This is a genomic window from Loktanella sp. IMCC34160 (assembly GCF_004145845.1).
Classification (GTDB): domain Bacteria; phylum Pseudomonadota; class Alphaproteobacteria; order Rhodobacterales; family Rhodobacteraceae; genus SELP01.
Window position 1 is genome coordinate 115,344 of sequence record NZ_SELP01000002.1, and the last position, 56,700, is coordinate 172,043.

The 56,700-nt window shown below is 64.6% G+C and carries 52 protein-coding genes (1 of these 52 cut by a window edge); 37 read left to right on the forward strand and 15 right to left on the reverse strand.

Annotated elements, in window-relative coordinates:
- Nucleotides 1-357, reverse strand: partial view of a DUF3131 domain-containing protein gene (locus EU803_RS04875; RefSeq protein ID WP_165352782.1) — the 5' portion only. It extends 1,854 nt beyond the left edge of the window; the window shows 357 of its 2,211 coding nt (coding positions 1-357); the start codon lies at nt 355-357; the stop codon falls past the left edge of the window.
- 552 nt (nt 358-909) lie between these two features.
- Here EU803_RS04875 and EU803_RS04880 point away from each other — a divergent pair.
- Nucleotides 910-4,140, forward strand: coding sequence for a glycosyltransferase (locus tag EU803_RS04880; RefSeq protein WP_165352783.1), 3,231 nt, complete (start codon nt 910-912; stop codon nt 4,138-4,140).
- Nucleotides 4,137-6,071, forward strand: coding sequence for an acyltransferase family protein (locus EU803_RS04885; RefSeq protein ID WP_129680384.1), 1,935 nt, complete (start codon nt 4,137-4,139; stop codon nt 6,069-6,071). Before EU803_RS04880 ends, EU803_RS04885 begins: the two co-directional genes overlap by 4 nt.
- Nucleotides 6,072-6,415: 344 nt before the next feature.
- On the opposite strand, the gene EU803_RS04890 is transcribed toward EU803_RS04885, so the two are convergent.
- Nucleotides 6,416-6,631: a DUF1127 domain-containing protein gene (locus tag EU803_RS04890; protein ID WP_129680386.1), complete on the reverse strand. Its 216-nt coding sequence runs from the start codon at nt 6,629-6,631 to the stop codon at nt 6,416-6,418.
- 314 nt (nt 6,632-6,945) lie between these two features.
- Between EU803_RS04890 and EU803_RS04895 the strand changes: the two genes are divergently transcribed.
- The 12 genes from EU803_RS04895 (at nt 6,946) to EU803_RS04950 (ending at nt 20,439) form a co-directional block, all read left to right on the forward strand.
- Entirely contained in the window at nt 6,946-8,034 is a 1,089-nt protein-coding gene (locus EU803_RS04895) for an Mrp/NBP35 family ATP-binding protein (protein WP_129680388.1), read from the forward strand.
- Nucleotides 8,031-8,519, forward strand: a complete 489-nt coding sequence (locus EU803_RS04900) for an N-acetyltransferase (protein WP_129680390.1) — start codon at nt 8,031-8,033, stop codon at nt 8,517-8,519. The genes EU803_RS04895 and EU803_RS04900 overlap by 4 nt, the downstream gene beginning before the upstream one ends.
- A gap of 681 nt (nt 8,520-9,200) precedes the next feature.
- On the forward strand, nt 9,201-9,641 hold the full coding sequence (locus EU803_RS18785; RefSeq protein WP_242494283.1) for a cell division/cell wall cluster transcriptional repressor MraZ: 441 nt from the start codon (nt 9,201-9,203) through the stop codon (nt 9,639-9,641).
- A 3-nt stretch (nt 9,642-9,644) separates the two neighbouring features.
- Nucleotides 9,645-10,625, forward strand: a complete 981-nt coding sequence (gene rsmH / locus EU803_RS04910) for a 16S rRNA (cytosine(1402)-N(4))-methyltransferase RsmH (protein WP_129680394.1) — start codon at nt 9,645-9,647, stop codon at nt 10,623-10,625.
- The gene (locus EU803_RS04915) at nt 10,625-10,981 is read left to right on the forward strand and encodes a cell division protein FtsL (RefSeq protein ID WP_129680396.1); all 357 of its coding nucleotides are present in this window, start codon (nt 10,625-10,627) and stop codon (nt 10,979-10,981) included. The genes rsmH and EU803_RS04915 overlap by 1 nt, the downstream gene beginning before the upstream one ends.
- On the forward strand, nt 10,978-12,762 hold the full coding sequence (locus tag EU803_RS04920) for a penicillin-binding protein 2 (protein ID WP_129680398.1): 1,785 nt from the start codon (nt 10,978-10,980) through the stop codon (nt 12,760-12,762). Before EU803_RS04915 ends, EU803_RS04920 begins: the two co-directional genes overlap by 4 nt.
- A gap of 21 nt (nt 12,763-12,783) precedes the next feature.
- Nucleotides 12,784-14,295 carry a UDP-N-acetylmuramoyl-L-alanyl-D-glutamate--2,6-diaminopimelate ligase gene (locus EU803_RS04925; RefSeq protein WP_129680400.1) on the forward strand — a complete coding sequence of 504 codons (1,512 nt, stop codon included), beginning with the start codon at nt 12,784-12,786 and terminating at the stop codon, nt 14,293-14,295.
- On the forward strand, nt 14,292-15,743 hold the full coding sequence (gene murF, locus EU803_RS04930; protein ID WP_129680402.1) for a UDP-N-acetylmuramoyl-tripeptide--D-alanyl-D-alanine ligase: 1,452 nt from the start codon (nt 14,292-14,294) through the stop codon (nt 15,741-15,743). Before EU803_RS04925 ends, murF begins: the two co-directional genes overlap by 4 nt.
- Nucleotides 15,744-15,747: 4 nt before the next feature.
- A complete protein-coding gene (gene mraY, locus EU803_RS04935; RefSeq protein ID WP_129680404.1) occupies nt 15,748-16,830 on the forward strand; it encodes a phospho-N-acetylmuramoyl-pentapeptide-transferase in 1,083 nt (360 codons plus the stop codon).
- Nucleotides 16,831-16,900: 70 nt separating this feature from the next.
- A complete protein-coding gene (locus EU803_RS04940; RefSeq protein ID WP_129680405.1) occupies nt 16,901-17,494 on the forward strand; it encodes a thioredoxin fold domain-containing protein in 594 nt (197 codons plus the stop codon).
- A 298-nt stretch (nt 17,495-17,792) separates the two neighbouring features.
- Nucleotides 17,793-18,971 carry a type III PLP-dependent enzyme gene (locus tag EU803_RS04945; protein ID WP_129680407.1) on the forward strand — a complete coding sequence of 393 codons (1,179 nt, stop codon included), beginning with the start codon at nt 17,793-17,795 and terminating at the stop codon, nt 18,969-18,971.
- 187 nt (nt 18,972-19,158) lie between these two features.
- The gene (locus EU803_RS04950) at nt 19,159-20,439 is read left to right on the forward strand and encodes a DUF3422 domain-containing protein (RefSeq protein ID WP_129680409.1); all 1,281 of its coding nucleotides are present in this window, start codon (nt 19,159-19,161) and stop codon (nt 20,437-20,439) included.
- Here the strand turns inward: EU803_RS04950 and EU803_RS04955 are convergent.
- Nucleotides 20,375-21,427 (reverse strand): YeeE/YedE thiosulfate transporter family protein, encoded by a 1,053-nt coding sequence (locus EU803_RS04955; RefSeq protein ID WP_129680411.1) that lies wholly within the window; start codon nt 21,425-21,427, stop codon nt 20,375-20,377. The genes EU803_RS04950 and EU803_RS04955 overlap by 65 nt on opposite strands.
- A 270-nt stretch (nt 21,428-21,697) precedes the next feature.
- On the opposite strand from EU803_RS04955, the gene EU803_RS04960 reads away from it, so the two are divergent.
- From EU803_RS04960 to EU803_RS04970, 3 genes are all read left to right on the forward strand, one after another.
- A complete protein-coding gene (locus EU803_RS04960) occupies nt 21,698-23,044 on the forward strand; it encodes an FAD-binding oxidoreductase (protein WP_129680413.1) in 1,347 nt (448 codons plus the stop codon).
- Nucleotides 23,045-23,294: 250 nt separating this feature from the next.
- Nucleotides 23,295-24,458, forward strand: a complete 1,164-nt coding sequence (locus EU803_RS04965; RefSeq protein ID WP_129680415.1) for a M20 aminoacylase family protein — start codon at nt 23,295-23,297, stop codon at nt 24,456-24,458.
- A gap of 19 nt (nt 24,459-24,477) precedes the next feature.
- The gene (locus EU803_RS04970) at nt 24,478-24,675 is read left to right on the forward strand and encodes a hypothetical protein (protein ID WP_129680417.1); all 198 of its coding nucleotides are present in this window, start codon (nt 24,478-24,480) and stop codon (nt 24,673-24,675) included.
- Here the strand turns inward: EU803_RS04970 and EU803_RS04975 are convergent.
- The gene (locus EU803_RS04975) at nt 24,672-24,911 is read right to left on the reverse strand and encodes a DUF2934 domain-containing protein (RefSeq protein WP_129680419.1); all 240 of its coding nucleotides are present in this window, start codon (nt 24,909-24,911) and stop codon (nt 24,672-24,674) included. The two genes, EU803_RS04970 and EU803_RS04975, sit on opposite strands and share 4 nt — an antisense overlap.
- Before the next feature lie 99 nt (nt 24,912-25,010).
- Nucleotides 25,011-26,015: a GTP 3',8-cyclase MoaA gene (gene moaA, locus EU803_RS04980; protein WP_129680421.1), complete on the reverse strand. Its 1,005-nt coding sequence runs from the start codon at nt 26,013-26,015 to the stop codon at nt 25,011-25,013.
- Between the two features lie 85 nt (nt 26,016-26,100).
- On the opposite strand from moaA, the gene EU803_RS04985 reads away from it, so the two are divergent.
- Both EU803_RS04985 and EU803_RS04990 read left to right on the forward strand, forming a co-directional pair.
- Nucleotides 26,101-26,595, forward strand: a complete 495-nt coding sequence (locus tag EU803_RS04985; RefSeq protein WP_129680423.1) for a D-galactarate dehydratase — start codon at nt 26,101-26,103, stop codon at nt 26,593-26,595.
- Between the two features lie 82 nt (nt 26,596-26,677).
- Nucleotides 26,678-27,610, forward strand: coding sequence for a hypothetical protein (locus EU803_RS04990; RefSeq protein WP_129680425.1), 933 nt, complete (start codon nt 26,678-26,680; stop codon nt 27,608-27,610).
- A 98-nt stretch (nt 27,611-27,708) separates the two neighbouring features.
- Here EU803_RS04990 and EU803_RS04995 read toward each other — a convergent pair whose 3' ends face one another.
- From EU803_RS04995 to glmU, 3 genes are read right to left on the reverse strand one after another with little or no spacing between them, the layout of a single operon-like run.
- A complete protein-coding gene (locus EU803_RS04995) occupies nt 27,709-28,386 on the reverse strand; it encodes a DNA alkylation repair protein (protein ID WP_129680427.1) in 678 nt (225 codons plus the stop codon).
- Nucleotides 28,386-30,203 (reverse strand): glutamine--fructose-6-phosphate transaminase (isomerizing), encoded by a 1,818-nt coding sequence (glmS, locus tag EU803_RS05000; RefSeq protein WP_129680429.1) that lies wholly within the window; start codon nt 30,201-30,203, stop codon nt 28,386-28,388. Before glmS ends, EU803_RS04995 begins: the two co-directional genes overlap by 1 nt.
- 3 nt (nt 30,204-30,206) lie before the next feature.
- The gene (gene glmU, locus EU803_RS05005) at nt 30,207-31,562 is read right to left on the reverse strand and encodes a bifunctional UDP-N-acetylglucosamine diphosphorylase/glucosamine-1-phosphate N-acetyltransferase GlmU (protein ID WP_129680431.1); all 1,356 of its coding nucleotides are present in this window, start codon (nt 31,560-31,562) and stop codon (nt 30,207-30,209) included.
- A 139-nt stretch (nt 31,563-31,701) separates the two neighbouring features.
- Here glmU and EU803_RS05010 point away from each other — a divergent pair, with 139 nt between their 5' ends.
- The 7 genes from EU803_RS05010 to EU803_RS05040 all read left to right on the forward strand — a co-directional run bounded on the left by EU803_RS05010 (nt 31,702) and on the right by EU803_RS05040 (nt 38,330).
- On the forward strand, nt 31,702-32,364 hold the full coding sequence (locus EU803_RS05010) for an HAD-IA family hydrolase (protein WP_129680433.1): 663 nt from the start codon (nt 31,702-31,704) through the stop codon (nt 32,362-32,364).
- A gap of 186 nt (nt 32,365-32,550) precedes the next feature.
- Nucleotides 32,551-33,756, forward strand: a complete 1,206-nt coding sequence (locus EU803_RS05015; RefSeq protein WP_129680435.1) for a DegT/DnrJ/EryC1/StrS family aminotransferase — start codon at nt 32,551-32,553, stop codon at nt 33,754-33,756.
- Nucleotides 33,753-34,244 (forward strand): hypothetical protein, encoded by a 492-nt coding sequence (locus tag EU803_RS05020; protein WP_165352784.1) that lies wholly within the window; start codon nt 33,753-33,755, stop codon nt 34,242-34,244. The genes EU803_RS05015 and EU803_RS05020 overlap by 4 nt, the downstream gene beginning before the upstream one ends.
- A 63-nt stretch (nt 34,245-34,307) precedes the next feature.
- A complete protein-coding gene (locus tag EU803_RS05025; protein ID WP_242494284.1) occupies nt 34,308-35,297 on the forward strand; it encodes a hypothetical protein in 990 nt (329 codons plus the stop codon).
- On the forward strand, nt 35,298-36,170 hold the full coding sequence (locus EU803_RS05030) for a ThiF family adenylyltransferase (protein ID WP_129680439.1): 873 nt from the start codon (nt 35,298-35,300) through the stop codon (nt 36,168-36,170). It begins immediately after the preceding gene.
- Nucleotides 36,167-37,366: a hypothetical protein gene (locus EU803_RS05035; protein ID WP_129680441.1), complete on the forward strand. Its 1,200-nt coding sequence runs from the start codon at nt 36,167-36,169 to the stop codon at nt 37,364-37,366. Before EU803_RS05030 ends, EU803_RS05035 begins: the two co-directional genes overlap by 4 nt.
- Complete coding sequence (locus tag EU803_RS05040) at nt 37,356-38,330, forward strand: hypothetical protein (protein ID WP_129680443.1); 975 nt, start codon at nt 37,356-37,358, stop codon at nt 38,328-38,330. Before EU803_RS05035 ends, EU803_RS05040 begins: the two co-directional genes overlap by 11 nt.
- Here the strand turns inward: EU803_RS05040 and EU803_RS05045 are convergent.
- Entirely contained in the window at nt 38,316-38,810 is a 495-nt protein-coding gene (locus EU803_RS05045; RefSeq protein WP_129680445.1) for a flavin reductase family protein, read from the reverse strand. The genes EU803_RS05040 and EU803_RS05045 overlap by 15 nt on opposite strands.
- 158 nt (nt 38,811-38,968) lie before the next feature.
- Here EU803_RS05045 and EU803_RS05050 point away from each other — a divergent pair, with 158 nt between their 5' ends.
- Nucleotides 38,969-39,724, forward strand: coding sequence for a class II aldolase and adducin N-terminal domain-containing protein (locus EU803_RS05050; protein ID WP_207209168.1), 756 nt, complete (start codon nt 38,969-38,971; stop codon nt 39,722-39,724).
- A gap of 68 nt (nt 39,725-39,792) precedes the next feature.
- Here the strand turns inward: EU803_RS05050 and EU803_RS05055 are convergent, their stop codons facing one another.
- A complete protein-coding gene (locus EU803_RS05055; RefSeq protein ID WP_129680450.1) occupies nt 39,793-40,722 on the reverse strand; it encodes a LysR substrate-binding domain-containing protein in 930 nt (309 codons plus the stop codon).
- A gap of 109 nt (nt 40,723-40,831) precedes the next feature.
- Here EU803_RS05055 and EU803_RS05060 point away from each other — a divergent pair, with 109 nt between their 5' ends.
- From EU803_RS05060 to EU803_RS05090, 7 genes are all read left to right on the forward strand, one after another.
- A complete protein-coding gene (locus EU803_RS05060) occupies nt 40,832-41,302 on the forward strand; it encodes a TRAP transporter small permease subunit (protein ID WP_129680452.1) in 471 nt (156 codons plus the stop codon).
- Nucleotides 41,299-42,609, forward strand: coding sequence for a TRAP transporter large permease (locus EU803_RS05065; RefSeq protein ID WP_129680454.1), 1,311 nt, complete (start codon nt 41,299-41,301; stop codon nt 42,607-42,609). Before EU803_RS05060 ends, EU803_RS05065 begins: the two co-directional genes overlap by 4 nt.
- Before the next feature lie 53 nt (nt 42,610-42,662).
- Nucleotides 42,663-43,661, forward strand: coding sequence for a TRAP transporter substrate-binding protein DctP (gene dctP, locus EU803_RS05070; RefSeq protein WP_129680456.1), 999 nt, complete (start codon nt 42,663-42,665; stop codon nt 43,659-43,661).
- 61 nt (nt 43,662-43,722) lie between these two features.
- Entirely contained in the window at nt 43,723-44,817 is a 1,095-nt protein-coding gene (locus EU803_RS05075; RefSeq protein ID WP_129680457.1) for an FAD-dependent oxidoreductase, read from the forward strand.
- The gene (locus EU803_RS05080) at nt 44,798-45,094 is read left to right on the forward strand and encodes a (2Fe-2S)-binding protein (RefSeq protein ID WP_129680459.1); all 297 of its coding nucleotides are present in this window, start codon (nt 44,798-44,800) and stop codon (nt 45,092-45,094) included. Before EU803_RS05075 ends, EU803_RS05080 begins: the two co-directional genes overlap by 20 nt.
- On the forward strand, nt 45,087-46,478 hold the full coding sequence (locus EU803_RS05085; RefSeq protein WP_129680461.1) for an NAD(P)/FAD-dependent oxidoreductase: 1,392 nt from the start codon (nt 45,087-45,089) through the stop codon (nt 46,476-46,478). The genes EU803_RS05080 and EU803_RS05085 overlap by 8 nt, the downstream gene beginning before the upstream one ends.
- A 10-nt stretch (nt 46,479-46,488) precedes the next feature.
- The gene (locus EU803_RS05090; protein ID WP_129680463.1) at nt 46,489-46,833 is read left to right on the forward strand and encodes a RidA family protein; all 345 of its coding nucleotides are present in this window, start codon (nt 46,489-46,491) and stop codon (nt 46,831-46,833) included.
- A gap of 39 nt (nt 46,834-46,872) precedes the next feature.
- Here the strand turns inward: EU803_RS05090 and EU803_RS05095 are convergent, their stop codons facing one another.
- Genes EU803_RS05095 through EU803_RS05105 form a run of 3 tightly spaced genes read right to left on the reverse strand, consistent with a single transcriptional unit; the run spans nt 46,873 to nt 50,740 of the window.
- Entirely contained in the window at nt 46,873-48,018 is a 1,146-nt protein-coding gene (locus tag EU803_RS05095) for an iron-containing alcohol dehydrogenase (RefSeq protein ID WP_129680465.1), read from the reverse strand.
- Nucleotides 48,015-49,394, reverse strand: coding sequence for an aldehyde dehydrogenase family protein (locus EU803_RS05100; protein WP_129680467.1), 1,380 nt, complete (start codon nt 49,392-49,394; stop codon nt 48,015-48,017). Before EU803_RS05100 ends, EU803_RS05095 begins: the two co-directional genes overlap by 4 nt.
- Nucleotides 49,391-50,740, reverse strand: a complete 1,350-nt coding sequence (locus tag EU803_RS05105) for a glutamine synthetase family protein (RefSeq protein WP_129680469.1) — start codon at nt 50,738-50,740, stop codon at nt 49,391-49,393. The genes EU803_RS05100 and EU803_RS05105 overlap by 4 nt, the downstream gene beginning before the upstream one ends.
- 326 nt (nt 50,741-51,066) lie before the next feature.
- On the opposite strand from EU803_RS05105, the gene dusA reads away from it, so the two are divergent.
- Nucleotides 51,067-52,056, forward strand: coding sequence for a tRNA dihydrouridine(20/20a) synthase DusA (gene dusA / locus EU803_RS05110; protein WP_129681556.1), 990 nt, complete (start codon nt 51,067-51,069; stop codon nt 52,054-52,056).
- A gap of 380 nt (nt 52,057-52,436) precedes the next feature.
- Here the strand turns inward: dusA and EU803_RS05115 are convergent, their stop codons facing one another.
- Complete coding sequence (locus EU803_RS05115; RefSeq protein ID WP_129680471.1) at nt 52,437-53,066, reverse strand: 50S ribosomal protein L25/general stress protein Ctc; 630 nt, start codon at nt 53,064-53,066, stop codon at nt 52,437-52,439.
- 158 nt (nt 53,067-53,224) lie between these two features.
- Between EU803_RS05115 and EU803_RS05120 the strand changes: the two genes are divergently transcribed.
- Nucleotides 53,225-54,376: an MFS transporter gene (locus tag EU803_RS05120; protein WP_129680473.1), complete on the forward strand. Its 1,152-nt coding sequence runs from the start codon at nt 53,225-53,227 to the stop codon at nt 54,374-54,376.
- 195 nt (nt 54,377-54,571) lie between these two features.
- Here the strand turns inward: EU803_RS05120 and EU803_RS05125 are convergent, their stop codons facing one another.
- Nucleotides 54,572-55,738, reverse strand: a complete 1,167-nt coding sequence (locus tag EU803_RS05125) for an alpha-hydroxy acid oxidase (protein ID WP_129680475.1) — start codon at nt 55,736-55,738, stop codon at nt 54,572-54,574.
- A gap of 178 nt (nt 55,739-55,916) precedes the next feature.
- Between EU803_RS05125 and EU803_RS05130 the strand changes: the two genes are divergently transcribed.
- On the forward strand, nt 55,917-56,642 hold the full coding sequence (locus tag EU803_RS05130; RefSeq protein WP_129681558.1) for a ZIP family metal transporter: 726 nt from the start codon (nt 55,917-55,919) through the stop codon (nt 56,640-56,642).
- Nucleotides 56,643-56,700 lie beyond the last annotated feature (58 nt).

Here is a 56,700-nt window from a genome sequence, read left to right on the forward strand (position 1 = left end):
TGCGCCGATGTCTTCCGGCTTCAGGCTCGTGATCGGGCGCATGCCGGTCATCTGGATCTGTTCGCGGCCGGCGGTATCCAGCAACGAGGTTTCCTCGTCCGGGGCCGATTGAAGGAAGACCCGAAATCCGGCGCCGCGAAAGGCGGCATGATCAAGGGACGGGCCAGCAGAGTCGTCGAGGATCGTGATGACCTGTTTCGCGGCCCGTGACGGCGGGTTGGTGCCATTGCCGGTCAGGATCGCCGCCCTCAGATCGGCGGCGGCGCGCATCTGGAAGTATCGTCTTTCGTCCGACAGGCGCGGCCGTTGTGCCGCGATTTCGATCAGACCGGTTTCGGTTTCAGCAAGCTCCTGCAAGACCCTTCCCACGGGGCTGTCAAATATCTGCCCGTCGCCGAAGGGAAGGGCACAGCAGACTGGCAGTCCCCTTGAAAGGAAGAGATCCACGGCGCTGACGAGGGCCTGTGCCGGCGTGTCTGCCGATATGTCGGTAAGAACCACAACCGCCAGTTGTGACCCCATTTGTGACATCGCTGGTGCCGGGCAAAATATCCCGGAATGAACTGCAAGACCCCCGGCGACGATAAAGCTCCGCCGTGTCAGCATTGGCCTGCTCCTTTAAAGATAATATCTTGTAATCTAGCTCTAATTTGAGTAACAATTCAATCGTTTCATATAGTTAGTTAATTCAGGCTTTGGGGTCGCGTCTACCAGCAGTTCGTGGGGCTGCGTCCTCTTCAAAGTGATGATTACGGGAAGGTTGCGGTGGAGAGGGGAAGCCCCACCAAAGGCCCAATGCTATTTGAGGACAGAAGCGGCATTCGTGTCATTCTGTTGTGGGTCTTTGTCTGCGCTTTTCTTGTGGGACTCCCCGTCTGGATAGGCGACTTCCTTTACCGAATATACACCATGCCGCCGCTGGAAACCTCGGTGCGGACCGAAGCAGGTCCGGTCCCGGGCGACGATCGCATCTATGATGTCCGTCTGGGTCCGGACGGGACCGCGCGGTGTGACGTCGACCTGACCCCGAACAGAACCGTTCTTGGCTATCTGCCCGCCGAAGACCCACGTGCCATGTCGGCCTATCGCGCCCATTGCGGTGATTTGGATGGCATCGTCATAGAAAGCTACGAGTTCACCGGCCCCGACCTGAGGCTGCGGGCGCTGTCGGACGACCCGTTCTTTGGCGATCCAATGCAACCCGGGACGGATCGGTATCTGGCCGTTGCGCCCGCTGCCGGCCTTTCGGCGGCGGAGATTTCGACCGCCCTTTCAGATCCGGGCCTCCGCAACAGCGTGACCGGGGCCCTGATGAACGCGGTCGTGGATCGACCGTCGACCGGGGTGTGCCTTGACCTGAGCCAGACGCCAGAGGTCGGGACCGAGGTGTTGGAGGCGCTTGCATCCGACTTGGAACGCTACTTTTCCAGCTTTGGCAAAACCTGCCTGATTGCTGGCCCCGAGGCCGGGTTCTGGGCCTCCCCGATCATCGCGGGCGCTTTCGATCTGACGATCGTGACCGGGTTTCAAAAGACTCAATCCGTTCTTGAACCGCTTGCCCCGACACAATGGTTCGAAGAACGGGTTATTCCAGTGTTCGGGGCGATGGAGCCGTCGCGGCGTGGGGTTGCGCTTGGGGTCTTCGGCTCGATCTGGACCAGCGGCAGCGCGACAAGCAGGACTGTCTCATTCTCCGAAGCGTCTTGGCTTTTGTCGCGGTACGACGGATCGTTGGGTTACAGCAGCCGGCTTGGGACGTCGCAAATCAGCTTTGTCGACGAGACGCGCAGGTCAAACCGGATCTGGCTGCTGGATGCCGTGTCCCTTCACAATCAACTCTCCGAGGCCGGAGACGGCGCGTCCGTGCTCGTCTGGCCGCTTGGTTTTGAAGACCCTTCGATCTGGCCGGTCCTTCGGGCGCCTTCGCAGAGCCTGGCCGCCCTGGATGCCTTGCGCGGACCAATCGAGATGCGGGACAGGGTGGTTGAGGTCGGGTCCGGCATTGCCGTGACCGGAATTGATGCGGGTGAGACCGGCCAACGGCAGATCGACGTAGATGATGCGGGGCGCGTCGTTGGTCAGCGGTTGGTTCAGGTGCCAAGGCCGGTCACCGTGATGCGCACCACTGCGGGCGCGAGTGGGACGGCGTTGCTGACCTTTGATGGCACCATTGCAGAACCCTACTGGTCAAGTTTGCTGGATATCCTTGACGATAGCCGGATCAGCGCGACGTTCTTTCTGACGGATCAGCAAATGCTGGGCCAGGGCCCGGCGCTGAATGACCTGATCGACCGGGGGCACACCATTGGGTTGATGATCCGGAGCCATGCCGAACCCGGAACCTTCGAGTCAACTGTCGAGGGCGTCTTTAACAACGGCGCACAGCAACTGCTTGGTCACCTATCCGGCGAGCGGACAACGGTCGTCCGGGCATGGCACCGCCCGCTTGGCAGCCCGGCGACGCCGACGCAACTGCACGCCACGATCCAACTGACCGAGCAGGGGTATATCCCGATCGGGTCGGGCGCGACCATTCGCGATATCGACGCTGACCGGGACGAGATGATGGCGCAATTGCGTGACGCCAATCTTTCTGGTCGACCGGCGGTCCTTACCTTCGACCTAACCAGTCCGCAGGCGGCTCTGAGTGTCGCCGCATTGCCGCGCGTCCTGCTTGACCTGCGGCGGGACGGGTTCTCGATCCGGTCTCTTTCTGAGGGAACCAACCTCGCACAGCCGACCCTTGCCCCGTCGCATGGCATTGCCCCCGTCTGGCGCGACAGTGTGACCTACGCCATTCTGGAATTCTGGTATTTCAAACTGACGTTTGTGTTCCTGTGTCTGCTTCTGTTCGCGATCATTCGGTCCCTGATCTACCTTGCGCTGGCCTTCGTGCGCAGACCGCAGCCGCCAATCGACAGGACGTTCTGCCCCGGCGTGACGGTGATCGTGCCCGCCTACAATGAAAGCAAGGTCATCGTTCAAAGCATCCGGTCGATACTGAAGTCGGATTACCCGAATTTCGAGGTGCTGGTCGTCGATGATGGATCGTCCGACGACACGTCCGAAGCCGTGATGAAGGCATTTGGATCGAATCCGAAGGTTCGGTTGATCGCCCAGCGGAATGGCGGCAAATGGCAGGCCGAAAACCGCGCGCTGCATCATGTGCGAACGCCGTTTTTCGTCGGCGTCGATGCCGACACGGTTCTGGATCCCAAGGCCCTGTGGTGGATCGTCCAGCCCTTCAAGGACGAGCGCGTCGGCGCGGTCGCCGGCTTCGTCGAGGTCAGCAATCCGCATAACTTCCTGACATGGTGTCAGGCGCTTGAATACCGGGTCAGTCAAAGCGTGACCCGGCGAAGCTTTGAGGTTTTCAACGGGATATTCGTTGTCCCCGGCGCGATTGGCGGCTGGCGGCTGACCGCAGTCGAGGCGGCGGGGCGGTATTCGGGCGATACGATCACCGAAGATGCGGACCTGACGGTGGCGGTGCACCGGGCAGGTTACAAGGTTCGATTCCAGGAAAATGCCCGCGCCTATACCGAGGCGCCATCCCATGTGAGCGCCTTCCTGAAACAACGGCTGCGCTGGACGCTTGGAATGCTTCAGACCTCGTGGAAGCATCGCCGGACCATTGCAGAGTTTCGGCCAATTGGCGTGATTTCGATCCTTGATGCGATCTGGTTCAGCCTGCTGACCAGCTTCCTGTCGCCACTCGTGGATCTGTTGTTGATCAGTATCCTGATCAAGCTGATCTATCTTGCCGCGACCGGCGGGTCAGACATTATCGGACCTTTGCCGGTGGCGGTGATTGGCAGCTATTTCGTCCTTTTGGCGCTGGATATGGTCAATACGCTCGCGGCCTTCTGGTTCGAAAAGCGCTTTGACTGGCGGCTTCTGCTTCTCACGCCTGTTCTTCGCTTCGGGTATCGCCAGCTGATCTATATTTCGTCGATCCATGCCGTTATTCGCGCCGTGTCGGGGCGTTTGCCGGGGTGGCAGAAACTACAGCGGCGCGCAGCAGAGCTGGGCGTGCCGACCGAACGGGTGTCGATGCCCGAAGCCCTGTTTGCGACACGACGCGGGGCCGGGTTTCTGGCCGGTGCGGCCAAGAAGGATCGAGGTGCGCCTGCCCCATGACCTATCGTTCTGAAATCGACGGTCTGCGCGCCATCGCGGTATTGGCTGTCATTGCCTACCATGCCGACGACCGGATATTGCCCACGGGCTATCTTGGGGTCGACATCTTCTTTGTCATTTCGGGGTTCCTGATCACCGGACTTCTGGTCAATGATCTTCGCAACGGCAACTTCAGCTTTGCCAAGTTCTATGAACGCCGGGCGCGCCGCATCTTGCCGGTTCTCTTCGTCGTGTTGGCCGCAACGGTTCCCTTTGCCTACTGGCTGATGCTGCCCTCGCAACTGGCCGAATTCGGGCAGGGGCTGCTGGCGACGCTGCTGTTTTCTTCCAATATTCTGTTCTGGTCCAACACCGGCTATTTCATGGCCGATGCCGAGTTGAATCCGCTGCTTCACATGTGGAGCCTTGCGGTCGAGGAACAATTTTATCTGATCTTTCCGGTTCTGGTGCTGATCGGGTGGAAACTGCCGCGCAAGATCGGCGTGGCCGGCCTGTTGGCCCTGCTTGTTGCCAGCTTGGCGACCTGCCTCTGGTTGGTGGACGCCAGCCCCTCTGCAAATTTCTACCTTCTCGGGTCGCGCGCCTGGGAATTGCTGGTCGGGGCGGCGGCGGCACTGTTGGTCGGACGTGCGGCAAGGGTGCCCGACCTGGCCGCGCATGGGATCGCGGTCGCCGGGCTGGCGGTGATGGTCTATTCCCTTGTCGGGCTGGATACTTTCGTCTCAACCCCCTCTCTGGCGACGATGCCCTTGGTGTTCGCAACGGCGGCTGTCGTTCTGTTTGCACGGGGGCCGGTCGCGGGGGTGTTGTCCCTTCGTCCGCTCGTTGGCGTCGGGCTCATCAGCTATGGCGCCTATCTGTGGCATGTGCCGGTGCTGGTCTTTGCCCGCCTTTGGGACGCGACACCGGCCAGCCCGGCGCGGCTTGCGGGTCTTGTCGGGCTATCCCTTGCCCTTGCCACGATCACCTACTTCCTTGTCGAACGGCCGTTCCGCAGGCGCGGGGGCGAGGCGGTGGTCTCGCTTGGCCGCTTGCTTGTCGTTCTGCCGGCCGGGGCGGTGGCCCTTGGTGCTGTGGCGGTGGTGATCATGACGGCCCCCTTGCGCGGCGACGACTCGGTGGCCGGGCCTGACCAGATGATCGAAGCCAAGATCGCCACCAATTATGGGCTGCACGAGGATTGCGAATGGGCTTTTACCCTGTCGCCGAACTGCCGCACCTCGGATCATCCCCGCGTTCTTTTGTGGGGGGACAGTTTCGCCATGCATCTTGCCCCGGCGCTGTCCGTCGGGACCGGCTGGGACGGCATGATCCAGCACACGAAATCCGTCTGCGCACCGGTGCCGGGACTGGCCGTCGTTACCGCCGAGTATCCCGAAACCTGGGCCGAGGGCTGCATCGCGTTCAACGAAGAAGTGCTGGCTTGGCTCGAAGATCAGCCTTCAATCCGTTATGTCGTTGCCTCCTCGCCGTTCGGGATGATCCACCACAATCTGTTGCAGAGGTCGGGGGAAATCCTCGACTCGGGCCAGGCCGACGCGGTGCGGCAATCCATGATCGACACCACCCGGCAACTTGAGGCGCAGGGCAAGACGCTTGTCTATGTCTCTCCACCGCCTGTGACGGGCGAGAACCTTGGCCAATGTCTGGCCACGGTTCTGCGCAATGACCAGCCGCATGACACCTGTGATTTCCTGCGCGAAGATGCGCACCCGGCCAATGACACGATATTCGAATTCCTGCGCAGCACGGAACCGGATGTTCGGGTGCTTTATCTGGACCGGCTGATTTGCCCGGATGGGCTGTGTGACACGATGATCGGGACCACATTCATGTTCCGCGATGCCGGACATCTGTCCATCGAAGGATCAACCTATCTGGGGACGGACAAGAACTTCTACGAAGAAGTGCGCCGCGTCGCGGACAGGTAGCAGCGGGCAAAACCCGGCACCCATCAGGCCCTGAAATGGAAAACGGCGGTATCCCGGGAGGAGGGGGATACCGCCGTCTCTTTTTGGAGCAGGCACCTCAGGGAGGAGGAGGAAGCGCCTGCCGGTGCGGATCCTGCCGCAGGGAGGAGGAGAGCGGCGTGGATCCTATCTGCCAGGGGCCGCAGGGAGGAGGAGAGCGGCGGCTGGCTGAATTTTCAGGCGATGGGACCAGGGAGGAGGAGAGGCCCCATCGCCGTTGTCACGGCCCGCAACTAGGGAGGAGGAGAAGCGCGGGTCGTTCTGTCAGGGCCGCAGGGAGGAGGAGGCAGCCCCGATTTCTTGGCTCAGGCGCGCTTGGCAGCTTCCAAAGCGACGCTCTTGATCATCGAGCGCGAGATGCCGATATCGGCGAGGTCACGGTCGGTCATCACGGCCAGTTCATTCAGTGTGTCGCGATAGGCGCGGTTCTTGCGGGCGCGTTCGGCCAGTTCAGCGCGCAGACCCGACAGGCGGGCCATCAGCGGGAAACGGGCAGCGCGGAAATCAGTTGCGTATGCCATGTTCATTCTCTCTTTCATCATCTTCTTCGGTTTGGCGCGGCGTGCTGGTTCGGAACCGTTTGCGCTATCGCCGCGTCGTTGAAATCAATTTGGGGCCAATGCTGCGGATGCACAATCCGGCTTTTCATCAATGCTGCCATGCAGCATTTGCATGTCACTCGCGCCCTACGATTGTCTGCGCACAACTATTGGTCAGTCCTGCTAAGTGACCCTGCGTAAAGGTAAATTTTTCGCGAGAATCCGGGGGGCTTGCACTTGACAGGAATCTTCGACAATCCTTTCGGGCACCGCCGCGGACAGAAGGGAACGCAGCCATGACCGTATCGAAAGAGCAGATCACAGCCGCGCTGAGCAAGGTCGGTTTGCCGGATGGGGGCGATCTGATCAGCCGCGACATGATCCGCGCCCTGACGGTAGATGGCGGCACCGTGCGCTTTGTGATCGAGGCGCCCACACCCGAAGCGGCGCGCGGCATGGCCGCTGTTCAGCAGGCCGCAGAGGCCGCTGCGCGTGCTGTGCCGGGCGTTGATACGGTATCGGCCGTGCTGACCGCCCACGGTCCGGCCGCGCCCAAAGCCCCGCCACCGGGAGAGCCGCCCAGCCTGAAGATCGGCGGTCACCCGACCCCGCAACAGGGCGGTCCGGCGCGGGTGGTGGGCGTGAAACACATCATCGCCATCGGATCGGGCAAGGGCGGCGTGGGGAAATCCACCGTCTCGTCCAACCTTGCAGTCGCGCTGGCCCGTCAGGGCCGCAAGGTGGGCCTGCTGGACGCGGATATATATGGCCCGTCCCAACCGCGCATGATGGGCGTGTCCAAGCGCCCGGCCTCGCCCGATGGCAAGACGATCATCCCGTTGCAGGCGCATGGTGTCACCATGATGTCCATCGGCCTGATGGTGGACCCGGACAAGGCCGTGGTCTGGCGTGGCCCGATGCTGATGGGGGCACTGCAACAGATGCTGGGGCAGGTCGCCTGGGGAGAGCTGGACGTTCTTCTGATCGACCTGCCGCCGGGCACCGGCGATGTGCAGCTGACGCTCTGTCAGCGCACCGCGCTGACTGGGGCAATCGTCGTGTCGACCCCGCAGGATGTGGCGCTTTTGGATGCGCGCAAGGCGATCGACATGTTCCAGACCCTGAAGACCCCGATCCTTGGGCTGATCGAGAATATGTCCACCTATGTCTGCCCCAATTGCGGGCATGAGGCGCATTTGTTTGGTCATGGCGGCGTCGGGGCCGAGGCCGACAAGATGGGCGTCCCGCTTTTGGGGGCCTTGCCGATTGATCTGGATACCCGGTTGGCCGGGGACGGTGGCACCCCCATCGCGGCCGGAGACAGCCCGATGGCCGAGGCCTACGCGCAATTGGCCCGTGGCCTTGTTGCCGGGGGCGTGGCGTGACCATTCGCCCGGCCCGGCCTGCGGATTGGCCGCAGATCTGGCCGATTCTGCGCGACACGTTTCGGGCAGGCGAAACCTATGCCATTGACCCGGAGATTACGGAACAGGCGGCGCGGACCTATTGGATGGACAGCCCCGCGGCCTGTCATGTCGTTGAAGAGGCCGGTCAGGTGCTGGGCACCTATTACATCCGCACCAATCAGGCGGGTGGCGGGGCGCATGTGTGCAACTGCGGCTATATGACGGCACCTGCGGCGCAGGGCAGGGGGCTGGCACGGGCCATGTGCGAGGCCTCGCAAGATCAGGCGCGGGCACTGGACTACAAGGCCATGCAATTCAACTTTGTCCTGTCGACCAACATCGTGGCCGTCGGTCTGTGGCAGCGTCTGGGGTTCGAGGTTGTGGGGCAACTACCGCGCGCCTTCGATCACCCCTCCAAGGGGCTGATCGACGCGCTTGTCATGTACAAGTGGCTGGCGGACTAGTCCAACTACCCAATCAATAACGTCGTGGCGCGAGCAGGTTCCGGGATTTTCTGGAATCTGCCGGGTCTTATGCGCGAATCAAGGGCGGAACAGGTGCTGGGAACCCATGGAATCATGGGGTATCGGGCCATATTTTGCGATGCCGCATGAGAATTTTACGATTTTCCGGGAAATCATGGGAATATCCCCGTGGCTCACGTCGTTACTATATATTGTGCCCCTCCCCGCCGTGACATCCATAGGTCGTATGCGTTTGCACTGATTTCACACAAGATGCTGTTTTTCACCCGTCTTCCGGACAAGGTATTGTGCCTGAGTGGCGCAAAAAACAGTTGATTACCATGAATTCCCATGGCATCCCTTGGTCATCGAAAGGCAGACGGGCACATCGAACAAGGGGCAAAAGAACCCCACCGGCAAAATCGCAGGTTTCATACAGGCACCCGCTTCCTTCGAACAAAGAGATCCGGCGCGCGAGCGAGCAGACATCCCCCCAGGTGGCGCGCGCAGTCGGACATCCCGAAAGGGACGAGGGCGGCGGATCGGACAGTGGCAGCAGTCCGATCCGCCGTTTCCTTTCCGGGGTCAGGTTTAACGGGGGCAGGGCAAGGAAAGGGCCGCGGGACAGTGGTTCTGAGTTTCACAGGCGAATACGTCCAGAAAGTGGACGGGAAAGGTCGGATGTCCATTCCGGCCGATTTTCGCCGTGTGCTTGAATCCGGCGATCCCGCCTGGACCGAGGGGCTGACGCCCGCGCTTTACCTGCTGTACGGCGATCACCTGAAAGAACAGCTGCACGTCTACACCGTCGAGGAATTCAACGCCCTGGCTGGCCGCATCAAGGCGATGCCGCTGGGCGACCCGAACCGCAAGCGCCTGTCGCGCCTGTTCCTTGGTCAGTCGATCAAGCTGGACGTGGACAAGGACGGCCGCGTGGTCATGCCGATCCGCCAGCGGCAGAAACTCGGCCTGACCGAGGGCGAGGTCTATTTCTCGGGCGTTGGCGACCATTTCGAGATCTGGAAGGCCGAGACCTTCGGCGCCACGGTCGGCGAGGAATTGTCTGACTGGCTGGCCGAACAGCCAGACGACTTCGATCCATTGTCCTTGTTGGGAGGATAGGGGATGGAACGCGCTGCCACGCCTGACCAATCCGCCCACATCCCCGTTCTGCTTCGGCCGCTGATCAAGGCGGTCGCGCCGGTGGCTGGCGTCTGGCTGGACGGGACGTTCGGGGCCGGGGGCTATACCCGCGCCCTGCTGGCCGCCGGGGCCGACAAGGTGATCGGCGTGGACCGCGACCCGCTGGCCTTTGAAATGGCCGCGCCCTGGGTCGGGGACTACGGCGACCGGCTGGAACTGGTCGAAGGCACGTTTTCCCGGCTCGATGACTACGGCACGGACCTTGACGGCGTTGTGCTGGACCTTGGCGTGTCGTCGATGCAGCTGGATCTTGCGGAACGTGGATTTTCCTTCATGAAGGATGGCCCGCTGGACATGCGAATGAGCCAGTCCGGCCCCAGCGCCGCTGATCTGTGCAACTCGGCGGACGAGACGGAACTGGCTGATATCATTTATCTTTACGGGGAGGAGCGGGCCAGCCGCCGGATCGCCAAGGCGATCGTCAAGGCGCGTCCGCTGACCACCACCCTGCAACTGGCCGAGGTCGTGCAATCCTGCCTGCCGCGCCAGAAGCCGGGCCAAAGCCACCCCGCAACCCGGACGTTTCAGGCGCTGCGGATCGCGGTAAATGACGAATACGGCGAACTTTACATGGGGCTGACCGCCGCCGAGCGGGCGTTGAAGCCCGGCGGCCTGCTGGCGGTCGTGACTTTTCATTCGGTCGAGGACCGGATGGTCAAACGCTTCATGCAGGCCCGGGCGGGCAGCACCGGCAACGCCAACCGCTATGCCCCGCAGCTTGAACAGGACAAACCCGCCTTCGAAATCCTGACCCGCAAGGCCGTTGGCCCGGACGATCAGGAACTGGCGGAAAACCCGCGGTCGCGGTCGGCAAAGCTGCGGGTGGCGCGGCGCACGGATGCGCCTGCGGGAACGGTGGACCGGGCGGCGCTGGGAATGCCGCTGTTGAAGGGGGAAAGGTGATGCGGGGGCTGCTGTACGTCTTCTCTGCACTGATCGTCATGGCCCTTGGCTATTGGGCCTATCACGAAAACTATACCACGCAGACCTCGATCCGCGAGGTGCGCAGCCTGCACCGCGAGATCGGCGAGGCGCATGAGAAACTGGGCGTTCTGCGCGCCGAATGGGCCTATCTGAACCGGCCCGACCGGCTGCGTGATCTGGCGGAACTGAATTTTGACCGGCTGGGATTGCTGCCGCTGATGCCTGACGGTTTTGGCCGCGTGGATCAGGTCACCTTCCCGCCTGAACCGCTGTTTCCGGTCGTCAACCCGATTGAGGTTTCCAGCGATGCCCGCGCCGGGGAGGAGCCGCTATGATCCGCACACCGCTTCGCCCGCTTGCCCGCATTCTGCGTGCCCGCGCCAATGGCGAAAACCCGTCCGAGATCGAGGCAGAGAACCGCCGCCAGCGGCATGAGCAAATGCGCGACCGCGCCCGCAACCGCGCCGAAAGCCGGCTTCTGGTGCTGGGCCTGTGCTTTTTCGCGGCCTTTGGGGCCATTGGCCTGCGCATGGGGGCGATTGCCGCCACTGAGCCGGAAGAGCCGCGCACCGCGGCCGTCGGCAACCCGATCATCGGTCAGCGGGCCGATATTCTGGACCGCAATGGCCGCATCCTTGCGACGAACTTCGACACGCACGCGCTTTATGCGCAACCGCCGCAGATGATCGACCCGCGCGGCGCCGCCGATGGGCTGGCGGCGATCTTCCCGGAATTGGACGCGGACGAACTTTACGAAGATTTCACCGGGACGCGGAAATTCCTGTGGATCCGGCGCCAGATCAGCCCCGAACAGATGCAGGCGGTCCATGATATCGGCGACCCCGGCCTTCTGTTCGGCCCGCGCGAGATGCGCCTTTACCCCAACGGGTCCATCGCCGCGCATATCCTTGGCGGCGCGGGCTATGGCCGCGAAGGCGTGGATTCGGCCGAGGTGATTGGCGTCGCCGGGGTGGAACGCCAATTCGACGACTACCTGCGCGACCCTGCGAATGAAGGCGAGCCGCTGGAACTGTCCATCGACCTGACCATTCAGGCGGCGCTGGAGCGGGTGCTTCAGGGCGGCATGATGCTGATGAACGCCAAGGGCGCCTCGGCGGTGCTGATGGATGTGCACACGGGCGAGATCATCGCCATGGCCAGCCTGCCGGATTTCGATCCGAACAACCGGCCCCGCCCCCTGACCGAAGGCGACCAATCCGACAGCCCGCTGTTCAATCGCAACGTTCAGGGGCTGTATGAACTTGGGTCGACCTTCAAGATCTTCACCGTTGCGCAGTCGATGGAACTGGGGCTGACCAACCCATCGACCATGATCGACACGACCATGCCCCTGAGGGTCGGCGGCTTTCCGATTAACGATTTCCACTACTATGGGCCGCAACTGTCGGTAACGGATGTGATCGTGAAATCCTCGAACGTCGGGACCGCCCGGATCGCGATGGAAATCGGGGCGGAGCGGCAGCAGGACTTCCTGCGCGACCTTGGCCTGATGGACCCGACCACGGTCGAGATGGTCGAGGCATCGACAGGCCGCCCGATCTACCCGCAGACCTGGCGCGAGGTGAATACGGTTACGATTTCCTATGGGCATGGGCTGTCCACCTCTCCGCTGCACCTTGCGTCGGCCTATGCGACCATCGCCAACGGCGGCACCCGCGTGGCGCCAACCCTTCTGGTGCAGGACGGTCCACAACGAGGCGAACGGGTCATATCGCCCGAGGTCGCCGACGCCGCCGTCGACATGCTGCGGCAGGTGGTGGTGCGCGGCACCGCGTCTTTCGGCGAGGTGGCGGGATACGAAGTGGCGGGCAAGACCGGCACGGCGGAAAAACCCAACCCGCGCGGCGGTGGCTATATGGATGACAAGGTCATCGCGACCTTTGCCAGCCTGTTCCCGGCCAGCAACCCGCAATATGTGCTGGTTGTGTCGCTGGATGAACCGACCGAAACCAGCGGTGATGAACCGCGCCGCACGGCGGGCTGGACCGCGGTTCCCGTCGCGGCAGAGATCATCCGTCGCGTCGCGCCACTTCTTGGGCTGCGGCCACAGATTGAACCTGCCACGGTGACGGGTGTAACACTCACCTCGAACTAGGACCGGCAAGGCGGGGCAGAGATGGCAGGCACGGGCGCGACAGGACAGAAACGATCAACCCTCGGCGCGCTTGGGCTGACGGCGCGCGGTGGGGCAGATGCGATCATCACCGGGATCACCGCCGACAGCCGCGAGGTGCGCGAAGGCACGCTGTTCGCCGCCCTGCCGGGGGTCAAATTCCACGGGGCCGAATTTATTCAATACGCCCTGCCCATGGGGGCGGCGGCGATCCTGACGGATCAAGAGGGCGAGCGTATCGCCGCCGACGTGCTGGAAGGCACGACGGCCGCCATCGTCGTGGCCGAAGACCCGCGTCAGACGCTGGCCCAGACCGCCGCGCTGTGGTTCGGGCGGCAACCGGACGTTGCCGTCGCGGTCACGGGCACGAACGGCAAGACCTCGGTCTCGACCTTTTGCCGGATGATCTGGGAAGAACTTGACCGCAAGGCCGTCAACCTTGGCACCACCGGGGTCGAAGGCTATTGGACCAATCCGCTGAAACACACCACGCCCGACCCGATCACCCTGCACCGGGTCATGGCCGAGGCCGCGCAAGCCGGGGTCACTCATCTGGCGATGGAGGCATCCAGCCACGGGCTGGATCAGCGGCGGCTGGATGGGGTAGTCCTAAAGGCGGCGGGGTTCACGAACTTCACCCAGGATCATCTGGATTATCACAAGACCTTTGACGCCTATTTCAATGCGAAGATGGGCCTGTTTACCCGTGTCCTGCCCGATGACGGGGTGGCGGTGATCAACATCGACGACCCAAAGGGGCCGGAGGTGGCCAATATCGCCGAAGACCGCGATCAGCGCACCATCCTGGTGGGCAGCGACGAGGCCGCCGACCTGCGTCTTCTGGGTCAGCGGTTCGATGCAACCGGGCAGGACCTGCGGTTTTCCTGGGGCAGCAAGGTGTATACCGCCCGACTGAACCTGATCGGCGGGTTTCAGGCGCAGAACGTGCTTTTGGCGGCGGGGCTGGTGATCGGGGCCGGCGAAGACCCGGCGCATGTCTTTGATACCTTGCCGCATCTGACCACCGTGCGGGGCCGGATGGAACTGGCGGCGACGCGGACCAATGGCGCGGCGGTCTATGTGGATTATGCCCATACGCCCGACGCGGTCGAAACCGCGCTCAAGGCGATCCGCCCGCATGTCATGGGCCGGATCGTCGCCATCGTCGGCGCGGGCGGCGACCGTGACGCGGGCAAGCGCCCGCTGATGGGCAAGGCCGCGGCTGAGTTTGCCGATGTGGTGATCGTGACCGACGACAACCCCCGCAGCGAAGACCCGGCCAGCATCCGGGCCGCCGTGATGGAAGGGGCGATTGCCGCCGGGGGCGACCCGACCGAGGTGGGTGACCGGGCCGAGGCGATCCTGCGCGGCGTGGACGCTCTGCAACCGGGTGACGCGCTGCTGATCGCGGGCAAGGGTCATGAAACCGGGCAGATCGTCGGCGATCTGGTTCTGCCCTTTGACGACGCCGAACAGGCCAGCATCGCCGTGGCCGCGCTGGAGGGCCGGATATGACCGCGCTTTGGACCGCAGCCGAGGCCGCAGCCGCAACAGGTGGCCGCACGACCGGGGATTGGGCGGCGACGGGCGTTTCCATCGACACCCGCACGATCCAGCCGGGCGACCTGTTCGTGGCCCTGACCGCGGCGCGGGACGGGCATGACTTCGTGGCCCAAGCGCTGGCCAGGGGCGCGGCGGCGGCCATGGTCACACACCGACCGGCGGATGTGGCCGCGGACGCGCCCCTGCTGATCGTGGACGACGTGCAATCGGCGCTGGAACGGCTGGGGCAGGCGGGCCGTGCCCGCAGCAAGGCCCGCGTCGTGGCGGTGACCGGATCGGTGGGCAAGACCTCGACCAAGGAAATGCTGCGCGAGGTACTGTCACGGCAGGGTCGCACCCATGCCTCTGTCGCCTCCTATAACAACCATTGGGGCGTGCCGCTGACGCTGGCGCGGATGCCGGTCGACACGGATTATGCGGTGATCGAGATCGGGATGAACCATCCCGGCGAAATCGCGCCCCTGTCGCGGATGACCCGGCCCCATGTGGCGATGATCACCACCGTTGCCGCCGCCCATCTGGAGGCCTTTGGCCGGATCGAAGGCATCGCCAGCGAAAAAGCGTCGATCATCGCCGGGCTGGACGAGGACGGCACCGTCGTGGTGCCCGCCGACCTGCCGGAAAATGTCTATGGGGTCATCGACATCGAAACTTATACCGATGGTCCGCGCCGTTGGTTCGGGACCGAGGACGACAACCCCTGGCACCTTCTCGATGTACGGGCCGGGGCGGATTGCACCGTGGTCCGGGCGCATCTGCCCGAGGTCGGGGAACTGGTGTTCAAACTTTCGGTCGCGGGGCGGCATTTTGCGGTCAATGCGCTGGGCGTGCTTGCCGTAGTCGATGCGCTCGGGGCGGACCCGATCCTTGCGGCCCATGATCTTGTCCACTGGCTGCCGCCTGAAGGGCGCGGGACGCGGGAAAAGGTGGTGTTGGACTCGGCGCGGTCCGACGACTGGTTCGACCTGATGGATGACGCCTTCAACGCCAATCCCACGTCGCTGTCCGCCGCGCTTGAGGTGTTGGCCGCCACCACGCCCCGTGACGGGGTCGGGCGGGTGCACAAGGGGCGGCGGATCGCCGTGCTGGGCGATATGCTGGAACTTGGACCGGACGAACTGGCCCTGCACGCGGGCATCGCGGACGACCCGTCGATTCAGGCCGTCGATATTGTCCATTGTTCCGGTCCCCGGATGAAATCCCTGTGGGAGGCGCTGCCCGAAGGCAAGCGCGGCCGCTGGACCGAAACCGCCGAGGACATGGCCGCCCAGTCCCACCGCCTGATCGACGCGGGCGATGTCGTGCTGGTCAAGGGGTCGAAGGGATCAAAGGTTTCCCTTGTCGTTGACGCGCTGCGCAAATTGGGGCAAGGCCGCAGAACTTCCGAAGAAGGGGCTTGAGTATATGCTGTATTGGTTGACCGCGCTGTCCGACGGGGGGGATGTGTTCAACCTCTTCCGCTACATCACCTTCCGGGCCGGGGGGGCGTTCTTTACCGCGCTTCTGTTCGGCTTCGTGTTCGGGCTGCCGCTGATCAACGTGCTGCGGCGCAAGCAGGGCAAGGGTCAGCCGATCCGTGACGATGGCCCCGAAAGCCATTTTTCCAAGGCCGGGACCCCGACCATGGGCGGGCTGCTGATCATCGCGGCCCTGACCACATCAACCCTTCTGTGGGCACGTCTGGACAACGGGTTTGTCTGGCTGGTCATGTTCGTGACCCTCGGTTATGCGCTAATCGGCTTTGCCGACGATTATGCCAAGGTGCGCAAGCAGACGACCGCCGGTGTATCCGGTAAGGTGCGGCTTTTGCTGGGGTTCTTGATTGCGGCTATAGCAGGCTACTGGGCCGCCTGGCTGCATCCGGCGGACCTGACCGGCCAAGTGGCCTTCCCCGTGTTCAAGGAATTCCTGCTGCCGCTGGGGGTCCTGTTCGTCCCCTTTGCGATGATCGTCATCGTGGGCGCGGCGAACGCGGTGAACCTGACCGACGGGCTGGACGGGCTGGCGATCATGCCGGTGATGATCGCGGCGGCGGCCTTCGGGGTTATTGCCTATGCGGTGGGCCGGGTCGACTTTACCGAATATCTGGACGTGCACTACGTCCCCGATACCGGCGAACTGCTGATTTTCTGCGCCGGGCTGATCGGCGGCGGGCTGGGCTTCCTGTGGTATAACGCGCCGCCGGCCGCTGTTTTCATGGGCGACACCGGGTCGCTGGCCCTTGGCGGCGCGCTGGGGGCGATTGCGGTCGCGACCAAGCACGAGATTGTTCTGGCCATCGTCGGCGGGCTGTTCGTGGTCGAGGCGCTGTCGGTCATCATTCAGGTGCTCTACTTCAAGCGGACCGGCAAGCGGGTGTTCCTGATGGCCCCGATCCACCACCACTATGAGAAAAAGGGCTGGGCCGAACCGCAGATCGTGATCCGGTTCTGGATCATCTCGCTGATCCTCGCGATGATCGGGCTGGCCACGCTCAAGGTGCGCTGACCCCCGCGAATACGTGATTTTGGACAGGGCGTCGGCCCATGCTATCTTTCCTGAAAACAGGGAGGAGACCATGGACCGACGCGCCTTTCTTGCCGCAACCGCCTTCGGATTGGCCGCCGCGCAGGCAGGCCGTGCGGAACCGGTCCTTCGGGACGACGGGTTGCATGATCAGCCGTTTTTTCTGGACAGCTTCCTTGAAATGGGACCGGACCTTGAGGACGCCGCCGCGCAGGGCCGTGGCCTGATCGTTCTGTTCGAACAACGTGGCTGCCCCTATTGCCGGGAACTTCACGCGGTGAATTTCGAACGGGCCGAGATCACCGATTATCTGACCGCGCATTTCGATGTTGTGCAGCTTGACCTTTGGGGGTCGCGCGCGGTCGTCGACTTTGACGGGGAAGAGCTGGAAGAGCGCGAGCTTGCCCGCAAGTGGTTCGTCAATTTCACACCGACGCAGGTGATCTTCCCCGCCGCCAACGCCGGGGCCGCCGATCTGCGCGACGCCGAGGCGTTCCGGATGCCCGGATATTTCAAGCCCTTCCATCACTTGTCCGGCCTCGAATACGTGGCGACGGGCGAATACCTTAATCAGCCGTTCCAGCGATATTTGCAGGACAAGTTCGCGGCGCTGGCCGAACAGGGCATCGACCCGGACGTTTGGTGAAATCTGATCAAATCCGTTGAAAAACAACGAGTTTTCGGGGTGATTTGATCAAAACCGACGCAAATTCTGTTGCATGGGAACAACGGCGGGGGTCAGCGACCCCCGCAAAGCGAAATATTCGCGTCTTGCGAAAAATCTTCTCTTGCAACGACTCATGTGATGCCCCAAATGCGCCTCCACAGACGCCAACGCACGCGCCTCTGGCCGGTCATGCAGTCACGCTGACACGTGTTTACGTAGCGACGGTAACGTCTCCTTTTGGAAGTGAGCGGTCATAGATGGCCGGGTCTAGTTGGAGATGAATATGACTGCAATGTTCACCGGGGCCGAAACGGCTCTGCCGGTCGAGTATACCTCTCGCCTTGATGCCTACATCGCGACCGCCGACTTTGATCGCCCGACGCTGGTGATCGATGTGGATCGCGTGGAAACCCAGTATCGCGCCCTGAAGGCTGGCCTTGGCCGTGCCGACATCCACTATGCCGTCAAGGCGAACCCGGCCGGGGCCATCCTGCGCCGTCTGGCCGGGCTTGGCTCGAACTTCGATGCCGCCTCCCGCGCCGAGGTCGAAGCCTGCCTTGAGGCCGGGGCGACCCCGGACCGCATTTCCTTTGGCAACACCATCAAGCGCCCGGCCGATATCGCCTGGGCCGCTGCACAGGGCATCACCCTGTTCGCCGCCGATGCCGAGGAAGAGCTGGAAAAGATCGCGGAAAACGCCCCCGGCGCGCAGGTCTACATCCGCCTGATCGTCGAAGTGTCCGAGGCCGACTGGCCGCTGACCCGCAAATTCGGCTGCGACGCGGACGAGGCGTTGCGCCTGCTGGACGTGGCGAAGTCGCTGGGCCTCTCGCCCATCGGTTTCTCCTTCCACGTCGGCTCGCAGACCCGCAAGGCGACCATGTGGGCCCCGGCGCTGGACGCGCTGGCCCGCACCTGGCACGCCGCCCGCGCCGCTGGCCACGACCTGACCCTTCTTAACATCGGTGGCGGCTTCCCGGCCTTCTACGATGAAGAAGTGGACGCGCCCGAAGCCTATGCCGCCGACGTGATGCGCCTTGTGACCGATCGTTTCGGCGATGTCGCCCGTATCATGGCCGAACCGGGCCGGGGCATGGTGGCCGAGGCCGGGACCATCGTGGCCGAGGTGCTGATGGTGTCGCGCAAATCGACCCGCGACCTGCACCGCTGGGTCTTCCTGTCGATTGGCCGTTTCTCGGGTCTGGCCGAAACCGAGGGCGAGGCGATCCGCTACCGGTTCGAAACTGCCCGTGATGCCGATCCGATGGGCGCCTGCATCATGGCTGGCCCGTCCTGCGACAGCGCCGACGTCCTGTACGAAAAGCGCCCGATGCCGCTGCCCCTGTCGCTGAAGGCCGGCGACCGGGTCCTGATCCGCAACACCGGGGCCTATACCTCGACCTATTCTTCGGTCAATTTCAACGGCTTCCCGCCGCTGGCCGTGGTCTGCATCTGATCTGACCCCTGACTTTGAACCATCTGGCGCCGTCCGCAATCGCGGGCGGCGCTGGTCGTTTCAGGGGGCTCCGCCCTGGCTTTGTATGCAATCGTGTGCCGCTAAGTGTCTTAAAGGAAACGATTTTTCCTGTGGACATATGCGTGTGGGGCGCTAGGGTGCCGCAACGTTACCCCAAGGTCCGACCATGGCTGTGATCACCGAACACCCGCTGCGCTATCAGCTTGCCAATGAACTGCACGCCCGTCCCTTCCCGTCGATGAAGGCACCGGGGCGCGCGGCCTATCTGGCGCTGAAACCCGCCGAACGGGCGGCGGCACGGGACAGGGACGCGGACCGCGCCCATCTGATCGCCCTGCTGGATCGGTTCGGGGCGCAGCACCCGCAGCCCGGCGCGACCCATTACTTCGGCCAGATCGGCAAGCATTTCCTAAAATGGGAAAGCCATACGGAATTCGTGACTTACACGATCCTTGGCGAAGGGGTGGCGGAACGCCCCTTCGACGCCGCAACCTTTGGCCTGTTTCCCGAAGACTGGCTGGCCGCGGCCCCCGGCACCCGGGTCACATCGGCCCTGATCCGGGTCGAGGTGGTCGAGGGCGATGAGGGGATCATCGACAAGGTGTCTGAATGGTTCGTCCCCGAAAGCCTCGCCATCAGCCGGGTGCTGGAAGACGAACTGGTCGTCGCCTCGGACTTCCGGATTGATCCGGTCGGGCATATGCGCTTTGCCATCTTTGCCCGGCCCCAGACCGGCGCCCGCCGCATTGGCCGGGTCCTGCAACGCCTGTGCGAGATCGAGACCTACAAGGCGATGTCGATGCTGGGCCTTGCCAAGGCGCGCGATCTGTCGGGCCGTCTGGGGACGTTGGACCGGCGGCTGACCGATCTGGTCGAAGGGATGCAGGACGACGCGACAAAGCCCGCGGAAACGCTGCACGCGCTTCTTGCGGTCTCGGCCGAACTGGAGAGCGTGGCGGCGCGGGCCTCGTTCCGCTTTGGCGCGACGGGGGCCTATGAAACCATCGTCAACCAGCGGATCGAGATCCTGCGTGAGGATCGGTTTCAGGGCCGCCAGACATTCGCCGAGTTCATGATGCGCCGGTTCGATCCGGCGATGCGCACGGTGAAATCCACGGAATACCGGCTTCAGGCGCTGACGGATCGCGCCGTCCGGGCCAGCGACCTTTTGCGGACGCGGGTGGATGTGGAACGGTCTGCGGAGAACAAGGCGCTGCTGGAAGCGATGAACCAGCGCGCGGAACTGCAACTGCGCCTGCAGCAGACGGTCGAGGGGCTGTCGGTGGTGGCGATCAGCTACTACGCGCTGAACCTGTGCATCTACCTGCTGACCCCCCTTGCCAAGGCAGTGCACCTTGACAAGGGATGGCTGGCGGCAGGGCTTACTCTGCCGGTTGTAGCGGCCGTGTGGTGGATGGTGCGGCAGATCCGGAAGAAACTGCACTGACCGCGCGGGCACCCGCGATGATCGAGGCGAGCGCGAGCAGGGCCGCGATCGACAGGGTCGGCACCCCGGCCAGACCCGCGCCGACGGTGCAACCACCGGCAAGCACGCCGCCCAGCCCCATCAGCGCGCCGCCCAGTACATAGCTGCCGGTTTCCCGCGGCGAGGTGAAGCTTTGCCACTGGAAGTCGCGGAAGATAACCGAGGCGACCAGCGCCCCCGCCAGAACCCCGCCGATCAGCCCGGTGCCAAAGCTGCCCGGGATCGAGGTGGAGGCAACCGTGAAGAACAGGGTTTCCGCCCAGGGCGAGGTGAAGGACAGGCTTTCCAGCGCGATGGGGTCGAAATCGTCATAAAGGACAAAGCCGGTGCCGGCCCAGCCCAGCGGGACAAGCGCCCCGATCAGAAGCCCGCCAAGCGCCAGTTTCCACGACAGGCGCACCCGCACCGCCAGCGCGATGGCGGCCACGGCCACGACGGCGACCCAGATCGCGACAGGGCCGGGCAGGGCAGGGTCCAGCGCGACGGTGACGCTGCCCAGAGTGGTCCGGACCGGGGCCAGAAGCCCCTTGAGCGCGGCATGGGCGGTGATGGCAAAGACGGCGATAACCGTCAGCGCCCGCAGGTTGCCCGAGGCGCCCAGCACGGTCAGCCGCGACACACAGCCCCGCGTCAGCACCATGCCCGCGCCAAACAGAAGACCGCCCACGACAATGGCCACGATCGGAAGATCAGAAGCCATGAACCGGTGCGCCCCGAAATCGACCCAGCCGCGCGAGACGGCCCATTGGGTGCCCACCAAGGCCACGGCAAGCGCGATCAGCCAGACCGCTCCGGCGCTCGCGCGTTCGCCCGGATCGCCCGCGACGGCGCGGCGCAGACAGAACCGGCTGCGCTGTGCCAGCACGCCAAAGGCGAGGCCCAGAAGCCCGCCGAACCAGACCGCCGCCTGCGGCGCGGTCAATGTCTCGAAGCCAAAGGATTCAAACATCTGCATATTCTCCTGTCTGCATGAGGTGGGCCATAGATCGGGCGGCTGAGTCCTGCAAACCGGTGGGGCGGAACGGGGTTGCGGGCTGGGCGCCAATGCGGAACGGGCGTTTCTGGTCGGGAACGGGGGCGGGAAATTGTTCCATGCGCCGGGCGCTGGCCACCGATTCCGGTCCTATTTTCCATGTTTTGCGGCAGGCCTGTGGGCGCTTGACCTTGCCCGCGGGGCGGCACAGGCTCGGCCCTGAAATCCGCAGTGCACAGGCCCGACATGACTCCCTTTCCAATCTCTGAAACCTCGCCCATCGAACATGGCGGCTGCCTGCCGGACAGCGCCGACGTGGTCGTTGTCGGGGGCGGGGTGACCGGCGTGATGACCGCCTATTGGCTGGCCCGCGCGGGGCAGCGGGTGGTTCTGGCGGAAAAGGGGCGGATCGCGGGGGAGCAATCCAGCCGCAACTGGGGCTGGATCCGGCAACAGGGGCGCGACCCGGATGAACTGCCGATCATGGTCGAGGCGAACCGACACTGGCGCGACCTCGCCCCACAGTTGGATACGGATATCGGTCTGAAACAGGGTGGGGTGCTGTATCTGGGCGAAACCGAAAAGGACATGGCCGACTTTGAGGGCTGGATGCCCCACGCGCGGGCCCGTGGGGTGGATACACAGGTTCTGTCGCGGGCGGGGCTGGCCGATCTGCTGCCAGGGGCGCGGGGGGTGTGGCACGGCGGACTTTATACCCCGTCGGACATGCGGGCCGAACCCTGGCTTGCGGTGCCTGCGCTGGCGCGGCTGGCCGCGAAAGAGGGGGCTGTTATCGCCGAAAACTGCGCCGTGCGGGCGATCGACGTGGCAGCGGGCCGGGTCGCGGGCGTGGTGACAGAGGCGGGGCGGATCAAGGCCCCGGCGGTGGTTGTCGCGGGCGGGGCTTGGTCGCGGCTGTTGCTGCAGGCGCATGGGGTGCAGATCCCGCAATTGTCGGTCCGGGCCTCGGTTGCGGCCTCTGATCCGCTGCCGCTGGTGGCGGACTGCGGGGTGGCGGGATCGAAACTGGCCTTCCGGCGGCGGGCGGATGGGGGGTACACCTTTGCGCCCTCGTCGTTTCATGAATTGTTCATCGGGCCGGATGCCTTCCGGTCCTTGCCAAAGTTCGTCACCCAATTGAAGGGCAACCCTTTCGGGACCAGCTACCGCCCCGCCGCGCCGCAGGGATACCCGGATGCCTGGGGGACCCCGCGCCGCTGGGATGCGGACAGATCCAGCCCTTTCGAGGCGATCCGTGTGCTGAACCCGAAACCGAACATGGGCAAGCTGTTCCAGCTTAAGGCCATGTTCGCGCGCATGTATCCCGACCTGCCGCCGGTCCGGTTTCACACCGCATGGGCGGGGATGATCGATACGATGCCGGACGTGGTGCCGGTGATCGACCGGGCCGAAAGCCTGCCCGGCCTGACCATCGCCACGGGGATGAGCGGCCATGGGTTCGGCATCGGACCCGGCGTGGGCCGGGTGGTGGCCGATCTGGTGCAGGGCAATGACCCGGGCCATGTGCTGCACCGGTTCCGACTGTCGCGGTTTTCGGACGGATCAAGGATCGATCTGGGCCCGGCACTTTAGGGGGCGGTGGGTCAAGACCCACCTTACATGAGGGGCTCTGCCCCTCTGGCCCTTCGGGCCATTCACCCCGGAGTATTTGGGGCAAAATGAGAGTTCATGCCTTCTTTGGGTCGACAATAGCCTCTGGGGGCCATGAGTTTATAGGTGGGGGCGAAGCGCCCGCGGGTAAGGTGGGTTTCAACCCACCCTCCCTTGTCGCGGGCCTGGGAATCCGGCAGGCTTTCGGCGACCCCGAACCAAGGACACTCCCATGCCCGTCAAGAACCGCCTCGCCGAGATGCAGGACGAAATCGCCGCCTGGCGCCGTGACATCCACGAACACCCCGAGATCCTGTTCGAGACCCACCGCACCTCTGCCCTTGTCGCCGAAAAGCTGCGGGCCTTCGGCTGCGACGAGGTGGTGACGGGCATCGGCCGGACCGGCGTCGTCGGGGTGATCCGGGGCAAATCCACCGGGTCGGGCAAGGTGATCGGGTTGCGCGCCGATATGGACGCACTGCCGATCGAGGAGGCGACGGGGCTGGACTATGCCTCAAAGACCCCCGGCGCGATGCACGCCTGCGGCCATGATGGCCACACCGCGATGCTGCTTGGGGCGGCGAAATACCTGTCCGAGACCCGCAATTTCGACGGCACGGTCGTTGTCATCTTCCAACCCGCCGAAGAGGGTGGCGGCGGCGGGCGCGAGATGTGCGCGGACGGGATGATGGACCGCTTCGGGGTGCAGGAGGTCTACGGGATGCACAACTGGCCCGGCCGCCCGGTCGGTAGTTTCGCGATCCGCCCCGGCCCGTTCTTTGCCGCGACCGACCAGTTCGAGGTGGTGATCAAGGGCAAGGGCGGCCACGCCGCCAAGCCGCATGAGACCATCGACCCGGTCGTCACCTCGGCGCAGGTGGTGTCGATGCTGCAAACCATCGCCAGCCGCAACGCCGATCCGGTCGAGCAGATCGTGGTCTCCGTCACCTCGATCGAAAGCGACAGCAAGGCCTTCAACGTGATCCCGCAGCAGGTGATGATCCGGGGCACGATCCGGACCCTGACGGTCGAAATGCGGGCGCTGGCGGAAACACGGTTCCATCAGGTGGTCGAACAGGCCTGCGCGGCCATGGGCGCCACGCCCGAAATCACCTATTTCAAGGGCTACCCGCCGATGATCAACCATGACGCCCAGACCGATTTCGCGGCCGAGGTGGCCCGGTCGATCTCGGGCCAATGTGACGAGGCGCCGCTGATCATGGGGGGCGAGGATTTCGCCTATATGCTGGAAGAACGCCCCGGCGCTTATATCCTTGTCGGCAATGGTGACACGGCGATGGTCCATCACCCGGAATACAATTTCAACGACGAAGCGATCCCGGCGGGTTGCAGCTGGTGGGCCGGGATCGTGGAACAGCGGATGCCCGCCGCCTGAATGTTTTCTTGGGGTGTTAGTGCCGAAGGGAGGGACCTGTACGGACAGGTCCCAACGTCGGTCGTCCGCGCAGACCAATGACACTAGGGATTGGGAGGCCGACGCCTTCGCAGACTGGCGGATCGAACGGATCGCCAGCTATGAACGCGACGTGCAGGAAGGGCGGGGGCATTCCGGCCGCTCCGCCCTTGTCGATTTCGTGGCGCGCAAGCCTTAGGCGGTCTTTGCGGCGGCCTTGCGGGCGCGCGGCTTGGCCGGGGCCTTGGCTTCGGTCGCTTTCGGAGCGGCTTTCTTGGCAGCGGCCCGCTTTTTCGGCGCGGGTTTCGCGGTGGTCAGCTGGGCCTCGGCGGCAAGCCAGTGGTCCTGATCGCGGCCAGCGGGGCAGCCTTCGGCCATCCAGATGTGATAGGCGGCTTCGGCGATCTGGTCGGCGGGGATGGTTTGGGTGGTCATGGCAGTGTCCTTTGCGGCTAATCAGCGTGCTGTTAGCGCAATCAATGCCGCTCAGGTAGGGGCTTTGCTGCAATGCAGCATTGACGCTATGGAATGGCTCTAGCCGCCGGTGTGGCTCATGTGGCGGCTAACGCGGCCTTCGACCGTCTGGCGGGAATAGTCGAAATCATGGCCCTTGGGCTTGAGCGCGATGGCCGCGCGGATCGCGTTTTCCAGCAGATCGTTGTCGTCCGATGCCCGCAGCGGGCCGCGCAGGTCGGAATGCCCCTCTTGCCCAAGGCAGGTGTAGATTTCGCCGGTGCAGGTGATCCGCACCCGATTGCAACTTTCACAGAAGTTATGGGACAGCGGCGTGATGAAACCGATCTTCTGGCCGGTCTCCTCGACCCGGACATAGCGGGCGGGGCCACCGGTGCGTTCGGACAGGTCGGTCAGGGTGAACCGTTCGGCCAGCCGCGCGCGCAGATCGGTCAGTTTCCAATATTGGTCCAGCCGGTCCTCGTTGCCGATATCGCCCATCGGCATGACCTCGATAAAGGTCAAGTCCATGTCTTCGCGGGCGCACCAGTCGGCGATGGAAAACAACTCGTCCTCGTTGAACCCCTTCAGGGCAACGGTGTTGATCTTGACGCGCAGGCCCGCGTTGCGGGCGGCCTCGATCCCCTTCAGGACCTGCGGCAGGCGGCCCCAGCGTGTAATCTCGGCAAATTTCGCCTCGTCCAGCGTATCCAGGGACACGTTGATCCGGCGCACACCGGCGGCATAAAGGTCTTGCGCGAAACGGCCCAGTTGCGACCCGTTGGTCGTCACGGTCAGTTCTTTCAGCGCGCCGCTTTCAAGGTGCCGCCCCATCGCGTTGAAATAGGTCATGATCCCACGGCGCACCAACGGCTCGCCTCCGGTGATCCGCAGCTTTTCCACCCCAAGCCCGATAAAGGCGGTCGACAGCCGGTCCAGCTCTTCCAGCGTCAGAAGGTCCTTTTTGGGCAGGAAGGTCATGTTTTCCGACATGCAATAGACACAGCGGAAATCGCAGCGGTCCGTGACGGACACACGTAGATAGCGGATGGCCCGCTGGAATGGATCGACAAGCATCGGGGTCATGCTGGGAACCTAGGGTTGGGCAATGTGGCGCGCAAGGGGGAAGGCGGCCATTGCAGACCAAAGAACGACAGCCTAGCCTGTGATCATGTATGATTTGCGTCCCCTTGTGCTTTTGTCCGCCGGTCTGGTCCTGACCGGCTGTTCCCAACCAATCTTTGGCGGGCTGTTTGAACGACCCGCCGAAGAGGCCGCCGCAGAGGCGCCGGCCCCCGACACGGAAGAGGCTGCCCCGATTGCCCCGCCACCCCCGGTGGGCGCCACCACAGCCGAAGAATTTGACACCACCAGCGCCGCAGACCGCGCCGCCGCCCTTGCCGCACCTGTGACGCAAGAGCAGGCGATCCTTGGCCGCACCTCTGCCACGCTGGGTGACCCGGCCGATCCCGGCATCTGGCTGAAAACCCCGCTTGTGTCCGAGGTGGCGCAGGGCCGCGTGTCGTGGGAGGGGCAGGAAATCACGGTGGAACTGCGCCCCTCGGGCGGCGAGCCGGGATCGGGCAGTCAGATCAGCCTCGCGGCAATGCGCCTTCTGGGCGCGCCCCTGACCGCGATCATCGAGGTTGATGTGACCCGGCTGTGACCCCCGGGTCCGGTATACCCCACCTGCGCAATTTCACGATCCTGCTAGGATGCGGGCCTATCAGTTTTCCGTGGAGGGTATGATGTCGCTATTGAAGCGGTGGTTTCTGTCGTTCGGCTTTGGCGTGGCCTTGGCCGGTTCGGCTTGGGCGAACGAACTGGAAACCTGCGAATACCTTTCGGGCGTGAACGATCCCTTCCTCTGCACCACCGCACTGGAGTTTGGCGGCCAGGCGGCGGTGATCCGGGACAGTCTGATGGCCCTGCATGGTGGCGCGACCTTCCCGACCTCGACCCAGACCGAGACGGTGTCGACCCGGGGCGGCAACACCCCCTATTCGGGGCGGGCGATGGTTGCGGCGCAGGCGACCTTTGGCAGTTTCACCGGCAACAACCAATATCTGATCCTTGGCGCGGACCGGCCGTCGGGCCGCGGGCAGATCGGGCTCATGGTTCTGGCAGGCAATTCGTCGATCACGCCGCCCGCATCGCCCGTTGTGACCCGGCAGGAAGTGCTGTTCGGGCCCTATTTCTCGACCCAGTTGAACAATGGCGATTATCTGGACGGGTATCTGCTGTATGGCCGTCCGAATTACACGGTCGCGTATGTGCCGTCACAAGGCGAAAGCACCACCGCCGCGCTGACATGGTCGCGGGTCATGGAGCGGGATGGGTTTATGGTGGTCCCGCTGGCCGGGTTGTCGGTCAAACGGGAACGGCCCACGGGCAGCAGCCGGATCGACGCGACGGTGCTGACCCTTGGGACGACCGCGCAACAAACCCCGGTGCGCACAAATAACGGTTACCGGATGAATTTCGGCCGGCTGGAACTGGATATCGGTCACTACGCGGACAGTTTCGGCAACAGTATCGGCTATGTCGCGCCCCGGGTCGCCTTTGGGGCCAATTTTGCGCAGGACAATGGTGCCGTCTTCGGGGTGACGGTCGGGCTGACCGCCGCGTCGGACAAGACCGCGATCCTCAACGCGCAGGCGATGTACCGGTTCGAGTTTTAGGGCGTCTGACGAAAACAGGAAGCATCAGGTATCACCTAACGCGTTGAAATCTATGATTTCAGGCAGCGCTAGGTGATTTAGATTTTTCGCATGACGCTCTAGGGCAGGTATTTCCCGGCTTCCTTGCGGGCGAAGGGCTTCATCGCCGCACCGTGTTCGGCAAGGAAGGCGCGGGTGCGGTCCGGGTCGTGCTTTGACAGATCGCGCAGCCACCATGCGATGGCCTTTTGAATGAACCAGTCCCGGTCGGGGACATAACCCGCCGCCCAGTCCAGCACCCTGTCGCGGATCGCCAGATCTTCGGGTTTCGGGTTGTTCTGCTTGGTCCAGGGCAGGGTAATGACCAGCGCGGCGCGGCGGGTCCATTTGTGTTCGGACGTGGTCCAGCCTTCGACCTCGTCAATGCGGGTGGGGTCCGCGACCAGCCGTTTCATCCCGGCCATGCAGACATGATCGGCAATCGCCCAGCAGTCGAAATCGGGCACCCAGCGGCAGATCAGGTCCCACACGGCGTCATCCGGCCGAATGCGGGCCTGTGTCAGTAGTTTGGCAGCGGCCAAACGGGCCTCGTAGATGTTGGTTTGCCAAAGCTCGTCGGCCAGACGCACCCGGTCTTCAACCGACAGGGTCTGCCGCCAGGTCTTGGTCAGATCGTTGATCGACGGGTTGGTGACGCCCAGATAGGGGCGGTCGACCTTGTGATAGGCGGCGGACCCTTCGGCGCGGCCGGGTTCGATGTGCTGCTCCAGCGCGGCAAGGGCCTCGGCGACCTGCATCACTCGACCGTCACGGATTTGGCAAGGTTGCGCGGCTGGTCCACATCCGTGCCCTTTGCGACAGCAGTGTAATAGGCCAGAAGCTGTGCCGGGATCGCATATAGGATCGGCGCAAGGTCAGCGGCGATTTCGGGCATGGTGATCGTCTGCCAGACCCCATCGCCGGCCTGCGCAATGCCGGTCCGGTCCGAGATCAAGAGCACCTTGCCGCCCCGCGCCATCACCTCTTCCATGTTCGATACGGTCTTGTCGAACAGGGCGTCACGCGGTGCCATGACGATCACCGGAACGGTCTTGTCGACCAGCGCGATCGGGCCGTGCTTCAGTTCGCCCGATGCATAAGCTTCGGCGTGGATGTAACTGATTTCCTTCAGTTTTAATGCCCCTTCAAGGGCGAGCGGATACATCTGCCCACGGCCAAGGAACAGGATATCCCGCGCCTCTGCCAGTTGGCGGGCAATGTTGCGGCATTCCTCTTCGATCCCCAGCGCCTGGTTCAGAAGGCCCGGCAGGGTCGTCAGGGCCTCCAGCCGTTCCGCGACCTCCTCGGCCCCGATGATGCCGCGTGCCTTGGCCGCGTCCAGCACCAGCATTTTCAGGACGGTCAACTGGCAGGTGAACGCCTTGGTCGAGGCAACGCCAACCTCGACCCCCGCCAGGATCGGCAGAGCAAGGTCGCTTTCCCGCGCGATGGAGCTTTCGGCGACGTTCACGACCGAAACGATGCTGTCGGCCTTGTCCCGGCAATAACGCAGGGCGGCGAGCGTATCGGCGGTTTCGCCGGACTGGCTGACGAAAACCGCCATGGTTCCGGGAGATACCGGGGGTTCACGATAGCGGAATTCAGACGCCACATCGACGTCGACCGGCAATCGGGCGACCTGTTCGAACCAGTATTTGGCGACCACACAGGCGTAATAGGCCGTGCCACAGGCCACCATGGTGATCCGGTCGATGCGGGCCCAGTCGATGCCGGGGGCGGGCAGTGAGACATTCCCCCCCGACACATAGTGGTTCAGCGCCCCGGTCAACACGGTGGGTTGTTCCGCGATTTCCTTGGCCATGAAATGCTTATAACCGCCCTTGTCCACCGCCGCGGCGTCGATCTGGACGGTCTTGATGGGGCGGTTGGCCAGCTTGCCCGCCGCATCGCGGATTTCGACGCCCGCGCGGGTCACGACGGCCCAGTCACCTTCCTCCAGATAGGTGATCCGGTCGGTCATGGGGGCCAGCGCAATCGCGTCGGAGCCCACGAACATCTCGCCGTCGCCATGTCCGATGGCCAGCGGGCTGCCCTTGCGGGCGGCGATCATCAGGTCGTCTTCACCGTCGAAAAGGAACAGCAGGGCATAGGCCCCGTCCAGCCGGGCAAGCGTCGCCTCGACGGCCTTCTGGGGTGTAAGCCCCTGATTCATATAATCTTCGCACAGAAGGGCCACGGTTTCCGTATCGGTTTCCGTTGTGTGGGGAATGCCCTTTGCGTCAAGATCAGCGCGCAATTCCCGGAAATTTTCGATGATCCCGTTATGAACAACGGCCACGCGCCCGGCGCGGTGGGGGTGGGCATTGGCCTCGGTCGCGGCGCCATGGGTGGCCCAGCGGGTGTGGCCGATCCCGGCCTTGCCCGCCAGCGGGTTGTGCACAAGGTGATCGGAGAGGTTCACCAGCTTGCCCACCGCGCGGCGGCGGTCCAGCACGCCCTCGTTCACGGTGGCGATGCCTGCGCTGTCATAGCCGCGATATTCCAGCCGCTTGAGCGCCTCGACAAGGATCGGGGCGGCTTCGTGCGTGCCCAGAACGCCGACAATACCACACATGGGTTAGCTGTCCTTCTTCTGTTGCGCCGCCTTGCGGGCGCGCAGTTTGTCGAACAGGCGCTTGGCCAGTCCGGGCTTGTTTTCCTGCTTGGCGCGGCTGATCGCCATCGCGCCCGCGGGGACATCAGTGGTGACAACCGTGCCCGTGGCCGACATGGAATCGTCGCCCATCGTGACCGGGGCCACAAGCATGGTGTTCGACCCGATAAAGACCCGTTTGCCGATGGTCGTCCGGTGCTTGAACACCCCGTCATAATTACAGGTGATCGTGCCCGCGCCGATGTTGGTCTTTTCGCCCACGTGGGCGTCGCCGACATAGGACAGGTGGTTGATCTTGGCCCCTTCGTCGACTTGCGCGTTCTTCACCTCGACAAAGTTGCCGATGTGCACGTCCTCGGCCAATTCCGCTCCGGGGCGGAGCCGGGCGAAGGGGCCTACGATCGCGCCGCGGCTGACATGGCAGCCTTCGAGATGGGTGAAGGCCCGGATACGGGCACCGCTTTCGATGGTCACGCCGGGCCCGAAAACCACGTTGGGTTCGATCACCGCGTCCCGCCCAATGACCGTGTCAAAGGCGAAATGCACGGTGTCCGGGGCGGTCAGGGTCACGCCGATGTCCAGCGCCTCTGCCCGTGCGCGGGCTTGAAAGGCGGCCTCGGCGGCGGCCAGATCGGCGCGGGAATTGACACCCAGAGTCTCTTCTTCGGCGCAGGTGACGGCGGTGGCGGATAGGCCCTTGGCGCGGGCCAGTTCGACCACGTCCGTCAGGTAGTATTCGCCCGAAGCATTGTTGTTTTCCAGCGCCGCGCAGAGGTCGAACAGAGCGGGTGCAGATGCACAAAGAACGCCACTATTGCAAAGGGTTATCGCGCGTTCTTCGTCCGATGCGTCCTTGAATTCGACGATCCGGGTCAGGCTTTTCCCTTCCATCACCAAACGGCCATAGCGGGCGGGATCACCGGGTTCAAACCCCAGGACCACAACATCATGCGCGGCGCGGGCGGCGATCATCGCCTCCAGCGTTTCGGGGCGGATAAAGGGGGTGTCGCCGTAAAGAACGATCGCCTCTCCATCAAAACCCTGCAACGCGGGGGCGGCCTGGGCGACGGCGTGGCCGGTGCCCAGCTGTTCGGCCTGAATGACCACATCGGCCTCGGGCGTCCAGTCCTGCGCGGCGGCTGTCACCGCCTCGGCCCCATGTCCGGCGACGATCACCACACGCGATGGCGACAGCGACGCGCCCGATTGCAGGGCGTGAACCAGCAGCGGCGCACCCGCGACCTCGTGCAGGACCTTGGGCAGATCGGAATTCATCCGGGTGCCCTGTCCGGCGGCCAATACGATCAATGCGGTTGCCATGCCTGTTTCCTTGTTCTGCCCGGCCTTCTGCGCCTCTTCTACCCGGCTTTGGCCGGGGCGCAAGTTTTGGGGGCTTCACAACAGTTTTCGGATCGTTACACCAGACCCGATCAATGGGGAAATTCAGGGGGCGGCGCCCATGCGCACGGTTATTTTCGATCTGGACGGAACGCTGGCCGATACCAGCCGCGACCTGATCAATGCGGCGAACCACTGTTTTCGCGGTTTGGGGCTGGGCGATGTGCTGACCCATCCCGCCGATGCCCCGACAGCGATGCGGGGCGGGCGGGCGATGCTGACCCTTGGATTTGGCCGGACCGGCAGTCACGGAGAAGACGAGATCGACCGGCAATATCCCATCCTGCTGGAGGCCTATGGGCGCGACCTGTCGCGCCATACCACCCTGTTTCCGGGCACCATGGCGGCGGTCGGGGCGCTGCGGGGCGATGGGTTCGCGGTGGGCATCTGCACCAACAAGCCCGAGGGATTGGCCGAACGGCTGATGCGCGACCTTGGCGTGCGTGACGCGTTCGGATCGCTGGTCGGGGCCGACACGCTGCCAGTGCGCAAGCCCGATCCCGCGCCATTTGTCGAGGCCGTGCGCAGGGCAGGGGGCAACCCGACCCGCGCCCTTCTGGTGGGCGATACGGTGACCGACCGTGAAACCGCGCGGGCCGCGGGGGTGCCCTCGGTGCTGGTGACCTTCGGCCCCTTGGGCCGGGCGGTCGAAGACCTCGCGCCCGAGGCGCTGATCGACGACTTCGCTGAATTGCCAGCGGTCGCGGCCCGTCTGCTGTCCTAGGGCGGTGGGTTGAAACCCACCTTACAGTGAGGGGCGCTGCCCCTCGGCCCCTGGGGGCCTCACCCCGGGATATTTCTGACCCAAAGAAGGGGCTGGCCCCTTTTGCCGTTGCGTTGGGTAAGTTGGGTTTCAACCCACCGTGACTGTATGGTTGACGGCGCCAGCCGCCCCGCCCAAGATCGCGCCATGACAGAGGTATTCACAGGTTCGTTCACCCAGCAGGAACCGATCCCGGACGAGGGGATCGAAGCGGCGTTGCGCGTGATGCAAACGGGTCGGCTGCACCGTTACAACACCGCCCCCGGAGAGATTGCCGAAACGGCCCTACTGGAGGAGGAATTCGCGCAGGCCACGGGCGCGAAATACTGCCTTGCGGTCGCCTCGGGCGGTTATGCCATCGCGACCGCGCTAAGGGCCGCGGGAGTGCGGCCCGGCGATCCGGTCCTGACCAATGCCTTTACCCTTGCCCCTGTGCCGGGGGCCATTGCCAGTGTCGGCGCCGTGCCGGTCTTCGTCGGCGTGACAGTGGGGCTGGTGATCGACCTTGACGATCTTGCGGCCAAGGCGGGTCGGGCGAAGGTGCTTCTGTTGTCCCATATGCGGGGCCATATCTGCGACATGGCCGTGCTGATGGAGCTCTGCGACCGCGCCGGGATCACCGTGATCGAGGATTGCGCGCACACGATGGGCGCCCATTGGAACGGCACCCAGTCGGGCCGCTGGGGCCGGTTTGGCTGCTACTCCACCCAGACCTACAAGCACATGAATTCGGGTGAGGGTGGGTTCCTGATTTCCGACGATGCCGAGGCGATGGCCCGCGCCACGATCCTGTCTGGCAGCTACATGCTGTATGACCGGCACCGCGCCGCGCCGCCGCCGGAGGTGTTCGAGCGGGTGAAATATGAGACCCCGAATATCTCGGGCCGGATGGACAACCTGCGCGCCGCGATCCTGCGCCCACAATTGCGCCTTTTGTCGGAACAATGCGGCAAGTGGAACGCCCGTTACCGCGTGGTCGAGGCGGGCCTGCGCAATACCCCCGGTCTGACCCTGATCGACCGGCCCGAGGAGGAGGGCTTTGTCGCCTCGTCCTTCCAGTTCCTTTTGCGGGAGTGGTCCGAGGAGGCCATCGTCGAGGTCATCGCCCGCTGCGCCGGACGCGGGGTCGAGCTGAAATGGTTCGGATCGGCGGAACCGGTCGGCTTTACCTCGCGCTATGACAGCTGGCGCTATGCCCCGATCGAGCGGATGCCGAAATCCGATGCGATACTGAAATCCATCGTCGATATGCGCCTGCCGCTGACCTTCAGCCTTGACGACTGCGCGCTGATTGGCCGGATCATCCGCGACGAGGTGTCCACTGTCTGGCAGGCGGAGGCGGCGACCGGGTGACGCTGGAAGAGGTCGAAGAGGAGATCCGCGCAGCGCTGGCCCGGCTGGGTCACAGCGCGCCCGAGTTCCGGTTCGACCGCACCCCCTTTGGCGATGGCACCCCGCATGTCGAGGGCGACGGGCCGGAGTTCGACTGGGTCGTCTCCGAACGCGGGCAGGAATACGAACGTCGCCGGGTGGACGGGACCGAATTGCTGTTCATCGCGCTGGAGGGGATCACCCGGCGGATGGCGCAGGACGCAGAGCTGCGCAGTCGGACCAACCTGCCCCGAAGCACCGTGCAGCGCGCCATGGGCCGCCCTGTCCGCGACAACTACAGCCGCCAGACCTGGATGGAGGGGCAGGCCCGCCTGATGGGCCATCTTCGCCCCCATTGGGAGGCCCGGGTTCGCGCCCATAACGACGCGCTGTTGCGCCGGTTCCCCCTGACCCCGGACGAGGTGACCCATGCCCGGCGGCTTGATCTGTCGGAATTTGGGCTGGATTGACCCGCCGTTGCACCTGTGCCGCAGGAGGCCGGGTCCGGTTTTCCAGCCTTGTTCGCCGGGTGGGTGCAACCTAGGCTGGTGCCCGAGGGGCAGGGAGAGTTTGGCGTGATCCGCACGGTTCTGGCGGCGATGTCGCAGCGGTACATGGATGTCAGCCTGAAATCCGGGCCGGGATTGCGTGTGCGCATCCTGGAGCGCCCGGGCCTGTGGATGGAGGCGGCGGCGCTTGAGGCGCTTTCGGCCGACCTGCGCCGGGTCGCCTCGCGCACCCTAGCCGAAGGCGGGCTGACCTACGGGGTTTTCGCCGCCGACCGCGCCCGGATGGGCCAAAGCATCATCACCCTTGTCACCCGCGCCGATGGCACGCCCGTCGCCTTCAACGCGCTGGCCGTGATGGAGCTGGACACCCAGCCGCGCCCGACCGAGGTGCTGCACCTTGGCCTTGTCATGGTGGACCCCGACGAACGGTCCCGATCCCTCTCCTGGGTGCTTTACGGACTGACCTGTTTCCTGATCTTCTTTCGACGACAGTTCCGGCCGGTCTGGATTTCAAACGTCACCCAGGTGCCTGCCGTGGTTGGCATGGTGTCGGGGATGTTTTCGAACGTCTGGCCTGTGCCCGATGGCGGCCGCCGGACCCTGACCCACCTGATCCTTGCCCGCCGCATCATGGAGGGTCACCGCCATGTCTTCGGCGTCGGGCCAGAGGCCGGGTTTGACGAGGACCGGTTCGTGATCACCAATGCCTATACGGGTGGGTCGGATGACCTGAAAAAGACCTTTGATGATGCGCCCAAACACCGCGACGAGCGGTTCAACGCGTTCTGCGCCCAACAGCTTGATTACGACCGGGGCGATGACGTGATCCAGTTGGGACAAATGGATCTTGCCGCCATCGGTCGCTACCTGTCGCGCGAGGTTCCAAAGGGGCAGGTGCCCGGCCTGTTGATCACGGGCGGCATGGTGGCGCTGCGCCGGTTGATCCTGCCGCTTCTTTACTGGTCGGACAGTGGCCGGCAATGGGGCGTGTTGCGCCCGGCAAAGGACAGCTGAATGGAGTTCGACTACGCCGAAATGACCACCCGCAACATCGGGTTCGTCAGTGAAGAGGAACAGGCCCGCCTGCGCGGCGCGACGGTCTTTGTCTGCGGCACCGGCGGCATGGGCGGGGCCTGTATCCTTGCGCTGGCCCGGATCGGGGTTGGCCATCTGATCATCGCCGATCTGGACGACTTCGAAGTGTCGAACCTGAACCGGCAGGTGTTCTGTTTTTCCGACACGATCGGCCGCCACAAGGCAGAGGCCACGGCCGAGGTCTGCGCCCGCATCAACCCCGAGATGGAGGTCACGGTTCTGCATGGCGACTGGGCCGATGGGGTCGAGGATTGGGTGACGCGGGCCGATGTGGTGGTCAATGGAACCGATGATCTGGGGGCCTCGCTGCTGCTGTACCGCACCGCGCGCCGGCTGGGGAAATCGGTGATCGACGCCTATGCCTCGCCCTTGCCATCGGTCTATGTCACGGCCCCTGATGACCCCGCGCATGAGGACCGGATGGGCTATCCCACCGTCGGAACCGACTGGGACAAGCTGAGCGAGGATCAGCGCGCCACGGCCTTCCTGCGCGAGGCGGAATGGGTGGTGATCCATTCCTCGTCGCGCCGTTATATCGACATGGCGATGGTGGGCGATGTGGTGGCCGGGCGGCGCAGCCGCATGTCGTTCGCGCCGATGGTGATCACCACGGGGCAGCTGATGGTTTATGAGGTGGTGAACGCGGTCCTTGGCCGCCCGCGCGGGGCGGACAACCGGGGCTGGTTCTTCAACCCCTACCGGGCGCGGGTCGAACGGCCGCGGCCCGCGATCATCGCGGCGATGCTGCGCCCGCTGGTGCGCCGGTTCCTGAACGGGCTGACCGCCGAATGATCGCCGCCGCGCCCCATCTGACCGACCTGACCCTGTCGGTTCTGGCCCTTGTCGGGCTTGCCACCCTGCACGCTGTCCTGACCGGGCGCGACCCGGACGGGCCGCTGACCCGCCGCTTTCTGTTCGGGGTTCGGGTGCTGATGGTGCTGTTCGCGGGGCGGGCGCTGGCCGTTGTCACGGGCGGGGCCGGGTTCCGCTTTGTGATGATGATCGGCGCCTCGCTGGTGCCGCTGGCCGCGCTGGTGCTGACCGAAGGACTGCTGCGCCGCCATGCGCCCGCCAGCATCAAAAGTTTCGTCGGGCTGGGAACCGCGCTGTTCCTGATCCTGTCGGTCATGGGCAGTGGGCTGGTCGACCCGGCGCGGCTGTGGGGGCTGATCGCCTTTCAATTGGCGACCTTCGCGATGGTCGGCTGGATGGTCTGGCGCCGCGACCGGGCGGGACTGAGCGCGGCAGAGAACACCACGGTCGTGCGCCTGTCCCTGTCGCTTCTGGTGTTGGCCCCGCTGGCTGTGGCCGATTTCGCGATAATCCGGGCGGACTTGCCGGTGCAGGCCTCCCCAATCGGGGTGCTGGTTCTGTGCTGGCTGGCCATCGGGTTGGGGCAGGGGGGCGTTGGCCACCGGACGGCGCTGCGCGGTCTTCTGGTCGTTCTTGGCGCGGCCGGGGGCGCGGCGGTGTTGATCGCCTTCATGGCCGGGATGGACAGGGACGGCTGGATCATCACCCTGTCGCTGTCCCTCTCGGCGGCCCTTGCCGGCGCGGTCATCAACGAGGCGCGTAATCTGCGCGGCGCGGACCGGTCGGCCAGCCTGCTGCGGCATCTGGCAGAGGGGCCGGAGGATCCGGTTGCTTTCCTGCAGGGTCTTCAGGGTGACCCGATGGTTGACGGTGCGGCGCTGGTCGACGTGGATCAATTGGCCGATCTTGATGCCGGTGCGGTGGCCGCGCTGATGCGGACCCGCCCGGTTCTGCGCCGTGCCGACCCGCCCCCCGTCGCGGCAGAGCAGGCAGAGATCGTCGCCCATCTGTTCGCCCGCTTCGATGCCTCGCATATCCTGCTGGTCGGAACCGTGCCCCTGCGGCTGGTGGCGCTGAACCTGCCCAGCCTTGCCACCAGCCCACGGGCGGAACTGGAACTTGCCGCCGTGCAGCGCATGGCGATGCTGATCGGAAAGGGCGCCGATGCTGACTGACACGGTTCTGAAAACCGCGCTGGCCCGCGCGGCGCTGGCCCCGTCGGTGCACAACACCCAGCCCGCCCGCTGGCGGCGCGAGGGCGAGGCGTTGGTACTTGGCTGTGACCTTTCCGTGGGCCTGTCCGTGGGCGACCCAAACGGGATGGATGCGGGCCTGTCCTGCGGTGCGGCGGCAGAGGCGCTGGTGCTGGCCCTGTCGGCGCTGGGCATCGCGGCCGAGGTCGAAGACCTTTGGGCCGGGGATGACCGCACCACATGGCCTGGCCACCGGATCGCCGCCCAGCTGACCTTTGCGGGCGGAGAGGCGGACCCGTTGAACATCCAGCTGGAAAAGCGGTTCACCTTTCGCGGGGCATTTGCCGAGGGCAGGGTCAAAACCTTTGACCGCGCCGATACGGTCCTTTTGACCGAGGCGGCGGACAAGGGCTGGATCGCGGAGCGCAACGATTGGGCCAGCCTTGAGATCATGAAAGCCCGTCCCTTCCGGAAGGAGTTGCTACGCTGGATGCGCCTGTCGCCCAGCCACCCGCGCCACGATTTCGACGGGATGAACCGGGAGGCGATGCGGATGAGCGGGGCAGAGGCCCTTGGCGCACCCATCGCCCTTGGTCCGCTGTGGCCGGTGCTGCATCTCTTGGGCCTGACCAAAGGGCTGACGGCAGAGGCGGGCGCGACCCGATCGGCGCAGGTCATCGCCTGTTTCCACCGCCCGGCGGGCGAAAGCCCGGTCGCATCGGGCCGCGCCTATTTGCGGATGTGGTTGCAGGCGACGGCGCTGGGCTATGCAGGCTGGCCCATGGCGGCGCTGTCGGATCACCCGACCACGCGGGCAGAGGTTTGCGAAAGGGCCGGGATTGGGCCGGATCGGCGTTTGGTGCAGGTGATGCGGCTGGGCAAACCGGCGGGGGCGATGCCACCCCGGGCGCGCAGACCACTGGCCGAGGTTCTAATCCCCGGTTGAAAACCCGCCGAAACTGCCGCCCTGAAAGACAAGAGGGGCGCCGGTTCCATGATGGGCGCGCAGGACGTGGCCGATCAGGATCGTGTGATCGCCGCCTTCATGCTGCGCCTGCAGCCGGCATTCAAATGCGGCCAGCGCCTTGTCGACCAGCGGCAGGCCATTGTCGGACAGGGTCCAGTCCAGCCCGTCAAAGGCGTCGCCGGGCCGGGAGAACCCCGCCGCGATATCGCGCTGACTGGCGGTCAGGACGTTGATGGCAAATTTTTCGGCCCCCGCAAAGGCCGCGTAACGGCCCGAGGATTTCAGCGCCGACCACAATACCAGCGGCGGGTCGAGCGAGACCGAGGCGAAGCTGTTGATGGTCATCCCCACGGGGCCGTCCGGGCCGATCGTGGTCACCACGCACACCCCTGTCGCAAAGGCCCCTAGCGCGTGGCGGAAGGCAAGCGGTTCGCCCGCCGGGTCGAAGCTGTGGGTCATGGCGCTGTCCTGTTCGTGGCCGGGGCTGCCCCGGAATGGCATGTTCGCACAGATAGGGCAACGGTGTCGCCTGTCGACGGGGCGGATGATCGGGCTTGCCAGCCGCCCCCGGCCCGGACCATGCTGCGCGCAACATGCCAACCAAAAAGGGCCACGCCATGACGAACCTTGCTCCCGTTCCCAACGTCACCCATTGGCCCGAACGTGCCCAGCTTGCCGTCGCCTTTCGCTGGACCGCGCGGCTGAATTTCCACGAGGCGGTTGCCAACCATTTCAGCCTTGCGGTCAATGACGATGGCACAAAGTTCCTGATGAACCCGAACCAGCGGCATTTCGCGCGGATCAAGGCCTCGGACCTGCTGCTTCTGGACGCGAACGACCCGACCACGATGGACCAGCCCGACGCGCCGGACCCGACCGCCTGGGGGCTGCATGGGTCGATCCACCGGCTGGTGCCCCATGCCCGCTGCCTGATGCATGTCCATTCGATCCACGCCACCGTGCTGGCCTGCCTTGCCGACAGCACCCTGCCGCCGATCGACCAGAACACCGCCACCTTCTACAACCGCTATGTCGTCGACGAGGGCTTTGGCGGGCTGGCCTTCGAAGAGGAGGGAACCCGCTGCGCCGGGATGCTGTCGGACCCGAAGAAGAAGGTGATGATCATGGGCAACCACGGGGTGCTGGTGATCGGGGACTCGGTCGCCGATACCTTCAACCGGCTCTATTACTTCGAACGCGCGGCAGAGACCTATATCCGCGCCCTGCAAACCGGACAGCCCTTGCGGGTTCTGAGCCATGAGATCGCCGAAAAGACCGCGCAGGAACTGGACGATTACCCCGATCAGGCCGAGCGGCACCTGTCCGAACTGATGGCGATCCTTGACGATGAGGGATCGGACTACGCCCGCTAGCGCGGGAATGGGGGCAACGGGAACAGACCGGACCGGGGGGCGGTCAAGGCGGGGGCTGACCCCGGGGCCTAGGCCAGAACCTGTTCGATCTCCTGCTGCATCCGGCGCACCCCCGCATCCAGCTGCGTGATGAAGGCCCGCGCGGTCAGGGATTGCGTGGCATAGCCCGGCGTCAGGATCGACACGCTGTTGGTGATCTTCGGGCTGAACCGGCGGATGGCCAAGGTCTGTGGCGTCGCGCCCTGCAACAGGTGCCCGTAGGCCGAAATCATATCGCAGACCATATAGCACATGCCGGCGGCAACGAATTGCAGGCCGGGCAGAAAGGTCCGTAGTTCCAGCCGCTTGGTGAACTTGCACCCCATCCGGACAAAGGCGGCCTCGGTCTGGGTCGCGGTGGGGTGTTCGTCGAACAGCACCGCCATCGGTTTCCCGTCCAGATCGGCGGGGGTGATTTCGTCCCGATCGGCAAGCGGGTCATTGGCGGGCAAAACGCAGACGCAATCCAGTTCATAGTCGATCTGGTCGATGGACGAGCGCCGCGCCGGGGTTTCGGCAAAGCCGATGTCATATTGCTGCGAGGCGATCAGGTCCTCGATCACGTCAGACGACCGCATGATCAGCGCGACCTCCAAGTCGTCCTTGCCGCGCAGAAATTCGGTCAGAAGCCGGGGCATGAAGATGCCCGAGGCGGCGGGGTGGCAGGCGATGCGCAGCTTGCCTGCCTCAAGCGCCCGGATGCGGCTGACCGTGCGCTCGGTGCGCTCCAGCCGGTCAAGGATGCCGTTGCATTCCTCAAGGAAGAACCGGGCTTCTGGCGTAGGGCTCAGCTTGCCATGTTCACGGACGAACAGCTTGAACCCCAACTCCTCTTCCAGCGTGGCGATCATCGTGCTGACGGCGGGTTGGGTCCGCCCGACCGTGCGCGCCGCCTGACTGATCGAGCCCGAGCGCATGACCTCGCGGAAGGTGGTGATCTGGCGGATCGAAAGGTTCATCTATCCATAAATCCAATTTATGAAATCAGAGATATTTTTAAATTGATTTAATACGGCATGTCCAGCGATGCTTTGCCAAAGCGCGGGGATAACCCCGACGGAGGGACAATTGGACAGATTCGCAAAATACACGCTGACAGCGTTGATTTGCATCGTGGCACTTGGACAATTCGTTCAGGTGATCACACGCTATGTGCTGGAAATTCCGGTGATGGGGCTTGAGGAAACCATGCTCTATCCGACGCTCTGGCTGTATATCCTCGGGTCGGTCAACGCATCGCGGGAAAACACCCATATCCGGGCCAACGTGCTTGAGATCTTCATCAAGACCGACCGGGGGCACACGATCCTGGCCATCGTCGGAGAGATCATCAGCCTGACAGTCGGCCTGTGGCTGCTGAGCTGGGCCTGGGACTATACCCGCTACGCCTGGCGGGTCTGGCGCGAAAGCCCGACCCTTTACATCCCGACCTTCTATTCCGACATCGCGCTGCTTGTGGGCCTTGCGCTGATGATGATCTACACCGCCTGGCACCTGCTGCGCCATGTCCGGGCCCTGCGTGACGGAGCCCCGGCATGATCGAGATCGCGCTTCTGGCCATTGCCGTTCTGGTTATCACCCTGACGCTGGGCGTGCCGCTGCCCTACTGTTTCGGCGCCGCGCTGATGGTGATGTATTTCATCGGCGACGTGACGATGAAGGGCATGATGCTCTGGGGGATGCAGCAGATGGGCAACCCGGTGCTTCTGGCCATCCCGTTGTTCGTTCTTGCGGGCACAATCATGTCCGAAAGCGGGATCGCGGCCTCGCTTTTGCGGTTCGTCAATGCCTTCATCGGCCATATCCGCGGCGGTCTGGGCGTGGTGGCGGCGGTGTCCTGCGCGGTGATCGGGGCCATTTCCGGTTCGGGCCTGACCGGGATCGCGGCCATCGGCCCGCTTCTGATCCCCGAGATGGAAAAGCGCGGCTATCCCCGCGAATATGCAACCGCGCTGATTGCCAACTCGTCCATCCTTGGCCTGCTGATCCCGCCTTCGGTCACGATGATCGTCTACGGTTGGGTCACCGACACGTCGATCCTTGCCTGTTTCCTTGCCACGCTTGGGCCGGGCCTGCTGATCATGACCTCGTTCTCGGTCATCAATCTGTGGATGAGCCGCAAGTTCAACCTGATCCTCGACGACAAGCCGAGCTTCAGCGAGTTGTCGGGCGAGGTGGCCAAGCGCGGCATTCATGCCTTCCCGGCGCTGCTGATGCCTGTGATCATTCTGGGCGGCATCTATGGCGGGGTCATGACCCCGACCGAGGCCGCCGCCGTGGCCGTGATCTATGCCGTGCCGGTCGGGTTCCTGATCTACAAGGGGCTGAAGTGGCACAATTTCCTGTCCGCCGGGAAAGAAGCCGCGACCGCCGTCGGCGCAATCATGTTCATGATCCTCTTCTCGATGATCCTGTCCCAGATGTTCGTCTATGAAAGCATCCCGCAGCAACTGGTGCAGGGCATCTTCTCGATCACCGAGAACAAGGTGCTGTTGCTGATCATGATCAATATCCTGCTGTTCCTTGTGGGCATGGTCGTCAACGACGTGACCGCGATCATCCTGATTGCGCCGCTTCTCTTGCCGCTGATGCAGGCGATCGGGGTCAGCCCGGTGCAATTCGCCGCGATCATGGGCGTGAACACCGCGATGGGCGGGGTGACGCCGCCCTATGCCTCGATCCTCTATCTGGGCGCGCGGATTGGCAAGGTGAAGGTGACCAAGGTGATCCCGCCCGCGATGAAGCTGATCCTGTTCGGCTATGTCCCGGTTGTCTTCCTGACCTCGCTTTGGCCCGATCTCTCGCTCTACCTGCCGCGCCTGTTCGGCTATGACGTGGCCCCCTGATCCAAGACCTGAACAAAACCCCGTAACCATCTGACCAACTGGAGGAACCTCAAATGAAACATGCGATGCTTGCCACGGCAACAGCCGCCCTGATGGCCCTGGCCCCCCTGGCCCAGGCACAGGACCTGAAGATGAGCCACGTGCGCCCGCAGGACGCCACCATTGACGTGGAACTGCGCGCCTTTTCCGCAGCCGTAGCCGAAGCGACCGGCGGCGACGTGAATGTCGAAATCTTCCCGGCCTCGGCGCTGGGCGACTACACCACCGTGCAGGAACGGATCAGCGTTGGCGCCATCGACATGGCGACCCAGCCGGCCGCCACCGCGGCCGACCGCCGGATGCAAATCTCGTCCTTCCCCTATCTGGCCGGGAACTGGGATCAGGCCCGCGCGGTCTATGGCCCCGGCGGGGTCGTGCGTGAAACCATGGCTGGCCTTTACGGCGAACAGGACATCACCATGCTGGCCGCCTATCCGGTCTATTTCGGCGGGATTTCCCTGAACGTCGAAAACCCTAATGCCGGGTCGGTCGAACCGAACGGGATCAAGGTCCGCGTGCCGGGGATCAAAAGCTTTCAGCTGACCGGCGAAGCGCTGGGCTATATCCCCGCGCCGATCCCCTTCTCCGAAGCCTTCACCGCCGTGCAGACCGGTGTGGTTGACGGGGTGATCGGGTCGGGTGCGGAAGGCTACTATGCCTCTTTCCGCGACGTGACCAAGACCTACATCCCCGCCAACACCCACTTTGAAGTCTGGTACATGATCATTTCGAACGAAAGCCTTGCCGGGCTGTCCGAGGAAGATCAGGCCGCGCTTCTGGAACAGGCCGCCGCCTTCGAGGCGACCCGCTGGGATGTGGCCGAGGCCGATCAGGGCCGCAACGAACAGCGGCTGGTCGATGAACTGGGCGCGACCGTGGTTGCCCTGTCGGATGCCGAACTGGCCGCGATGGCCGAAAAGGTTCGCGCCGATGTCTGGCCCGCCGTGCTGGAAGACGTGGGCGTCGAATGGGGTCAGTCGATCCTGGATCAGGTCGCGGCTGCGGCCAACTGATTGCACAACCGCTGGGGCGGCCATCGCGCCGCCCCATGCACGACAACAAACGGGGCAGGGCATGGGAACCGATTACGTCATCATCGGAGGAGGGGTCGTCGGCCTCTCGGTCGCCTGGGGGCTGCTCAAGCGCGGCCACACGGTGACCGTTCTGGATGGCGACGATGGGTCGTTTCGGGCCAGCCGCGGGAACTTCGGTCTGGTCTGGGTTCAGTCCAAAGGGATGAAGCAGCCGCGCTATGCGCAATGGTCGCAGACCTCTGCCGCGGCATGGGCCGACTATGCCGCCGAATTGCAGGATGCCACCGGCCACGATCTGGGCCTTGAACAGCGCGGCGGCTATGACCTGCATTTTTCAGAAGAGACCCTGCAGGAGACCGTCGATCAATACGAGGTGTTGAAGGCCAAACTGGGCGGGGATTACCCCTACGAGGTTCTGGGCCACAACGCCCTGCGCAAGGAAGAACCGCATATCGGGCCAAAGGTCGTTGGCGCGATCCTGCATCATCAGGACGGTCACGCGAACCCGCTGCGCCTGTTGCTGGCGCTGGCCGACGATGTGCGGCGCATGGGTGGGCGGGTGCTGACCGGCAAGACCGTCACCGATGTCTCGAAACCGGATGGGTTCCGCGTGACCTGTGCCGATGGGACGATCGTCGAAGGCGGCAAGGTGGTTCTGTCCGCGGGGCTGGGCGCGATGCAGCTGGGTCCCAAACTGGGCTTCAGGGCGCCAATCCGGCCGCAGCGCGGGCAGGTCTTGATCACCGAAAAACTGCCCAAGATCATCAATCGCCCTTCGCTCATTGCCCGTCAAGTCGACGAGGGCGGCATCCAGATCGGCGCAACCAATGAAGAGGTCGGACTGGACGACAGCGTGACCCAGACGGGGTTGTCTGGCCTCGCCGCCGAAGCGATTGCAGCCTATCCGATCCTTGGTCGCGCCCAACTGGTCCGCAGCTGGGGTGCGCTGCGGGTTCTGTCGCCCGATGGCCTGCCGATCTATCAGCAAAGCGCCGAGATGCCGGGGGCCTATCTTGTCACCTGTCACAGCGGCATCACCCTGTCGGCGGCTCACGCCCGGCTTTTGCCTGACTGGCTGGACGGCACCGCCGCCGCCCCGGATCTGGAGGTCTTCAGTGAAGCCCGCTTTTCATGAAATCGACCCCGCGCCGGTGCGGGTCGCCGTCCGTTTCGACGGGCAGGAGTTGTTGCTGCCCGAAGGCGCGAACCTTGCCGCGTCGCTTTTGGCGGCTGGGATCGTGTCCTTGCGGGACACGCCGGTCAGCGGGGCGCCCCGCGCACCCTTTTGCATGATGGGCACCTGTTTCGATTGCCTTGTGCAGATCGACGGTGTGACCCGGCAGGCCTGCATGACCGAGGTCGCCGAAGGGATGGAAATTACCCGCCCGACACGGGAGGCGGCGGATGATTGACTTGGCGATCATCGGGGCCGGTCCTGCCGGCATGGCCGCCGCGGCCGAGGCGGCGGGCAGGGGCCTGTCGGTCTGCGTGCTGGATGAACAGGCGCGGCCCGGGGGCCAGATCTATCGCGATGTTGACCGGGCGGCGGGGACGCTCGGCGCGATCCTTGGTCCGGACTATGCCCATGGGGCGACCCTGAGCGGGGCGCTGCGCGACAGCGCCGCCCGGCATGTGACCGGTGCCGTGGTTTGGGCCATCGAGACGGATGACGCGGGGTTCACCGTGAACTACACCCGCGACGGGGCGTCGGCGCAGATCCGGGCCGGGCGCATCCTGCTGGCGACCGGGGCGCTGGAACGGCCCATGCCGCTGCCGGGCTGGACCCTGCCGGGGGTGATGACCGCCGGGGCGGCGCAGATCCTGCTGAAGCAATCGGGGATCGTGGCGGACCGGGCGGTGCTGGTCGGTTCCGGCCCGCTTTTGTACCTGATCGCGGCGCAGATGGTGCGGGCGGGCACCCCGCCGCTGGCGCTGGTCGAAACCCCGGCGCGGGGCGATTTCGCGGGTGCGCTGCGGCATCTGGGGGGCGCCTTGCGCGGCTGGCGATACCTGATGAAGGGCGCGGGCCTTCTGGCCGCGATCCGGCGGGCGGGCGTGCCCCGTTATCGCGCCGCGACTGAGATTTACATCGAAGGCATGGACCGGGCCACGGCGGTCCGGTTCCGCGCCGGCGGGCAGGACCATCGGATCGGCTGCGACACGGTCCTGCTGCATCAGGGCGTTGTGCCAAACACACAGGCCGCGCGGTCCATCGGCGTGCCGCATCTGTGGGACGATCAGCAACGCTGCTTTTCGCCGGTCGTCGATACATGGGGCGGAACCGCGGTGCCGGGCGTCTTTCTTGCGGGGGACGGGGCCGGGATCGGCGGCGCGAAACTGGCCGAGGTCGCGGGCCGGATCACGGCGCTGGCCATCGCGGCCGAGGCCGGGTGGATCACCCCGGCAGAGCGGGACCGCGACGCCGCGCCCTTGATGGCCGCGCGCCGGGCCGAAGGGGCGGTGCGCCCCTTCCTGGATGCGGCCTATCCGCCCGCAGCCGCGCCGATTGCCGATGACACCATCGTTTGCCGGTGCGAGGAGGTTACCGCCGGGGCGATCCGTGGCTATGCCAAGTTGGGCTGCACCGGCCCTAATCAGGCCAAGGCCTTCGGCCGGGCTGGGATGGGTCCCTGTCAGGGCCGATATTGCGGGCTGACGGTTACCGCGCTTTTAGCCGAGGCGACGGGGCAGACCGAGGACGAGACCGGATACTACCGCATCCGGCCGCCCCTCAAGCCCGTGACGCTGGCCGAACTGGCGGCAATGGATGCCCCGCACAAGGACGCGGCAGAATAGGAGTTTCGCGATGATCGAACGGATCGACACGGGCGAACGGATGAGCAAGATCGTCAAGCACAATGGCGTCGCCTACCTGTGCGGGCAGGTCGGGGCAGGCGACAACGTGGCTGAACAAACCCGCGATTGCCTGTCCAGGGTCGAGGCACTGCTGGCGCGGGCCGGGTCTGGCCCGGACCGGATGTTGCAAGCCATCGTCTGGCTGGCTGACATGGCCGATTTCGCCGAGATGAATGCGGTTTGGGACGCATGGGTGCCGGCAGGCCACGCCCCGGCGCGCGCCTGCGGCGAGGCGAAGCTGGCCCGCCCCGAGTTGAAGGTCGAGATCATCGTCACCGCCGCCTATGACGGCTAGACCGCCCGCCCGTGGTAATCCGGGCAGGCGCGCGTTGGCCTAGAGCACCTCTTCGAACAGCGCCCGGACGTTCGCTTCGGTGAGGGTGACGGGGTTTCCGCCGCAGCTTGGGTCGGACAGCGCCCCTTTGACCAGCCGGTCCATGTCCGGGTCGGTTACCCCAAGGTCCGACATCCGTTTCGGGATACCGAGGCTGTCGTTGAACCGGTCCACGAAGGCGCAGAACCCGTCAAAGCCGCCGTCGACTCCCAGATAGCCCGCGACCGCGTCGAACCGGCCCCGGATCGCATCCGCGTTCAGCCGCAGAACCGCGGGCATGCAGACGGCGTTGGTGGTGCCGTGGTGGGTGTGGTGCATGGCGCCGATGGGGTGGGACAGCGCGTGGATCGCGCCGAGACCCTTCTGGAAGGCCGTGGCCCCCATCATCGCCGCAGACATCATATTGGCGCGGGCCTCGAGGTCGGTGGGGGTGGCATAGGCGCGGGGCAGATTGTCGATCACCAGCCGCATCCCTTCCACCGCGATCCCCTGGCTCATCGGGTGGTAATGCGGGCTGGAGAACGCCTCGACGCAATGGGCGAAGGCGTCCAGCCCGGTGCCCGCGGTGATGAAGGCGGGCATGCCCACGGTCAGTTCCGGGTCGGCGATGACGACCGAGGGCAGGACCTTGGGGTGGAAGATGATCTTCTTCTCGGCGGTTTCCGAATTGGTCAGCACGCTGGCGCGCCCGACCTCGGACCCGGTCCCGGCAGTGGTCGGCACGGCGACGTTGGGATAGATTGCGCCAGCGTCCGCGCGGGTCCACCAATCGCCGATATCTTCGAAGTCCCAGACCGGGCGGGTCTGACCGGCCATGAAGGCGATCATCTTGCCAAGATCAAGGCCCGACCCGCCGCCAAAGGCGACCACGCCATCGTGGCCACCGTCGCGGAAGGCCGCGACCCCGGCGGCAAGGTTCTTTTCATTGGGGTTGGGGTCCACATCGGCAAAAAGCGCCCGGCCCATACCCGCGCCCTCCAGCACGTCAAGCGCGGTCTGGGTGACGGGCAGGGCGGCCAGCCCCCGGTCGGTGACCAGAAGCGGGCGGCTGATCCCGGCGGCCTTGCAGGCCTCGGCCAATTCCTTGATCCGGCCCGCGCCAAAGCGGATCGCGGTGGGGTAAGACCAATTCGCGGTTGGGCTCATGTCGTGACTTTCTTCAGATGATAGGATTTCGGACGGGTCAGGTTCTGGTAGCCGATGACGGACAATCCGCCGCCCCGGCCGGTGTTCTTGCAGCCGGTCCAGCACAGGCCCGGATCAAGGTAGTCGGCCCGGTTCATGAATACGGTGCCGGTCTCAACCCGGTCGCCGACGCGCATCGCCCGCTCCAGATCGGACGTCCAGAGGCTGGCGGTCAGGCCGAATTCGCTGTCGTTCATCAGGGCGACGGCCTCGTCGTCCGAGGACACCTTCATGATGCCGACGACCGGTCCAAAGCTTTCGTCGCGCATGACCCGCATGTCGTGGGTGACATTGGTCAGGATCTGCGGGGTCAGATAGGCCCCGCCGTCGTCTTCGGCGAAGGTGGGGATATGGGCCACGGCGCCATCGGCCACGGCCTCGGCGATCTGGGCGCGGACCTCGGCGGCAAAGCGGGTGTTGGCCATCGGGCCGATGGTGGTGTCGGGGTCCAGCGGGTTGCCCAGCCTGTAGCCCTTCACCAGCGCCACGGCCTTGTCGACGAAGGCGTCATACAGGCTTTCGTGCACATAGATCCGTTCGATCCCGCAGCAGCACTGCCCGGCGTTATACATGGCCGCGTCGACCAGCGTGTCCACGGCGGCGTCCAGATCGGCATCGTCCATGACATAGCCCGGATCCTTGCCGCCCAGTTCGGTGCCGACCCCAGTGAAGGTGCCCGCCGCCGCCCGTTCCATCGCGGCCCCACCGCCGACGGACCCGGTGAAGTTGACGAAGTCGAACGCCCGGTCCGCGATCAGCGCGGAGGTGGTGTCATGGTCAAGGAAGACGTTCTGGAAGACGTCCTCGGGCACCCCCGCAGACTGGAAGGCGCGGGCCATGCGTTCGCCCACCAGAAGGGTCTGGGTCGCGTGTTTCAAAACCACCGTATTGCCCGCGATCAGGGCCGGGGCGACCGTGTTGATCGCGGTCATATAGGGATAGTTCCAGGGGGCCACGACAAGAACGACCCCATGCGGCACCCGGCGGATATAGCGCTTGAAGGTCGCGTCTTCGCCCACCTCGATATCGGCCAGCGCGGTTTCCGCGATCTCGGCCATATAAGTGGCCCGTTCGTTGAAGCCACCGAATTCGCCGCCATAGCGGACCGGGCGGCCCATCATATGCGCCAGTTCGGGGACGATCTCGTCGTTCATCGCGCCCACGGCGGCAACCCCGGCCAGAACCAGCGCGATCCGCTCGGTCAGAGGGCGGGCGGCCCAATCGGCCTGTGCGGCGCGGGCGCGGTCGGCGGCGGCGCGTGCCTGATCCGGGGACAGGCTGTCCCGTTCGGCATAGACCGATCCGTCGATCGGAGAGATACAGCGAAGCGTTGTCATGCTTTTTCAAGCCCTCTGGCAATTTCGTAGTCGGTGACCACGCGGTTGAACTCTTCCAGCTCCCATTCAGCGGCGCGGGTGTAATGGGTGATCACGGCCTCGCCAAAAGCCTCTTTCAGCATCTCGGATCCCATCATCGCATCGCGCGCGTCGCGCAGGGTCAGGGGGATGCGGGCCGCCGCGCCGTCTTCATAGGCATCGCCCTTGAAGGGGGCGGGCAGGGGCAGCTTCTCCTCGATTCCTTTCAAGCCCGCGGCCAGCATGGCGGCCTGTGCCAGATAGGGGTTCATATCCGCCCCCGGCACCCGGCATTCCACGCGCACGCCCTTTGTCCCGTCGCCGCACAGGCGGAAGGCCGCGGTGCGGTTGTCCACCGACCAGACCACCTGCGTCGGGGCGAAGGTGCCCTTGGCGAAGCGCTTGTAGCTGTTGACATAGGGGGCCATGAAATAGGTGTAATCGGCCGCGTATTTCAGCAGGCCCGCCATGTAGTGGTCCATCAGTTCGGACTTGGCAAGCGGGCGGTCGGGGTCGTGAAAGGCGTTCTTGCCATCCGACCAGAGCGACTGGTGCACATGGGCGGCGCTGCCGACGCGGTCATGGTGCCACTTGGGCAGGAAGGAGGCCGCCGCGCCGTTCAGATGCGCGATTTCCTTGATCCCATGCTTGGCGATGGTGTGATGGTCGGCGGTGGCCAGCGCATCGGCGTATTTGATGTTCAGCTCTTCCTGACCCGCCTCGGCCTCGCCCTTGGACCCCTCGACCGGGATGCCCATGGCCCGCAAGTGATTGCGGATCGGGCGCATGATCGGCTCTTCCTTGGAGGTCTGGAAGATGTGGTAATCCTCGTTGTAGTTCGAAATCGGCTGCAGCTTGAACCCGTTCCGGGCGATCTCGTCATGGGTGCCCTGAAAAAGGAAAAACTCCAGCTCGGTCGCCATGATCGGGTCGAACCCCATGGCGCGGGCGCGGGCGACCTGACGTTTCAGCATCTCGCGCGGGGAATGGGGAACCGGGGCGTGGCTGTGGTGGTCCTGCACGTCGCAAAGGCACAGGGCGGTCCCGTCCAGCCAGGGCACCGGACGCAGGGTCGACAGGTCGGGCTTCATCACATAGTCGCCATAGCCGCCCCGCCAGCTGGTCGAGGCATAGCCATCCGGCGTGGCCATCGCCAGATCGGTCGCCAGCAGGTAGTTGCAGCAATGGGTTTCATCCTCGGCCATCTCCAGAAAAGCCTCGGCATGGAACCGTTTGCCCATCAGGCGGCCTTGCATGTCCACGATGCAGGTCAGGACCGTGTCGATCCGGCCTGCGGCGATCTGTGTCTTAAGCTCGTCAAAGGTCATCTGTCACCGGTTCGGGTTGGGGCCGGGACAGGCAGACCCGGCAAATGGAATCAGTCGTCCCGCCGCGCGGGCCCTGTCAAAGCTTCTGCCGAGTTTCCGGATTTGACCAGCCTTCTTGACCGGATTTGCCCGAATTTGGGGGTGGTTTGCGTGTTTTTGCCCGAATGGGGTCGGAAGACTTGTGATGAGCGGCCGAAAACGGGTGCAGTTTGCCCGACCTGTCGTGCCTCCTTTGCGCCTTTGACAAGACGGGGCCGGAATGGCACTTCGGCACTCCAGATGCAGGATGACACGACCCGATGACCGGACCAACCCAGACCAGACCGATGGACAGGGCCGCCGTGACCCGCGCGGCGCGGCTGTCGGTTGCGCCGATGATGGACTGGACGGACCGCCATTGCCGCTATCTGCATCGGCTATTGTCGCGCAACGCGCTTCTTTACACCGAGATGGTGACGGCCCCGGCGATCCTGCATGGCGACCGGGACCGGCTGTTGGCCTATGATCCGGCGGAACACCCTGTGGCCCTGCAACTTGGCGGGTCCGATCCGGCAGAGCTTGCCGCGGCGGTGCAGGTCGCCAACGCCTACGGCTATGACGAGATCAACCTGAACGTCGGCTGCCCGTCGGACCGGGTGCAGTCCGGGGCCTTTGGCGCGGTGCTGATGAAATCGCCCGACCTTGTGGCCGACTGCGTCCGCGCCATGCAGGACGTGGCCGGGGCGGAGGTCACGGTGAAATGCCGGATCGGGGTCGATGAACAAAACCCCGAGGCGGTTCTGCCCGACTTCATCGAGAAGGTGGCCGCTGCGGGCTGTCGCCGGTTTGCAATCCACGCCCGCAAAGCCTGGCTGGAAGGGCTTAGCCCGAAAGAGAACCGGGACATCCCGCCGCTGGACTATGATCTGGTTCTGCGGATGCGGGCGCGGTTCCCCGATTTGCACCTGTCGGTGAACGGCGGCATCACATCGCTGGATCAGGCCGAGGAATTTCTGGACGCCGGGATGGATGGGGTCATGGTCGGGCGCGCGGCCTATCACCAGCCCTTCGACATTCTGGGCGCGGCGGACGCGCGGATCTGGGGGGACGGCGGGGCAGGGCGGACAGCCGAACAGGCCGCCCGCGACATGCTGCCCTATATCGAGGCGCATCTGTCGGCTGGCGGGCGGCTGAACCAGATCACAAGGCATATGCTGGGGCTGTTCGCCGGACGTCCGGGCGCGCGCGGCTGGCGGCGGCACCTGTCAGAAAACGCCCATCGGGACGGGGCCGGGCCCGAGGTGGTCGAGGCGGCGCTCGGTTTTGTCGAAATCTGACGCGGATCGAAGGGTCTTCGCCATTCTCTTGGAAAACAGCGAAGGGCGACTTTGAGCCCAAGTTTGACGTTTAGCAGGAGGCCCATCGGCGGACCGCGGGATGGCGATCAACGCCGGTGCTTTGCGCTTTATCTCTGCCACGCTCGCGCTCCGCATGAGCGATGCACCCAGTCCCGCAAAATCGCCAGCCCCGTGGGCGGTCTGGCGATGGGCCGGCACCTTCGGTGCTATTCGGCCCGGGCCAATGAATGGCCGTTTCGTCCTGCAAAGCGGAGGTTTGCCGGTTCGGGGCTTTGCATGGAGGGCCGCGAGAAAGGCCACCCCAGAAAAGAAAACGGGACCCGAAGGCCCCGTTTCCAAAGATCAGGACTACCGGAGGATTACTCCTCGGCGGCTTCTTCCTCAGCCTCTTCGCTCTCGTCGTTTTCTGCCGAACGCAGGCCCGACGGGGCGGAAATGTTGGCGATCACGAAGTTCCGGTCGATGGTCGGCTTGGCGCCGCTCGGCAGGGTCACGTCGTTGATGTGGATCACGTCGCCAACCTGCAGACCGGTCAGGTCGACAGTCACCGATTCCGGAATGTCGCCGGCCAGAACGTTCAGTTCCACCTCGGGACGAACGACGGTCAGAACGCCGCCCTTCTTGATGCCCGGAGCGGCCTTTTCGTTTTCGAACTCGACATGCACGAAGATGTTCACGCGGCTGGTGCGCTTCAGGCGCATCAGGTCGACGTGGGTCGGCAGGTCTTTGACGACATCGCGCTGCACGCCGCGGCAGATGACGCGGACGTCATCGTGGCCATCAACCTTCAGGTTGAACAGGGTCGACAGGAAGCGACCGGCCTTGAGCTGCTTGAGCAGAGCGTTGAAAGGGATGTTGATCGGAAGCGGATCAGCGCCGCCACCGTATACAATGCCTGGTACGTCGCCGTTACGGCGAGCTTGACGAGCGGCCCCCTTGCCTGTCCCCGTCCGTACCGTGGCGTTCAGATCAGGGATCTCACGAGCCATGGTTTTCTCCATTGGGTTATGGGCCGCCCTCCAAGGGTGTGCGACCCGGTAGAAGCCGCGCGTATAAGGCCGATTCCCCGGTTTGGGAAGGGCAAATGTTGCCGCGCGAAACCGAATGTGACTTGCCAAGGGGCTGTTTCCCGCCCAAGTCTCCGGCCATGTCTGTTGTGAGCGCTATCAGCCTGTCCCGTCGCCCCTCTGCCGCCTTTGCGGCGGTGGGGTTGTTCTGGGGTACATTCGCCGCCTATGTGCCGGTGATCAAGGCCCGTCTTGGGGTCGATGACGCGGTGTTCGGCCTGCTTTTGCTGGGGTCCGCGGTGGGGCTGGTTACCGCCATGTGGCTGGCGCCGCGGGCCGACCGGATCTTTGGCGCGCGCGGAATGCAGGTGGCGGCGGCCCTTTTTGCGGGGGCGGTGCTGCTGCCGGGGATGGCGACGGTGGGGATGGCGTTTGCCCTTGCGATGGTCGCGGTGGGCATGGCCTCTGGCCTGTTGGATGTGATCATGAATGCCCGTGTTGCCGACCTTGAAGCGCGGCACAGCCGGGCGCTGATGAACGCCAACCACGGGATGTTTTCGCTGGCCTATGGCCTGTCCGCGCTGCTGTCCGGTGCCTTCCGCGAGGCGGGCTGGCCGCCCGAGCAGGCCTTTGCCGCGCTTGCCCTGGGGATCGTCGCGCTGGCCCTGATCCTGCGGATGGACCGCGACACCCTGTCCGAAGAAGAGGCCAGCCATACCGGGGCTTTCCCGTTCTGGCCCGTCTTCCTGTGTGGGGCTGTGGTGTTCGTGGCCTTCACCTCGGAGGCCACGGTCGAGGCCTGGTCGGCGCTGCACGTGGAACGGACCCTTGGCGGCGGCGCGGCCGAAGGCGCGCTTGGCCCGGCCACGCTGGGGCTGACCATGGCGGTGGGGCGGTTCGGAGGGCAGGCCCTGTCGGAACGGTTTTCGGAACTGACCGTGATCGTCGTGGCCGCGCTGATGGCGGCAACCGGGGCGGTGATTGTCGCTGTCGCGCCCACGCCTGTCGTGGCCTATGCGGGATTTGGTGTGCTTGGGCTGGGGGTATCGGTGATCGGGCCGGTGGGGCTGGCACTTGCGGGCAAGGCCGTGGCGGCGCGGCACCGGACCGACGCGATTGCCCGCGCGGCGGTGATGGGATTTTCCGGGTTCTTCGTGGCGCCAATCCTGATGGGCACACTCAGCCAGCTGTTCGGGCTGCGGGTGGCCTTCGGCAGCGTTGCGATCCTGATGCTGACGGCGATCCCGCTTGCGCTTGCCGTGCGGCGGCGGGGCAAGGGGGTGGTGGGTTAAGACCCACCTTACGTTAGGGGCTCTGCCCCTTTGGCCCTACCGGGCCAATCACCCCGGGATATTTATTGACCCAAAGAAGGGGGCTGGGCTCAGCCTTCAATGTTCTTCGGGTTCGAAATATCCTCTGGGGGCCATGAGTTTGCAGGTGGGGGGCGAAGCGCCCCCCGGGTAAGGTGGGTCTCGACCCACCGCCCCCTAGGCTTGCCAACGTCCTTCGAAATCCTCGGGCACCAGAACCACGTCGCGGTCCAGCGTCCTCACGTCCCGGCGGCCGCACAGGGCCATGGAAATATCCAGTTCCTTCTGGATCACCTCCAGCGCCTTGGTCACGCCCGCCTCGCCCATGGCGCCCAGCCCGTAGATGTAGGACCGCCCGATCATCGTGCCCTTGGCCCCCAGCGCCAGCGCCTTCAGCACGTCCTGCCCGGATCGGATGCCACTGTCGAGCCAGACCTCGGTCTGATCCCCCACCGCCCGGACGATCGAGGGCAGCACCCGGATCGACGACAGCGCCCCGTCGAGTTGCCGACCGCCGTGGTTTGAAACGATGATTGCATCCGCCCCGATCTCGACCGCCTTTCGGGCATCCTCGACGTCCAGAACGCCCTTAAGGATCACCTTGCCGCCCCATTTTTCCTTGAGCCGGGCAATCATGGACCAGTCAAGCTTGGGTTCGAACTGTTCCGCCGTCCAGACCGCCAGCGACCGCATGTCGGACGCGCTTTTGGCGTGGCCGATGATATTGCGGAAGCTGCGCCGCTTGGTGCCCAGCATGCCCAACCCCCAGCGCCAGCGCATCGACAGGTCCAGCAGGGTCGCGGGGGTCAGTTTCGGCGGCGCAGAGAGGCCGTTTTTCAGATCCTTGTGCCGCTGACCCAGAATTTGCAGGTCCAGCGTGATGACCAGTGCCGAGACACCCGCCTTCTTGGCGCGTGCGATGATGTTGTCGACGAAATCCTCGTCCTGCATCACGTAAAGCTGGAACCAGAACGGCGCTTTCGTGTGTTCGCGCACGTCCTCGATCGAGCAGATCGACATGGTGGACAGGGTGTAGGGCACCCCGAATTTCTCGGCCGCGCGGGCGGCCTTTATCTCTCCGTCCGCGCATTGCATCCCGAGCATCCCCACCGGGGCGAGCGAGACAGGCATCGACACATCCTGCCCGATCATGGTCGCGGCGGTCGTCCGGTTCGACATATCGACCGCCACCCGCTGCCGCAGCCGGATCTGTTCGAAATCAGAGGTGTTTTCCCGGAACGTCTGTTCGGTCCAGCTGCCCGATTCCGCGTAGTCGTAGAACATCTTCGGGGCCCGCCGTTTGTGCAGGCGTTTGAGGTCGTCGATACAGGTAATCACGGGCATGGGCGCGTTTCCTTGAAATTGGTAAAAATAAATTACCAAAATAGGCGATGTGGCTCAAGTGACATTTTGTCTCTTGTCTTGCCGGGGGCGCGGGTGTGCAAAGGTCGCAACCGCAACCGGAGGGCCTGATGTGTCCATCATACTGATCGGCCTTCTTGCCAGCCTGGGTGCAGGCATGATGACGGCACTGGGCGCGCTTCCGGTTCTGTTTGGCAGGGCCATGTCGCGCCGGTCGGGCGACATGCTCTTGGGTTTTGCCGCCGGGGTGATGCTGTCGGCCTCTTACTTCTCTCTCATCCTGCCGGGGCTTGGCGCGGCGGAAGGGCTTTATGGATCGGTCGCGGTGGCGGCCGGGATCGCGGCGATTGGCATCGCGCTGGGGGCGGCGGCGGTTGCGGCGCTGAACCACGCGCTGCCGCATGAGCATTTTCAAACCGGGCCGGAAGGGTCGGATCCGCATGGGCTTGCACGGATCTGGCTGTTCGTGATCGCAATCACCATCCACAACTTTCCCGAAGGCATGGCCGTGGGCATCGGGTTTGGCGGCGGCGATCTGTCGAACGGTTTTTCGCTGGCCACCGGGATCGGGCTTCAGAATGCGCCTGAAGGGCTGGCGGTTGCCGTGGCGCTGATGTCCCAAGGCTATGGCCGGGGCCGGGCCTTTACCATCGCCGCGCTGACCGGTCTGATCGAACCCTTGGGCGGGCTTCTGGGGGTCTGGCTGATCCATGTGTCGGTGCACATTCTGCCGATCGGGCTGACCTTCGCAGCCGGTGCGATGCTTTACATTATCAGCCATGAGATCATCCCGGAAACCCACCGCAAGGGAAATCAGGAACGGGCAACCGCCGGGTTTATCGTGGGGCTGATCCTGATGATGGTTCTGGATGTGACACTGGGCTGATCGCCGCCGGTGCCGGTTGCCTGTTTCGGCGCCCCGGGCGATACTGCCCGACATCCCT

What these genes read in the sequence shown, in the direction of transcription:
- EU803_RS05055 (WP_129680450.1), bottom strand. Translation starts at nt 40,722, where the DNA reads ATGAACCTTTCGATCCGCCAGATCACCACCTTCCGCGAGGTCATGCGC.
- dusA (WP_129681556.1), top strand. Translation starts at nt 51,067, where the DNA reads ATGGACAGGGCCGCCGTGACCCGCGCGGCGCGGCTGTCGGTTGCGCCG.
- EU803_RS04945 (WP_129680407.1), top strand. Translation starts at nt 17,793, where the DNA reads ATGAATATGACTGCAATGTTCACCGGGGCCGAAACGGCTCTGCCGGTC.
- EU803_RS04985 (WP_129680423.1), top strand. Translation starts at nt 26,101, where the DNA reads ATGTATGATTTGCGTCCCCTTGTGCTTTTGTCCGCCGGTCTGGTCCTG.
- EU803_RS04950 (WP_129680409.1), top strand. Translation starts at nt 19,159, where the DNA reads ATGGCTGTGATCACCGAACACCCGCTGCGCTATCAGCTTGCCAATGAA.
- EU803_RS05100 (WP_129680467.1), bottom strand. Translation starts at nt 49,394, where the DNA reads ATGACAACGCTTCGCTGTATCTCTCCGATCGACGGATCGGTCTATGCC.
- dctP (WP_129680456.1), top strand. Translation starts at nt 42,663, where the DNA reads ATGAAACATGCGATGCTTGCCACGGCAACAGCCGCCCTGATGGCCCTG.
- EU803_RS04965 (WP_129680415.1), top strand. Translation starts at nt 23,295, where the DNA reads ATGCCCGTCAAGAACCGCCTCGCCGAGATGCAGGACGAAATCGCCGCC.
- EU803_RS05050 (WP_207209168.1), top strand. Translation starts at nt 38,969, where the DNA reads ATGACGAACCTTGCTCCCGTTCCCAACGTCACCCATTGGCCCGAACGT.
- EU803_RS04940 (WP_129680405.1), top strand. Translation starts at nt 16,901, where the DNA reads ATGGACCGACGCGCCTTTCTTGCCGCAACCGCCTTCGGATTGGCCGCC.
- moaA (WP_129680421.1), bottom strand. Translation starts at nt 26,015, where the DNA reads ATGACCCCGATGCTTGTCGATCCATTCCAGCGGGCCATCCGCTATCTA.
- EU803_RS05090 (WP_129680463.1), top strand. Translation starts at nt 46,489, where the DNA reads ATGATCGAACGGATCGACACGGGCGAACGGATGAGCAAGATCGTCAAG.
- EU803_RS04880 (WP_165352783.1), top strand. Translation starts at nt 910, where the DNA reads ATGCCGCCGCTGGAAACCTCGGTGCGGACCGAAGCAGGTCCGGTCCCG.
- EU803_RS05010 (WP_129680433.1), top strand. Translation starts at nt 31,702, where the DNA reads ATGCGCACGGTTATTTTCGATCTGGACGGAACGCTGGCCGATACCAGC.
- EU803_RS05125 (WP_129680475.1), bottom strand. Translation starts at nt 55,738, where the DNA reads ATGCCCGTGATTACCTGTATCGACGACCTCAAACGCCTGCACAAACGG.
- EU803_RS04890 (WP_129680386.1), bottom strand. Translation starts at nt 6,631, where the DNA reads ATGGCATACGCAACTGATTTCCGCGCTGCCCGTTTCCCGCTGATGGCC.
- EU803_RS05015 (WP_129680435.1), top strand. Translation starts at nt 32,551, where the DNA reads ATGACAGAGGTATTCACAGGTTCGTTCACCCAGCAGGAACCGATCCCG.
- glmU (WP_129680431.1), bottom strand. Translation starts at nt 31,562, where the DNA reads ATGGCAACCGCATTGATCGTATTGGCCGCCGGACAGGGCACCCGGATG.
- EU803_RS18785 (WP_242494283.1), top strand. Translation starts at nt 9,201, where the DNA reads ATGTCCATTCCGGCCGATTTTCGCCGTGTGCTTGAATCCGGCGATCCC.
- EU803_RS04895 (WP_129680388.1), top strand. Translation starts at nt 6,946, where the DNA reads ATGACCGTATCGAAAGAGCAGATCACAGCCGCGCTGAGCAAGGTCGGT.
- EU803_RS04990 (WP_129680425.1), top strand. Translation starts at nt 26,678, where the DNA reads ATGTCGCTATTGAAGCGGTGGTTTCTGTCGTTCGGCTTTGGCGTGGCC.
- rsmH (WP_129680394.1), top strand. Translation starts at nt 9,645, where the DNA reads ATGGAACGCGCTGCCACGCCTGACCAATCCGCCCACATCCCCGTTCTG.
- EU803_RS05120 (WP_129680473.1), top strand. Translation starts at nt 53,225, where the DNA reads ATGTCTGTTGTGAGCGCTATCAGCCTGTCCCGTCGCCCCTCTGCCGCC.
- EU803_RS04995 (WP_129680427.1), bottom strand. Translation starts at nt 28,386, where the DNA reads ATGCAGGTCGCCGAGGCCCTTGCCGCGCTGGAGCAGCACATCGAACCC.
- EU803_RS04955 (WP_129680411.1), bottom strand. Translation starts at nt 21,427, where the DNA reads ATGTTTGAATCCTTTGGCTTCGAGACATTGACCGCGCCGCAGGCGGCG.
- EU803_RS04920 (WP_129680398.1), top strand. Translation starts at nt 10,978, where the DNA reads ATGATCCGCACACCGCTTCGCCCGCTTGCCCGCATTCTGCGTGCCCGC.
- EU803_RS05040 (WP_129680443.1), top strand. Translation starts at nt 37,356, where the DNA reads ATGCTGACTGACACGGTTCTGAAAACCGCGCTGGCCCGCGCGGCGCTG.
- EU803_RS04925 (WP_129680400.1), top strand. Translation starts at nt 12,784, where the DNA reads ATGGCAGGCACGGGCGCGACAGGACAGAAACGATCAACCCTCGGCGCG.
- EU803_RS04960 (WP_129680413.1), top strand. Translation starts at nt 21,698, where the DNA reads ATGACTCCCTTTCCAATCTCTGAAACCTCGCCCATCGAACATGGCGGC.
- EU803_RS04975 (WP_129680419.1), bottom strand. Translation starts at nt 24,911, where the DNA reads ATGACCACCCAAACCATCCCCGCCGACCAGATCGCCGAAGCCGCCTAT.
- mraY (WP_129680404.1), top strand. Translation starts at nt 15,748, where the DNA reads ATGCTGTATTGGTTGACCGCGCTGTCCGACGGGGGGGATGTGTTCAAC.
- EU803_RS05105 (WP_129680469.1), bottom strand. Translation starts at nt 50,740, where the DNA reads ATGACCTTTGACGAGCTTAAGACACAGATCGCCGCAGGCCGGATCGAC.
- EU803_RS05095 (WP_129680465.1), bottom strand. Translation starts at nt 48,018, where the DNA reads ATGAGCCCAACCGCGAATTGGTCTTACCCCACCGCGATCCGCTTTGGC.
- EU803_RS04915 (WP_129680396.1), top strand. Translation starts at nt 10,625, where the DNA reads ATGCGGGGGCTGCTGTACGTCTTCTCTGCACTGATCGTCATGGCCCTT.
- EU803_RS05035 (WP_129680441.1), top strand. Translation starts at nt 36,167, where the DNA reads ATGATCGCCGCCGCGCCCCATCTGACCGACCTGACCCTGTCGGTTCTG.
- EU803_RS05130 (WP_129681558.1), top strand. Translation starts at nt 55,917, where the DNA reads ATGACGGCACTGGGCGCGCTTCCGGTTCTGTTTGGCAGGGCCATGTCG.
- EU803_RS04885 (WP_129680384.1), top strand. Translation starts at nt 4,137, where the DNA reads ATGACCTATCGTTCTGAAATCGACGGTCTGCGCGCCATCGCGGTATTG.
- murF (WP_129680402.1), top strand. Translation starts at nt 14,292, where the DNA reads ATGACCGCGCTTTGGACCGCAGCCGAGGCCGCAGCCGCAACAGGTGGC.
- EU803_RS05115 (WP_129680471.1), bottom strand. Translation starts at nt 53,066, where the DNA reads ATGGCTCGTGAGATCCCTGATCTGAACGCCACGGTACGGACGGGGACA.
- glmS (WP_129680429.1), bottom strand. Translation starts at nt 30,203, where the DNA reads ATGTGTGGTATTGTCGGCGTTCTGGGCACGCACGAAGCCGCCCCGATC.
- EU803_RS05065 (WP_129680454.1), top strand. Translation starts at nt 41,299, where the DNA reads ATGATCGAGATCGCGCTTCTGGCCATTGCCGTTCTGGTTATCACCCTG.
- EU803_RS05085 (WP_129680461.1), top strand. Translation starts at nt 45,087, where the DNA reads ATGATTGACTTGGCGATCATCGGGGCCGGTCCTGCCGGCATGGCCGCC.
- EU803_RS05045 (WP_129680445.1), bottom strand. Translation starts at nt 38,810, where the DNA reads ATGACCCACAGCTTCGACCCGGCGGGCGAACCGCTTGCCTTCCGCCAC.
- EU803_RS05030 (WP_129680439.1), top strand. Translation starts at nt 35,298, where the DNA reads ATGGAGTTCGACTACGCCGAAATGACCACCCGCAACATCGGGTTCGTC.
- EU803_RS05075 (WP_129680457.1), top strand. Translation starts at nt 43,723, where the DNA reads ATGGGAACCGATTACGTCATCATCGGAGGAGGGGTCGTCGGCCTCTCG.